Genomic DNA, 56,135 nt, shown 5'->3' on the forward strand with positions numbered 1-56,135 from the left:
CCGGTCGGGGAACAGTGTCAGGTGGGCAGTTTGACTGGGGCGGTCGCCTCCTAAAAAGTAACGGAGGCGCCCCAAGGTTCCCTCAGAATGGTTGGAAATCATTCGAAGAGTGCAAAGGCATAAGGGAGCTTGACTGCGAGACAAACAGGTCGAGCAGGGACGAAAGTCGGGCTTAGTGATCCGGTGGTACCGAATGGAAGGGCCATCGCTCAACGGATAAAAGCTACCCTGGGGATAACAGGCTTATCTCCCCCAAGAGTCCACATCGACGGGGAGGTTTGGCACCTCGATGTCGGCTCATCGCATCCTGGGGCTGAAGTAGGTCCCAAGGGTTGGGCTGTTCGCCCATTAAAGCGGTACGCGAGCTGGGTTCAGAACGTCGTGAGACAGTTCGGTCCCTATCTGTCGTGGGCGTAGGAAATTTGAGAGGAGCTGTCCTTAGTACGAGAGGACCGGGATGGACGTACCGCTGGTGTACCAGTTGTTCCGCCAGGAGCACGGCTGGATAGCTACGTACGGACGGGATAAGCGCTGAAAGCATCTAAGCGTGAAGCCCCCCTCAAGATGAGATTTCCCAGTATGTAAGACCCCTTGAAGACGACGAGGTAGATAGGTTCGGGGTGGAAGCACGGCAACGTGTGGAGCTGACGAATACTAATCGGTCGAGGGCTTAACCTAGAGTCCCCACAAAGTGAAGCAAAGCGTTGTAGCTTATGCCGATTACTTTGCGGGGAGCCCCGAAACACAAATTGCTCAACAATACGCATGCATTTCGTATCTAGTTTTCAGGGTGCAATTTGATACTCTGAAGTAACATTATTCCCTGATAGCTCAGTTGGTAGAGCACTCGACTGTTAATCGAGTTGTCACAGGTTCGAGTCCTGTTCGGGGAGCCATATGGAGAGGTGTCCGAGTTGGCCGAAGGAGCACGATTGGAAATCGTGTAGGCGTCACAAGCGTCTCGAGGGTTCGAATCCCTCTCTCTCCGTAGCAGTAAGGCCCGTTGGTCAAGGGGTTAAGACACCTCCCTTTCACGGAGGTAACAGGGGTTCGAATCCCCTACGGGTCACCAATATAACTCATACATATGGAGGCTTAGCTCAGCTGGGAGAGCATCTGCCTTACAAGCAGAGGGTCGGCGGTTCGATCCCGTCAGCCTCCACCATATGTAACTAACGACGCGGGGTGGAGCAGCCCGGTAGCTCGTCGGGCTCATAACCCGAAGGCCGCAGGTTCAAATCCTGCCCCCGCAACCAAAAAATACCTAGTGTGGAGCCGTGGTGTAGAGGCCTAACATGCCTGCCTGTCACGCAGGAGACCGCGGGTTCGAATCCCGTCGGCTCCGCCATTCATATTCAATGTAATATCGAGGCTCGGTAGCTCAGTCGGTAGAGCAGAGGACTGAAAATCCTCGTGTCGGCGGTTCGATTCCGTCCCGAGCCACCATGTAAGTAATTAATATGCCGTTGTAGCTCAATTGGTAGAGCAACTGACTTGTAATCAGTAGGTTGGGGGTTCAAGTCCTCTCGACGGCACCATTGCTTCATCAAGAAGCAAGCAATTGAATATGGAGGCTTAGCGAAGTGGCCAAACGCAGCAGACTGTAAATCTGTTCTCATTGAGTTCGGTGGTTCGAATCCATCAGCCTCCACCATTTTCATAGGGGCATAGTTTAAAGGTAGAACAAAGGTCTCCAAAACCTTTGGTGTGGGTTCGATTCCTGCTGCCCCTGCCAATTTCATATCATGGCGGTCGTGGCGAAGGGGTTAACGCACTGGATTGTGGCTCCAGCACTCGTGGGTTCAAGTCCCATCGATCGCCCCATTATTACAGTATTGGGGATTAGCCAAGCGGTAAGGCAACGGACTTTGACTCCGTCATGCCTAGGTTCGAATCCTAGATCCCCAGTTTCTTATATGCGGAAGTGGCTCAGCGGTAGAGCATCGCCTTGCCAAGGCGAGGGTCGCGGGTTCGATTCCCGTCTTCCGCTCCATAATGAGGCGCCATAGCCAAGTGGTAAGGCAGAGCTCTGCAAAAGCTTTACCCCCAGTTCGAGTCTGGGTGGCGCCTCCATTCTTTTACGCCGGAGTGGCGGAATCGGCAGACGCACAGGACTTAAAATCCTGCGGTAGGTGACTACCGTACCAGTTCAAGTCTGGTCTTCGGCACCAGTTATAATTTCATATATGTGCCCTTAGCTCAGCTGGATAGAGCGTTTGACTACGAATCAAAAGGTCGGGAGTTCGAATCTCTCAGGGCACGCCATACTAGCCGGTGTGGCGGAATTGGCAGACGCGCGCGACTCAAAATCGTGAGGGAAACCGTGGGGGTTCGAGTCCCTTCACCGGCATATAAAAAGACCATTAGATATTGTATCTGATGGTCTTTTTATATTTTTAAAATACGAGATAGCTTCAATGCAATTCATCCATCTTCACAGACGTGCAAAGTACTGATTCAAGGAGTCTAGAATTTCCTCGCAGTATGCTTTCTCCTCTTCCGTATTCGCCGCGCTACTATCTTCCTTTTGAATTTGCTCGAAACGTTGGACAAGGGCATCCGTAACAAATTCAGCACTAACGCCATAATGCTTGATAATAGCGAATAACCCGTCCAGGTTCGTATGGTTATCAATAATTTCTGATAGATGGCTCATGTCAGCTTTCTCCTCCTTGACGCATTAATCCAGGCTTATTTATTGTTGGCGGCTGATCTTTATTTTATGTAAGTATAGTACCGCTTGTTTAGGCTTATTCTATACATACCAACAACAGAAAGGAGAAGCGATATGGCAAGAAGAAGGAGCAACAACAGGTTATTGGTTCCTCAGGCTTCCCAAGGAATGGAGCAATTTAAAGGCGAAGTCATGCGTAGGGAAGGCTTCCCGGTGAATATGAATAAGCCGGAAGAGGTTAAATATGAGGTGGCCAAAACATTGGGCATTCCTCTTTCGGATGGTGGTAACGGACGTTTAACGACGGAGCAGGCGGGCAAGATTGGCGGCCGTATAGGAGGTTCCATGGTGAAAGAGATGATACGTATGGCACAGCAAAAGCTGCTGGACGATCGTAAGTAGCCGTTCCCGCTGGTCTTAAGCTTATAATAAAAGCCTTCAGTTTCCTTATAGGAGTCTGAAGGCTGTTTTTTATGTGCAAAGTGATGGATTACAGCTGTTTGGATACTTTAAGCAGCTCTGGCAGTGTAACTAATCGATACCCCTTGGATTGAAGGGATTCGATGATCGTCGGAAGCGCTGCGACGGTACCAGAGAGATTCTGGTTAGGCCCGCCACCGGAATGCTGCAAAATAATGGATCCGGCCCCGGCATGATTTAAAACGTTGGCTGTCACCTCGGCCTGGCTCAGCTGCTTCCAATCACGGGAGTCGACATTCCAGTTCACGATTTTATAATGATGATTGGATGCCCACAGCAATTGGCTTTCGGTTATTTCTCCGTAAGGAGGGCGGATGAGTCTCGGCGTGTAGCCGACGGCATTCTTAACGACTTTTTGCGTTTTGGCTATTTGATTTTGAAATTGTTCGTCCGTTAGCTTGGTTAATAAAGCATGATTATAGGTATGGTTGCCAATAACATGGCCTTCCCTATGCATTCGCTTAACAACGGATGGGTGCTTTTCGGCAAGCCGCCCGACTACAAAAAATGTCGCTTTGACATTATATTGTTTCAAGATATCCAAGACTTGAATCGTATACCGGGTATCAGGCGCGTCATCAAAGGTAAGTGCTACTTGCTTGGAATTCGGCGACCCTTTTAATAACAGAAGGTCAGGATACTTTTTGACAAGCTGGCTTAAGGTAAGACGATTTGCGGATACAGATTTTTTGGACGCGGTGGAAGCAGGAGCTCCCTCAGCTTGTCTTGGGATTTTTTTATTTGTTTTTTGGGGTGCCGGTGTCGACTGCTGAGACGGCTGTTGGACCTGTTGCTGAGCTTGAGGCACCGGCTGGGCCTCCGGCTTAGGTGAGGGTGACGGCTGTACTGCCTTCTGCGGATCGGTGGCTGCTTTTGGCGGCACAGGCGTTGGAGCCGCGGATACCGAAAGTTTATGCATCAAATCCGGTTGATTCTGCAGAGGATCGGAAGTATGTACGATCGGATTGGGAACCGATTTCTCCTCCTGAACCATACATCCCGATAAACACAAAGAAGCTATGGATACAAATAAGGTCGTTTTGAACAAAACTGGTTTCATATAGGCTCCCCCTTGCACAAAGTTGCCGTTAGTTTTCGCGAAAGGGGGAGAGATTATCCTCAGCAAGAAATTCCGTTTATGCTCCCGTTATATTCCTTCCCATATCATTTTGATGGCGACGATAAAGAAAGTAACTCGCAGGACCCATAGCAGCTTTTTGCTGCTGAGCTTGCTTGCGATCTTGGCCCCGAGCCAACCGCCAATCAGCGCGCTTGGTGCTAGACCCAGCACCATCCAGCCGTCAATTTCCCCCAAGCTTAGATGAGTGAAGGAGCCCATAATAGAGGATAGGAAAATGACGAACATGGAAGTGGCAGTGGCTATATGCGGCGGATAACGGAAAATAATGACCATTGCCGGTACGAACAAGGAGCCCCCTCCAATACCGAACAAGCCGGAGATAAAGCCGACAGCCAATCCGATAATCAGAGCAGGGACGAACCCGTAGCCATATTCATGGACCTGGCCCTGAGAGTCGGTGAACGACCTTTGAATGCGCCAGCGGATATTCAATGGCTTCATATAGTCTCGCAAGACAAGGAGAGTAGCCATGCAAAGCATGAAGATGCCAAAGCTAAGCTGAAACGATTTGGCGTTAACGAATTGGGTCGTATAGGAGCCAAGCATGGCACCGGGACCGCAGGTAATCAAATACAACCAGCCGCTTTTGAAATCCACCCGTTTCTGTTTGAAAAAGGTCAAGGTCGAGGAGAGTGCCGTGAAGATAAGGACGGCCAACGAAGTCCCTACAGCCGTTGCGACCGATATGGGCTGGCCAACAAAAACAGGACCCAGGTACACCAGAGCCGGGACGATGATTACGCCCCCGCCCAAGCCTACAAGGCTCCCGAATGTAGCTGCAAGCAAGCCTACAGCAGTGTAAAATAAGATTTCCATCATTAATCTTCTCCCGCATTTATGTTTTGTGTCCTTAATTGTACCATACAAGAGAAGATGGGCTGTATATGTCTTTATAATGAAGTCACAATCTGAGGTTTATTAGGTAAATAATGAATGGAACGAATAAATCGAACGGTCTTGGTTCGGGCACGCATAACGATGGAATGAGTCTCCGCACGCTGATTGGCCAAATATTGAACACCGCCTAGAAATTCTCCAGGGGTAATGCCTGTAGCCGCAAAAATAACATCCTCTGTACCGACCATATCCTTCATGGTCAACAGCTTTAAAGGATCGTCCATTCCCATATCAAGACAACGCTTGAACTCTTCATCGTTAGACGGCATAAGTCTTCCCTGAAGCTCTCCACCGAGGCAGCAAAGGGCAGCAGCAGCCAGAACGCCTTCCGGAGCGCCTCCGGAGCCTACATATAGATCAATGCCGGACTCGGACAAAGCCGGGGCCATAGCACCGGCTACATCGCCATCGCTAAGCAGCTTGATACGTACTCCGACGCGGCGAAGGGTTTGGATCATTTCTTGATGGCGTTCCCGATCGAGAATCATGACGGTCAGGTTGCTTAAAGGCTTATCCAGATGCTCGGCCGCTTTTTGAAGCGTCAGTTCAAGCGGATCGCTGAGATGCAGCTTCCCTGCCAATGCCGGACCTACGGCCAGCTTTTCCATATACATGTCGGGGGCATGCAGCAAGCAGCCTTTATTTGCAATAGCAATTACCGCCAAGGCATTATTCAGCCCTTTGGCCACAAGCTCCGTGCCTTCCAGCGGATCGACCGCAACGTCGACCTCCGGGCCCTGACCGTTACCGACCTTCTCACCGATATACAGCATAGGGGCTTCATCCATCTCGCCTTCCCCAATGACGACCGTGCCTTGAACGGAAACGGAATCGAACATCGTCCGCATGGCGGAGGTAGCAGCTCCGTCCGCTTGAATTTTGTCGCCGCGGCCCATCCATTGTGCTGCAGACAAGGCTGCAAGCTCGGTGACGCGAACAATTTCCAGTGCCAGTTCTCTTTCCATGTACATAGCCCCCAAATCCGATTTTTTTCTAGCGTATCATCTGTAGTTTAAATAGGATACAATGATTGATAAATATAGTATAATAATTAGTGATAAAACGTGCAATATATTTTCTGTTTTGCTTAACCATTCGGTCGTTTTGAGCTTATTATGAGATATAAATGTATTTATATATAAGTTCAGCTCAATATTTGGTACAATGCATGTAATATGACATGCTCGAAATAAAGACAGGAGGTTATGAACATCGAACTGACAGCCCGCCAATTACAAATCGTAGAATTGGTTAAACAGCATGCGCCGATTACGGGCGAGCAGATAGCGGAAATGCTCGGACTAAGCCGGCCTACCCTCCGCTCCGACTTGGCATTGCTTGTTATGCTCGGTTACGTCGATGCGAAGCCCAAGGTAGGTTATTCTCCGGGCTCCGCAATGTCCTCGGGAAGTCAGGCTTCCCGTAGGCTTCAGTCACTTAAAGTAAAAGATGTACAGTCCATGCCCGTCATCGTAAGGGAGAATGCGTCCGTTCATGATGCGGTCGTCTCGCTTTTTATGGAAAATGTGGGGAGCTTGATCGTCGTCGACGAGGAGAGCTGTTTATCCGGCGTCATTTCCCGAAAAGACTTGTTAAAGTTTACACTTGGCAATACCGCCGCCGCATCCATGCCGGTTAGTATGGTCATGACCCGGGAGCCGAACGTGGTTCACGTTAGCCCCGAAGATACGGTGATTGACGCAGCCCGTAAAATGATTCTCCATCAGGTGGATAGCCTTCCAGTGGTTGTTAAATCCAAGCAGGATACGACGCATGGCCGGTCCAGATGGGATGTAGTAGGCCGGGTCACCAAAACGATCATGACGCAGCTGCTGCTGGAGCTGGCGACCGAGCCGTGAGGATACGGAAAATGGATGGAAACGTGTGAGACAATAATAAAGGAGAAGAACCGGATGATGAAAGACGACCAGCATTATGAGATCACGATTTGCTCCGACTCGGTTGGGGAGACCGCCGAAGCGGTTGTCAAGGCGACCATGCGGCAATTTGATGCCCAGCAGGTTAAGACCAAGCGGATCGGTCACATAAAACATGAGGATGAAATTCGCGCGATTATGGAGGAGGCTGCCAAACGCGGCGGCTTTGTCGCTTATACGCTCGTTCAGCCGGAGCTTCGCGAAATGATGAGGGAGGAAGCGATCCGCCTGGGTGTTCGTGCCGTGGATATTATGGGGCCGATGATGCAGGCGTTCATCGATACGTTCAACGATTCTCCCAAGCGTAAGCCGGGACTGCTGCATGAGCTGGACGACGACTATTTCAAACGGGTGGATGCGATTGAGTTTGCCGTAAAATGCGATGACGGCAGAGACACGAGCTCCCTGTTAAAGGCGGATATCGTCCTGATTGGCGTTTCACGCACGTCGAAGACGCCGCTCAGCATCTTTTTGGCGCATAAGGGACTCAAAGTATCCAACCTGCCGCTTGTGCCTGAAGTAAAGCCGCCTAAGGAGCTATTCCTGCTGCCGGGCAACCGGATTGTCGGCCTTATTATGGATGCGGACAAGCTGTTGAAGATCCGTACGGAACGTCTGAGAGCCGTCGGTCTGCCGTTTGGGGCAAAATATGCGGCAATGGAGCGTATTATGGAAGAGCTGGATTATGCGCAAAAGCTGATGAAACAGGTAGGGTGCCCGATCATCAATGTAACCGATAAGGCGATAGAGGAGACGGCAGGCATCATTATGAGTTATAAACAATAAAAAAACTCGAATATCCAAAGGAAAGCATGCAGCATACGCCGATGGCGCAGGTTCATGCTTTTTTCGTTATTTTGCCATGGAGACTTGCCGGACCTCTTAGATGCCGGAGAGCGATATGCTACAATAGGAAAATAGAAGTAAAAAAGGAGCCGGATGCGTCTCTAAATAAGGAGAGTGCGAAGATGGATGCTTGGAGAAGCTGGTTGAAGGAACCGTTCGGAAAAAAGCTGAAACGGCTTCATGCCTGGAATGCATGGCTGATCGTGTTACTGGCCATAACGGGGATTATCCTGTATATTCCTTCGATCCGGGGAGATTTGGGAGCTTTTCGAGTATTTCTTAAGCAGTTACATATTGGGTTAGGCCTTCTATCCATCGTCATTATTTTGATGTATTCGCGCCATATTCCAAAACATTGGAAGCAAATCTCGCAAAAAATAAATCAGCGCTGGAATTTATTCATCGTACTCCTTTTGCTTGCCGGATGGAGTGTGACGGGGATCCTGCTGTGGCAGTTCCGAAGCCTCTCTCCTGTATGGAGCAATACGGCGCTTGTTCTGCATGACCTGTTTACATGGTTAGGCATTCCCTATGCAATCTATCACTCCATCTCAAGGAGCCGGTGGTTGAAGGCAATGAAGCGCGAGGAGAAGCGGGAGGCCATCAGCGCGAACTTACAAGACGGAGCAGCTTCCACGGGAACGGGGAGAGCTGGAGCCGCGGCGGATGATCCTCAGGAGCGAATCCGATATTGGCAGAAGGCGCCCATTTCACGCTCCGCTTTTATCCGATGGCTTGTCGGTTTGGCCGTTGTATTCGGGGTTGGACCGTCCTTTTACCGTTGGATCAAGACCGCAGCGGATAATGGAGGAACGGAACTGGAGAAGCTGGCAGGAGAGGATGCGAATCGGATGCTCCCGGTACCGGAAGCGCTGCCTGAATCGAATCCTCCGCTTGGAGGCGGCGGCCAAGGCCAATTCAGAATCTATACCGTCACAGAAATCCCCGCCTTCTCTAGCGATCATTGGAGCTTCACGGTAGCGGGATTAGTGGAAAAGCCCCAATCCTGGAGCTGGGAAGAGCTTCTGAAGCTTAAGCGGAAAGTGCAGGTCAGCGATTTTCACTGTGTAACCGGCTGGTCCGTCTATAAAGTTACCTGGGAAGGCATCCCTCTGTCCGAGCTGCTCGACATGGTGAATGTCAAGAGCACGGGGCGTTTTGTGAAAATGTATTCGGGAGACAAAGTATACACGGATTGCCTGTCATTGGAGCAGGCGCGCATGGAGGATGTCATGGTAGCCGTGCTTATGGACGGAAAGCCGATTCCACAAAAGCTGGGAGGCCCGGTTCGTCTGATTGTACCGCAAATGTATGCTTATAAATCGGTAAAATGGCTCCAGGCTATCGAACTGATCGATAAGGAGCATATGGGTTATTGGGAGGTACGCGGTTATGACAATGACGCCTGGGTCAGCAAAAATAGACTATCCTGAGCATGCTTAGCTTTTCTCTGACGCTGCCGTAGTCCCCAACCCGTTGACCGGTTCTTTGGGCTTGCCCCATTTCTTACGGACAAGGGCAATCATGAGCAGCAGAACGGGAATGACCACCTGAATGGTGGTATAGAAGAAAACAAGGGATGTTGACAGCATATGGTTCAACACTTCCCGGCTGGAAGCGACCCACTTGCTGTATACAACCAGCATATAGCCGACTGTAAAGACAATCGAACGGTAGCCCGGCAGCTGAAACCACTGGCTGACCATTAAGACCAGCACATAATAGACAAGTGAAATTTTGATAAACATCGCGAGCACCCAGACGGCCATAGCCGTGGCTTCCAAATGCTCCAGGAAGTCAGCCAGGCTGATGTAACGAGCTGCAAGCATAACGGGATAGCTGAAGCTACCAACAATGTCTCCAAGCAGCAGTAAGCTGATGATGCCGCAAAGCACCATAGATATCATTACAGCCAATACGGAAATCATTCCCCACTTCAAGCCTTTTTCGCGGTCGGACAAAAAGGGGATCAGCAGACCAAGATCGAAAAACTCGCTATACCAGGTTTGTGTCGGGACAGCCGCCTTGAGGGAAGGTGTAATGCCGTTTTCAAATATAGGCAGCATATTTTTCGGATTAAGGTCCGGCATGGCCAAGGAAAAAATAAGAAATAGCAGAATGACCACGATCGGGACGAAGAATTGAGCCACCCGGCCCAGCACTTCCAGTCCGCTGCGAACGGCAAACGCGCATACGATGACCATGCTGCTCATGACGACGATGATCGGGGTCTGCCGCAAAAAGGCGTCCATGATAAATTCGCCGTACTCTCTAATCATGATTCCGACATTGATGAAGTAAAAGACGATATAGATGAATCCCAGCAGCTTTCCCATGGTGATCCCGAGGATGGAGACGCTGTATTCCATGAAGGTTTGACCCGGATACAGCTTGTGAAGCCGAAACAGGACATAAACGAGCAGGAAGCCGACCAACGAAGCCCAAATAGGGGCTATCCATAAATCTTTATCTGCGTATTTAGCGGTAATAGAGGGAACGGAGAGAAGCGATGTGGATATGATGGTAGGATACATGACGATCGCCATCTGGAATGAGGAGATTCTCCCCTTCTCAATCATGCTGCAAGCCCCTCCATAAAATAGATTCTTCTACCTATTTTATCCCTACCTGAATGGCATTAAACGGTAACCGTGAAGGAATGTATAGCGATGAGAAGCATTTTCATTTATAGTAGTAAGAAATATCTGTTTTTTTGAGGCATAAGGGTTGGTACGGAGAGGAGATTTACGGTATGCAGCTGTTGTCGTTAAATGTAGGAAAGCCTATTGTGATCGAATATATGGGGAAGCCGTTGGAGACCGGTATTTACAAGCAGCCTGTAGAGGGCCCTGTCTATTTGTCATCCATTCAGCTTCAGGGCGACGGACAGGCGGATCTGATTAACCACGGCGGGAAGGATAAGGCGGTCTGCGTTTATTGTTCGGAGCACTTTGAATTCTGGAGGCAAAAGCTGGGGAGGCCCTTGTCCTTCGGGGCCTTCGGCGAAAATTTCACGGTCTCCGGGATGGTCGAGTCCGAGGTCCGTATCGGCGACATCTTCGAGGTAGGAGATGCGCTTGTCCAAATCAGCCAGCCGAGGCAGCCTTGCTTTAAGCTCGGCAAAAAGTACGAAGAGCCGGAGCTGCCATTGATGTTTCAAAATACAGGCTACACGGGCTACTACTTTCGCGTTGTGAAAGAGGGGCTTGTCGAGAAAGGTCAACCGATCAAGCTTGTCGACCGCCATCCGTCAGCCGTGACGATATTAGAAGCCAACCGTGTAAAATATCAGGATAAAAGCGATTGGGCCGGGATTCGAGCTTTGCTGGAAATCGATGCTTTATCGGAGAGCTGGAGAGCAGCTTTCCAAAAAAGGCTGGATTCGGCGGAAGGCTAGGTAGGTACCAATCTGCATATTGGAGGAACAGGCCTATGGACGATAGGCAGAAGTGGCTGACAGGCGTTATATTGGCCGGCGGCCAGAACCGCCGGATGGGCGGCCAGCCGAAAGCGATGCTTAAGCTTCAGGGGCGGTCCTTTGTAGAGCGACAGCTTGAAGAGCTAGGCAAGGTATGCAAGGAGATTCTGATCATCGCGAACGATGCCGCCCTGTTCGAGAAGCTGGTTCAGGGAGCGAATTCCGGCAGCATCCGGATTATTCCCGATCAGCACCCGGGCAAGGGGCCGCTCGCCGGCATGCAAGCTGCGATGCGGTCGGCACAGGGCGAGGCAATGTGGGTTGTCGCTTGTGACATGCCTCATGTTTCCGGTGCGGCTGCTTGTGCTATGATGGAGGAGCTGGACCTGGCAGGACAGCATTGGGATGCCGTCGTACCTGTGCTGCATGGCAAAATCCAACCTCTTCACGCGGTTTACCGGATAAAGAGCTGCAGAGAAATCGTTGACGACATGCTCGAAACCGCTCAATATAAGGTTATGGAATTGCTGCAACGGCTGAATTACAGGGAGACGGACGAACAATTTTTCGCAAGAATGGGCATAGCTGCCGACTTTGCTTTAAATATCAACGAACCGGCCCAATATGAACAGCTTCTAGGATTAAGGACAGACACATTTTAAAGTTTAACTCTGAAAGCGGAGGTGAGCTGAGATGTCCGTCATTTTAACGGATCGTTTCGGACGTGTTCACGATTATTTGCGCATTTCGGTCACGGATCGTTGTAATCTTCGGTGTGTCTACTGTATGCCGGAGGAGGGAATGCAGTTCGAGCCGGATGAACGGCTGCTCACCTTTGATGAAATTGTCGAGGTTGTACGGGTGCTGGCGGCTCTGGGGCTCAGAAAGCTTCGCATTACCGGGGGGGAACCGCTCGTTAGAAAAAATATCGAGCAGCTCATTGCCAGATTATCCGCCATTGACGGTATTGAGGATATCGCTTTGACGACGAACGGAATCTTCTTTGCCTCTAAAGCCGAGCAGCTTCGCGCCGCAGGCTTGACACGGATCAATATCAGCCTGGATTCCCTTAGGGCGGATCGTTTCTCTTTAATTACCCGCGGCGGGGATATTAAGCGGGTGTTGGAAGCAATAGATGCGGCTTATCGTGTAGGACTGGACCCTATCAAGCTGAATGTTGTATTGATGAAGGGGTTGAATGACGACGAGATTGACGATTTCTTGCAGATGACTATCGACCGCAAAATCCAGGTTCGATTTATCGAATATATGCCTATAGGCCATGACGATGAGGGATGGAAGAGCAAATATGTTCCGTTAAGCACGGTCACCGACCGTTGTGCGGCACGCGGCTGGCCGGTACAGCCTTATGGTGAGATCTACGGCAACGGGCCGTCTCAAAATTTTCAAATCGAGGGGGCTTTAGGTACGTTTGGCCTGATCCATCCGGTGAGCGATCATTTCTGCGAGACGTGCAATCGTCTCCGTCTTACCTCGGACGGGAACATTAAGCCTTGTCTGTATTGGTCCGATGAATTTAATGTGAGAAGATACATCGGCGACGATCAAGCTCTGGCAGATCTATTCCTCAAAGCGTTGAATGTGAAGCCTGAAAGCCATGAAATGGCCAAAGCGCTGCTCAATGAACAGCAAAGCCACATTCCTACGCTGCGAAGAATGTCGCAGATAGGAGGGTAAAGCCGACGTGGCCGGATTAAGGTTTCATCGAAAAGCAATTTCTGTTCTCGAGGCCCAACAGGCTGTACTTCAATGGGTCAAACATCTGGAGATCGAGGAAGTGCCCTTGGCCGAGAGCTTCGGGCGACGACTGGCCGAAGCCGTATCGACGGAGCAGCCGGTACCGCACTTTCGACGCTCGGGTGTAGACGGTTATGCGGTCCATGCCTCCGATAGTAGGGAGGCTTCCCCGGACAACCCGATAGCGTTGGAGGTCGTAGAACGAATATTTAGCGGCGACGTGCCCGAAAGGAGCGTTCTTCCAGGCCAGGCCGCCCGGATTATGACGGGTGCCGTGGTCCCCGAGGGGGCCGATGCCGTGATTATGCTCGAGATGACGGAGGCACGGGAGCGGCAGGTTCACATACGCAAAAGGATGTCAGAGGGAGAGAATATCACCCCGGTAGGACAAGAGGTAGCGCAGGGGACATTGCTTTTGCATGCAGGACAAGCAATAGGAGCGGGAGAGACCGCTTTATTGGCCTCCTTCGGTTATTCCAGCGTCCCCGTCTACCGCAAGCCTCGAGTGGCGATATTCTCTACAGGCTCGGAGCTGCTGGATGTGGACATGCCGCTTGAACCCGGCAAAATCCGCAACAGCAATAGCTATATGCTTGCTTGTCAGGTTCGGGAGGCAGGCGGAGAGCCTTTCATTATGCCGATTATGCCGGATGATCCGGCGATAGTCGAACGAGAGCTATTAGCCCTGGCGGATCAGGTCGATTTGATTCTGACGACAGGCGGAGTCTCGGTTGGCGATAAGGATGTGCTGGTGGATCTGTTTGAAAGGTGGGACGGGCAGCTGCTTTTCAATAAAGTAGCTATGCGGCCCGGAAGCCCGACTTCCGCCGGTGTATGGAGGAACAAGCTGCTGATAGCTCTTTCCGGGAATCCCGGAGCGTGCTTTGTTGGATTCGAGCTTTTTGCCCGGCCGTTCCTGCGCGGTCTATTGGGCTGCCCGTCCTTATATCATCATGAAATAGAGGCCAGACTGATGACGGACTATTCCAAAGGCTCTGCATATCCGCGCTATGTCCGCGGCTCTCTGGAGCTGCGTAAGGGAATGATCGGAGTTCGGCCGGCAGGCCAAGACAAATCAAGCATTATGGTATCCATCAAGGATACGGATTGCTTGATCTGTATTCCAGCCGGGGGAAGAGGCACAGCGGAAGGGGAAATGGTGAGAGTCCTTATGCTTGACGGGAAACCGATCATTGGTTAATAACTGGATCAAAAGGGAAACCCCCGATAAAGTGCGACGGCACCTTATCGGGGGTTTGTTTGTTGAATCAGAAGGGATGTTCAGCTGATTGCTTCTAGCGATTCGCCTATTCTGGGTTCATTAATACAATACTCCGCGAGTAACAATAACCAGCAGGATGAACAATACAAGGATAACACCTGTGCTTGTGAAAACTCCGCCAACACCGCTCATTCGACATCCCCCTTTCAGAAGACTTGATATACCATATGTCGTGGAGATGAATGCTGCTTGGGTACTTGCCCGTTTGTGTATAAAAAGGGCTTGTCTGATAGAACTTCTCGATTTCGACAAAGGATAACAAAAGAAAACGGAAAAAAACGGAAATAATACCTATTTTATGATAGTAATTTTAGCCTCATAATGGTAATATGTCCATATACTGTACTCTGAATACATTAATGGAATCAACCATCATGAGAAAGAGGCTGATATTTAAAAAAAGAATGGAACCGTATCAGTGAACTAGGCTTAATAGAGGATAAGCATCTGGGGAAATTACTGAAGACTATTGAAATGATCAGGGCGGCCACACTTGCCGAAAAATAAAGGGGGCCTGTTAACGACTTGAGTCATCTTTTGTTGAACGTGCTGATCATATGGGCATGTATCTTTTTGTATCAGGTGTTGTGGTTAGATAGGCTGAACCATAAAGCAAAGCTGGATAAGCCGGTGCTAACAGCGGTGCTGGCCATAGGATTGGCCGGCTGCATGTCGTTTCCCATGCATTTTTCTCAGAAGTTCGCATTCGATCTGAGAGGTGTTCTGCTGCTCATTGGGAATCTGTACGGCGGCATGCTTGCGGGCTGGGTACTAGGAGCAATTACCATTATCATCTGTGCAATGCAGGGCGAGGGCGGGCTGTGGCCTGTGATCCTGTTCGCAATGATAGGGTGGATGACATTATCGTATACCGGTCGAACCTATCGGCTGCTGCCGTTTAGAAAAAAGCTGTGGATCGGAACCGTTCTTGCCGGGATTATCGGAGAGCTGATGCTTGGCTTGACTTATTGGCTTGCTGCCGATACGGGCCTCTGGAGTATGCAAACGATCCGCCACATGCTTCTGTTCGGTTTACTTCAAGCGGCATGCGCGTTTTCGACGATTTATTTTATTGAGAAAATGCATGAAAATTCGATCGCGAAGGCGGAAATACAGCAGAAGGAGAAAATGCAGATGATAGGGGAGCTCGCTGCCTCGGTTGCCCATGAAATCCGCAATCCAATGACGGTGGTACGCGGGTTTATGCAGCTGATGAACTCTCACGGCGCTGCATTAAAACGTTTTAACGATTATGCCCCGCTCATCCTCGAGGAGCTTGACAGAGCCGAGACCATTCTGAGCGACTACTTATCCTTCGCCAAGCCACAGAATGCAGAGTGGGAGAAGCTGGAGTTAAGCGAGCAAATGTCTTATGCCATTGACGACGTGAAGCCCTATGCGAATATGAATCAGGTGGAGATAAGAACCTGTTGTCAAACCTCGCTCGCCATTTATTTCGATCGTAAAAAGCTGAGGCAGCTAATGGTCAATCTGCTTAAGAACGGGATAGAGGCTATGCCGGATGGCGGAAGGCTTCAGCTGGAGCTGTATCGGGAAAATGATCATGCCGTCATTCGCATTCTGGATGAAGGAATCGGCATGTCGGAGGAAGAATTAAAGCGGCTAGGGTCCCTCTTTTATTCCACCAAAACGAAGGGAACAGGAATAGGGATCATGATTTGCTATAAAATCATAGAAACGGCTAATGGAATACTTCAGCTGCAAAGCGAGAAGGGAAAAGGAACGACCGTTACAATTCGTCTGCCGTTATCGTTCCAAAAGAAGATGGAGGAAACGTCATGAAGCCATTTATTATCCGTCATATTCCCAAGGAGCAATTCGAGGACAGCTTGTCCTTATCGGAATTCGCATTTCAATACGAGGTCCCTAAGGAGGAACGCGCCAAAAAGCTATCGTTTTTAAAGGAAAAAGAATGCTGGGGAGCTTACGTGGAAGGAAATTTAGCTGCCCGTATGACCGTAATAGATCTGCACGTCTGGCTGTACGGCAAACGCTTCGCCATGGGCGGCATTGCGTCCGTAGCTACATGGCCGGAATACCGAAGAGGCGGCTTGGTATCCGCATTGCTATCCAATGCATTGAATGTAATGCGCGAGCAAGGACAGTCTCTCTCTTTCCTGCACCCGTTTCAATTCGCTTTTTACCGGAAGTTCGGGTGGGAGACCTATACGGAGACGAAAAAATACGAAATTCCGACTGCGCTTCTGCCCAAGCTTCCTCATCAACCGGGCCGGATCGTGAGGGTCGGCAGGGAAACTGAGCTCCTTAATGCCATTTATCAGCAATATGCAAAGGGATATAACGGTACGCTGGACCGTGACGAAGGCTGGTGGAATCACCGGATTCTCGATGGCAAAAAAGGGACTGTAGCGGTCTATTACGACGGCTCCGGCCAACCGTCCGGCTATGTACATTACGAGGTAAAGCAGCAAATTTGCCGCATTCATGAGCTGGTCTATCTCCACCGGGAAGCCTGGAAAGGATTATGGCGCTTTATTGCGGATCACGACTCGATGATTGAGAAGGTGACGATAAGCGTCCCGGCAAATGATGCTATGTCCTTCCTATTGGACAATCCTCGTATCAAACAGGAAGTGATCCCTTATTTTATGGCTAGAATCGTCGATGTGAAGTCGTTTATGGAGCAGTTCCCGTTTGTGCCCGCGGCTCAAGAAAGCGACACCCGGAGGTTAAGATTAAGGATCTCGGATGCTCATGCGGAATGGAATGACGGGGAGTTTCTGCTGGAGCTTTCCCCGGACGGTGGAGTCCGTATAAATAAGGTGCAGGAAGCCGATTCCGGAGTACCTGCCGTGTCCTGTGAAATCGGAACGCTGGCTGCCATGTTCATGGGATATCAGCGGCCAACGTTCCTGCATGATGTCGACCATTTGGAAGGAGACCGGGAAGCGGTTGCGCTTTTGGAAGCGATCATTCCGGAGGGTCAGACTTATTTGCCTGACTTTTTCTAGCCAGATCAAGCAGACCGTGCTGCTTCAGAAAGGAGTCCGGGTCGCTTGGACAATCGAATACGTAAGGCTTGCCCTCACTGCTGAATACGAGCAGATGGGGGCTTTCTTTTTGTTCCGGATCTACAAAAAGGTACAGGTCCGCGGCGTTCATCGTGAGCCAGCTATGCTTCACGGGGAGGGGAGGCTGAAGCGGGATGTGCACGACGATGCCGGATTCGGCTTCGACACGCGCTCTTCCCGATAGTCTCTGTACCGCCTTCAGCCAGCTTGCCGCTTGCTCGCGGAAGGCAGACGTGTTGGGCAGCGTTGCAACGACCTGCTCCTTTTTCACATCAAAGACTTGAACGGGAGGTTGCAGCTCCGCATAAACGGAAGCAAGGGATAGCGTCCACAGCAGGCAGGCCAAGAGAAGGGTGCGCGAAATTAGTGTGAGGTGTTGAATGGAAGCGCTACGTCTTTTCACAAAGGATCTCTCCGTTCTCATAGGGTAGTAAAACTAGTATGACACAGAAAACAAGAGTTCATCCCTGCAGACTTCTCCCGGTGTTTTCGGGGCTTTGACTAAGGTCCGAAGGTCCCCCCGACTTTGGTCTAGGAGCAAAAACCGACGCAGGTCCGTTTTGGGAAAAGGCGAAAGAACCTAAAATAAAGACATGAACGAAACACAAAGACAACGAAAGGCGGTGAATACATAAATGAGACTAAATCGGCACAGCGGTTTGGCGCTTCTATTAATCTTCTTCGGAGCCATCATCCTGCTGAACAAGTTCGGCTTCCACACAGGTCACATTATGGGCTACGTATTCCCTCTAGCTCTCGTCGGGCTAGGCTGGTTGGGCATCAAAAACGGCCGTTCCATTATCGGTTGGATCTTGCTCGTATTCGGAGGGATGATTCTTCTCGGTAAATTGTCCGGATTGATTGCCATAGCGGTTGCTATCGGATTTATCTGCTACGGAGTTTGCATCTTAAAGAAAAAATCAGGCGACGCTTATTGATTATAGGATAGTGATGTGATCTTTCCCCAAGCGGGGATGACAATTTGAAGGAAAAGGTGGTTAGGGCATGAGTTTAGGCAAAAGATTCAGAGACATTACCGTAGCGACTTTCAACGAAATGCTGGAGCAATCGGAAGATCCGGTTCGTCTGATAGATAAATATCTGCAGTCTCAAGCGGAACAAATCCGCGAGTCAGAGAAGCTGCTACAGCAATGTTTGTCCCATGCAGCCTCCCTAAGGCAGCAATACATGAACGCCGCTCAGCTGAAAGAGCGCCGCGAGCAGCAGGCCATGATTGCTCTTAAAGCGGGCGAGGAGGAGGTTGCGCGCATAGCTCTGCAGGAGAAGCTCCAGCAGGAAGAGCGCAGCACGCAGTACAAAGCGTTGTACGAGCAAAGCAAGCTCGGCATCGTTGAGCTTGAGGAGCAGGTTCAGCAGCTCAAGTCGGACTTTGAGGAAGTGGCGGCCAAGCGCAGCTACTATATCGCAAGACTGGAGAGCATAAGGCTGCAGCAGCGCATGAATGAGCGGCTGCGCGGCATGGGAGGCTACGGCTCGGCGCAGCCGAGAATGTTTGACCGGCTGGAGGAACGCGTATCCGACATGGAAATGACGGCGCGCACGCTTCGCGAAGTTCGCTCACAAACCCGCGACGCCTTCACGGCGGCCGGCAGTGCAGCTTCCCAGGCGCTGGAGAGTGAGATGGCCAAGCTGAAATCGAAATTACAGCAGGAGGGCTGGATGCGATCATGACCAGAATATACCGTTCTCGTACGGACCGAAAAGTGACCGGTCTCTGCGGAGGATTATCCGATACATTAAGAATCGATTCGAATTTGCTTCGACTGATCGTTGTCGTCACGGCGTTCTTTTCCGGCGGTGTCGTCATTCCTCTGTACTTCCTGGCGGCTCTCGTCATACCAAGCGAGCCTTACCCTGACGCTTCGTACGCAGGCTACGGATACGGAGGACCGGGACAAGGGCCATGGAACCGCGGTGAGGGCTCCTGGGGACGCGGCCATGAAAGAAGACGTCATGGCGGCCCGCGCAGACATGATGAAAGAGATCCCCGCGGTCATTATGAGGGAGCTTATACCCAGGCAGGATATGGATATGAGAACCAGCAGGAGAAGCAAGCAGGGTCTGATCTTGACGATATGATGAAAGATATTGAGAAAAAGGCTATGTGGAAAGAGATCGAGGAATTGCGCAGCAAAGTGGCTCAATACGAAAAACAACAACAATCTAAGGGAGATGTTAAATAATGGGAGTATTTTCTAGAATTAAAGATATGACAAAAGCGTCGCTGCATGAGCTGCTGGATAAGGTTGAAGATCCGATCATCATGCTGAATCAATATATCCGCGATATGGAAGAGGAAATCGCCCAAGCGGAAGTGACTGTAGCCCGTCAAATCGCAACGGAACGCAAAGTAAAGGAGCGTTGGGATGAAGCGATCCGTCTGACCGCACAGCGTGAAGAACAAGCTAAGGAAGCCCTGAAGCACGGTCAGGAAGCGGCGGCTCGTCAGGCTTTGGAGCAAAAGCTGTACTACGAAGGAAAAATTACCGAATATGCCGAAATGCATGCCCAATCGAAGGCGCAAGCGGAGGAGCTTGTTCAGCAGCTGCATGAGATGAAGGATGCGTTCTACCAAATGCGCAACAAGCGCAGCGAGCTGATATCCCGCGCTCAATTGGCCAAAGCGAAAAAGCAAATGGCCGAGGTAACGACAAATAACGTTATTGACGGCGGCAACGCAGTGAAAGGCTTCCGCCGCATGGAGGACAAAATTCTTTCCCTGGAGGTCGAAGCGGAAATTGCCCGCAAGCCTTATGTGAATACTTATTCGACGAATGCCGGTTATCCTGGCACTTACGGAGCAGCCGATGCGGCGAAGCAGCAAAAGGTCGACGATCAGCTTCAACTGTTGAAGGAGAAGCTGAACTCAGAGCAATCCCAATAAGGCAGCTGCGCTCCGTATTGATAAAATCCTCTTTGAGGCTATAGTAAATTATGATATGCTAGGAAAGGCAAAAAGCCATAGGGCAGCGATAGGCCGCTATGGCTTTTGCGCCTATCGAAGGGCGAACCAGAATCGACATAAGAAGGGAGGCAGCACGGATGAAGAAGAATTGGAAGCATCGAAACAATAACCGAAATGTAGCTCTGATCTTGATCGGAGTCGGGCTGTATTTGCTCCTGGATAATCATTTCGGCTTTTTCACCGTGTTGGCTCTCTTGTTCATTCTTTACGGCATTAATAAAATCCGGTCCGCCTCCGTACGCAAAGGCTATATATTTATCGGCATCGGATTGGTCATCCTGATCGGAGGGAACCTGTCCCTTCTGCTGGCCGTAGTGCTGATCTCGCTCGGCTTCTTCTATATTCGCTCCAAGCAGCTTCAGCGGGGCGATGATTATGTCAGGAAGCAGAGTCTGATCGAGAGCATCCGCTGGGGAAGAGAACCGTGGGTGCTGCGCAGCAGCTCGATATGGAACGTGCTCGGCGAGCTTCAAATCGATTTGACCTATGCCATCCCGGAGCAGCAGGAAACGACGATCGTCCTGCAGGGCGTTATTGCCGATGTGGATATTATTGTTCCGGAGGATATGGGCGTCTCCGTCACTTCCTCGGTCTTGTTCGGTCAATCCGATATCGGACCGCTGAAGGAGGCAGGGGCGTTGAACAAGACGGTATGGCAGTCGCCGAACTACGAAACCGCGGACATGCGGGTGAAGCTTCTTATCTCTTATGTCGTTGCCGATGTAGATATTAAAATCGTGTAATGCAACAAATTGCAGCAGTAATCTCGTTTATAACTTTGAAACAGATCAGATAACAATGGAGGCCGAAATGGATGGAAGGGCATGACAAACGACTGACCAACATGATATGGCGAAGCATGGGCGAGTCTATTATACTCAGCCTTCTTTTGTTTGGGGTCATCGTGTACTTCCTGAGTTCCAACGGCTATATCAATGAATTTACGACCTGGCAGGAGGGTGTACGGCTCAGCCTGACGGTCATCGCTATCGTCACGGTGATCGGAGGCGCCTACGGGCTGTGGAACAGCAGCAAGACCAAACGGCGCCTGGAGCTGCTTCGCGAGGTGATGATTTCCTTGGAAAAAGGGAACTTAAGCCGCAAGGTCCCTCCTCTCGGGGAGGATGAAATCGGCAGGCTCGGCGAGCAGCTGAACCAGATTACGAAAAAATGGGAGGAGCAGGTAACCTCCCTCCAGCGCTTATCCAGCAACAACGCGCAGCTGGCGCAAAAGGCAAAGTATTCGGCTATCGTAGAGGAGCGGCAGCGGCTGGCACGGGAGCTGCATGACGCCGTCAGCCAGCAATTGTTCGCGATCTCGATGACGGCTACAGCGGTTGGAAGAACGCTGGACAAGGACTTCGACAAGACCTTGTTCGAAAAGGCCAAAAGGCAAATTCATCTGATCGAGGAAATGGCCTCCGTGGCTCAATCGGAGATGCGCGCGCTGCTCCTACATTTGCGTCCTGTCCATCTGGAAGGGAAGCGGCTGGCGGAAGGCTTGCTGGAGCTGCTTCAGGAGCTGATGGCCAAGGTCCCCATGGAAATCTCCTGGGAATTGGAGGAGGACGTCAAGCTGCCCAAAGGGATCGAGGATCATCTGTTCCGGATCGTTCAGGAGGCGATGTCGAATGCCCTCAGGCATTCCAAGGCTACCAAGCTGGAGGTGCGGTTGACTCAGCCTTCCAGCGATGCGATTCGACTGCTGATCCGGGATAATGGTGTAGGCTTTGATCTCGATGCGAAAAAGCATGCTTCTTACGGTATTGTGACCATGAAGGAACGCGTGAACGAAATCGGCGGGTCCTTGAATTTGATAACGGCGCCGGGTAAAGGAACTCGGATTGAGATTCGGGTGCCGATTTTGACGGAAGGGGGAGAATTGGATGGAGAACGAGATGGCGATTAAAGTTTTATTGGTGGATGACCACGAAATGGTTCGGATAGGTTTGGCAGCGGTGCTGAGTACGGAGGAAGATATTGAGGTTGTTGGCGAGGCCAGTAATGGTGCGGAGGGTATTAGACTGGCTCAGGAATACAGGCCGGATGTCGTCTTGATGGATCTGGTTATGGAAGGAATGGACGGAATCGAAACGACCCGGCGGCTGCTTCAGCTGTACCCCGAGTGCAAAGTAATCGTTCTGACAAGCTTCCTGGACGATGAGAAGATGTACCCGGTTATTGAAGCGGGAGCCTTCAGCTATTTGTTGAAAACCTCTCGGGCTGCGGAAATTGCACAAGCGATCCGGGCTGCGGTAAAAGGCCAATCCATCCTTGAATCCCAGGTGGCTTCCAAGATCATGAACCGGTTCCGACAGCCGAAGGCTGCCGCTCCCGCTCACGAGGAACTGACGGAAAGAGAGATGGAGGTGCTTCGTCTGATCGCTTCCGGCAAGTCCAATCAGGATGTGGCGGATGAGCTGTTCATCGGCATTAAAACGGTCAAGTTCCATGTAACGAATATTCTTGCCAAGCTTGGTGTCGAGGATCGTACGCAGGCGGCCATATATGCCTTTAAGAATGGTCTGGTGGAATAGGGGCGGCAATGCCTTCCCAGTAGATGCGCCATACTCCTTCCAGCCGCTGTTCGAATTGGGGCCGGCCATAATAAAATAATTGGAGAAAGCAGCCATCCATCAAACAAAGGTAGGAGGCCAGCAGCTCTTCGACGGGCTCATCGCGGATGAGTCCTTTTTGTATTCCTGTCGAAAAGATTTCTTGTAGAGGGGCTGTAAAAAGACGCTCGATTTCAATAAATTTGTGCTGCAGCCGTTCTTGAAGAAAGGTAGGGGGAAACAGCATCGCTCTGCGCAGGAAGGTGATTTTTTCTTCGCTGACCAAATAAGTATCGCAGGAGTCCCTAAGAATGGCAAACAGCTTCTCTTTCACCGGGTAGTCGTGAATGGATTCCAGCAGCTGGCCGACGCGGGCGGCATGTTCTTGAAGCAGCTCCTCGAAAAGCCGGAGAAACAAGTCTTCCTTGCTGCGAAAATGAGCATAGAGCGACGGCGTCTTGATTCCCACGTCCTTGGCGATTTCCGATAAAGGGGTGCCCTCATACCCGTTTTTTGCAAAATGGCGTAATGCAGCGGCTTTAATCGTACTAGAAGTCATGATCAGAGCTCCGTTTCTTTATGATAAGTAGTCCTTATTAATGTTAATTATAATAACATAATACCAGCTGGTGAATGATATCTGCAAGAGTCATTAAAATTTGTGTTATTTTATTTAACACTGGATATAGCTGATAAATAGAATAGGAATGGTATGAAAAAGGGAAACATTACATTGGGCCGTATCCACATAAAGGATAGTCATAAACCTATGCATGGAAAGGGTTTCTGGTGCTTGGCAGGAGAGGGATTTATTTATTGACCGAAGGCAAAATATTTTCTGATCCAATAATTATTGTGAATTATGGGTAGAGAAGTTCACATATCCGGGCAGAGAATGGAACGGACAGAGGAGCCAGCCAGCCTTAGAGACCATCGGGCCGTCATTCGACAACAAGCGGATAGATAGAGGATGTCGAAATCCTCAAAAGAGACTCTGAAGGCGGACGAGATTGACGAAACCTCATACGGTTCGACTCAGTGAGACAGGCCGATTGGTGAAATAAACATCTTTGTCGGGGGACATGTTCAAAAAGTGATTATTTCCGGGGAAATTGACAAAATTCACGGTCTCTAAAAGTGGCGAAAAGAAACGATGATACTCTAATAATGCAAAGATAAACCCTATCTTCCACTGACAGCGATCATTTTTTAAAGAAGAGGCTGTTTTTTTGTGGAAATGTCGGAAACAGTGAAAGAAAATCGCGCTTTGTTTCGTCTATATATAGAGAGACCAAAAAAAAGAACTGGCGTTTCGCGCCTTGGATATATAGTAGTTAGAGCTGTGGATGAGCTTGGTCCAAATTGGAGTCGAAAAGGGGAGAGGGAGATGGCGGTTACTATAGCCGAAAGGAGAAGGGGAATGGAACTCGAGACCCTGCCATGCAGGGAGAAGGCCGTTCACCTTCGGCGCTATGAGGAATATTGCTATCAAATCGCTTTCTACTTGCTGAATAATGAAAAGCAGGCGTCGGAAGCGGCAGAGCACGCACTTATGGAGCTGTACAGGTGCAGGGAATGGTTCGACATGCCTGACAACGCCAGGCAAGCCAAAGCTAAGCAAGCTGCGCTGATGCAGGCTTTGGAAAGCAAAAAACGCGGCTTAAGCCGCGCCTTATAAATATTGATTAATGAGGATTCCGTTAAGAGGGATGGAGAAGTAGGTGTGCACCTGGCCTGCCTCCCATTGTCGAAAACGGTATTTCGTTATCGTCTTGAATTGCGGCTGTTCTTTGTCGAGAAGCTGTTCCGGCGGAAAGGCAAGAAGCCGATCGGCCGTTTCAGATAGAATAACGGCCAGCTCGCCGGTCCGTGACGCGTCGACCTGATGGGAAACAGGCATATCCATGAGTGACGCGGCTTCTCCGTCTGATTGTCGAAGACCAAGCTCCTCCCATAGTTCAGAAGCGGGCTGGCTGAGCGCCTCCTCCAGCGTCTTGCTGTCGATATAGGTGGATGCTGAAGTCAATGCTTGATGAAGAAGAATATAGCTTTGGACCAGCTCCTCAACCTGCTGTTGACGGAAGGTGGTCTTTTGTTCTTGTTCAGGGAAGGCAGGGTCTTGCTCATTCGTTGCTTCCCACTCCCGATCGTACTGTCGAGTCAAGGCCTCGACAGATTCCTTCGCTTCGACAGCGGCGGTCAAGACATGGGATAAGCTTAACGCGGCAGCGAATGCGAATGGTTCGAAATCATGATGGAACGCATGGGACGAGATCGATGGCGGATTGAAGAAAGGCGTAGACCGACGGGAACGTCGCTTCCATAGATCCTCCCCGGAATGCCATAGGGCATTGGTACGGTATGTACGAGCCACTTTTGATAGCTTGGCCAGCATGCTTGAACACCTCCGAAGAATAATGAGAAATGGATTGGTTTTATTATACCTAATGTTCCATCTTACGTAAATTGGAACTTGACATAATTATTGACGCTACTGTATGATATAGAATTAACTTGGAAAAAGGGGCATTTTGTCATGGATTGGGTACAAACGGCCGTCATCGTGGTTGTTATTATCGTCTGCGTGCTGTTTCTTGCCTTCGTCGGTAAAAAGTATTTGAAATAATAGCACACCTTGCCGTCGCTTCATAGTATAAAGTAATTCTTTATTCTAGGGGGCGACGCCAGTGATCCGAAAGCGAATTCCGCGTCGGGACGATAAAGTGATACTGGAGCTGGTGGAGCTGCTTCTGTTACCCTATGCAAGACTGACCCAGCCGGATTTGCGAGTGACGCTTCCATTGATCCGGGATCGGATGAAGGGAAGCAGGACCTATGTCGCATGCTCGGGGGGCCGGGCGGCGTGCGGGTTCATTACGCTCCGTGAGGACAAGGAGGTCATGATCATCGACATGCTTGCCGTTCATCCGAGAGCGCAGGGCAAAGGAATGGGTTCTAGGCTGATGGAGCACGCGGAGCGTTCAGCCGTGCTGGCCGGAAAGAATGAAATTCGGCTGTGGGTAGATGATACGAATACGCAGGCTCAGCGCTTTTATGCCTCCAAGGATTATGTACCGGTTCATTACAACAGCCTGATTCGCTGCTACCAATTGTCGAAGCGTATCCATTTGAAGAAGTAACCTTTTTAAACCTAATAGGCGGGTCTTCGCTGCGGACGGGCGGGACCTTTTTTACCGCGCATATCTTCACTAAAGCGTCAGCGCAGTGATAATGCCTATCATCCCTCTATGAATGATCGCCATATTTCGATAGACGGGACCTTGCATAATGGAAGGGATACGTTTCGCGAACGGATGGTTTATTACATTACCATCTCCGGGGATAGTCAGGCAAACAGGCTGTCTTCCGCTTGATGCAAGCCTCGGCGGAGGGAGGAGCCCTCCCGTCCGCCGAATGCCGGAGTCAGCTCTTGCTGAATCGCTTAAACGAGCAGGAACAAAAGAGCAATTAGGGAAAGATCCAGCGCGATTCCTCCGCCAAAGGGCGGAATGCCGAATCCGGGTCCAGGCCCGGGGAAGGCGGACAACTTGGCTCTTGTTTTCGCTTTGATCCTTGTTTTCCGCGATTTAATGCTGTTGGAGCCGGACCTTTTGGAGCTCGAGGAGCCGACGGTCGATTCGGCTGCGGCTGCCGGACGGTTCAAAATGATTTGACCGTTTTCATAAGCGCTCAGTACACCAACCATTTCGCTGCCGTCTCTTAGAATGACAAGCACAGGCTTGCCGAAATGTTCCCGGCACGTGTCTTCGTTAATGGGATGAATATGTCTCATGAATGTTTACACCTCCGTCATCATGTACACTCTAGTCTATGCGTAACGTGTATGTGCGTTTGGATAATGGCCTAGAGGTTACGCGCCTATTTTGCATGATGAGGGCATTGAATCCTGAGCCAGTTTTCGTTATGCTTAAAGAGTTCATGACTTTGATTAGTTAAAGCAATAAAAAATACATAAGAAAGAATGATGAGAAGATGACCAATACGGTGTTTTTCCTATTCGGTGCTACGGGCGATTTGGCCCGCCGCAAGCTGTTCCCTGCAATTTATTGCTTGTACCGCGAGCGTAAGCTGGGGGATCGCTTTGCCGTGATCGGTTTGGCGAGACGCTCAAGAACCAATGAGCAGTTTCGTGAGGATGTGCTGGAATCGATCAAAGAATTCGCTCGTTATAATGTAACGAAGGACGAGCAGTGGGAATCCTTTGCAGAGCATTTTGAGTACATGTCCCTGGACATCAACAACCCGTCGGCGTTTAAAGATCTGCGTGGCTTGGCAGACCGTCTTGACGACAAATTCGACGTAGGCGGCAATCGCCTGTTCTACCTGGCGTTAGCACCTGAACTGTTCGGCAGTGTTTCTCATAACCTGCAGGCAGGAGGCTTGCTTGAAACCTCCGGATGGGCGCGCCTGGTCATTGAAAAGCCATTCGGCTATGATCTGCCTTCCGCAGAGAAGCTGAATGCAGAAATTCGGCAAGTATTCGATGAAAAAGATATTTACCGTATCGACCATTATTTGGGTAAAGAAATGGTTCAGAACATTAGCGTTGTTCGATTTGCCAATGCGTTCTTCGAGCCTTTGTGGAACAACAAATATATTGCCAACATTCAAATTACTTTAAGTGAAACGGTTGGCGTCGAAGAGCGCGGAGGGTATTACGATCACTCGGGTGCTCTGCGCGATATGGGTCAGAATCATATGCTGCAAATGCTGGCCATGATGGCTATGGAACCGCCTAGCCGTCTGTCGCCGGAAGATATCCGCGACGAGAAGGTCAAAGTATTCCGTTCGCTGCGGGGCTTCCAGAATGCTGCTGAGGTCCGGGCCAATACGGTTCGCGGACAATATGTGGCGGGAACCAACAAAGGCAAGCAGGTTCCAGGGTACCGCGAGGAGGATTCCGTCAATCCGGAGTCGACGACCGAAACCTATTTCGCCGCGCGCGTATTCGTGGACAACTTCCGCTGGGCGGGCGTTCCATTCTACATCCGCACCGGCAAGAGGCTGCCTGTAAAAACGACGGAAGTCGTTGTCGAATTCAAGAATGTGCCTAACAATGTGTATCTTTCGAAGAAGCATAAGCTCGAGCCGAATCTGTTAGTGTTCCGGGTGAACCCGATGGAGGGCATTTACTTCAAAATGAACGCGATGCAGCCGGGATCCGAAGGCACGATTGTGCCTGTCGCCATGGATTTCTGCCAAAGCTGCCAGGTCGGCCTGAATACGCCGGAGGCCTACGAGCGTTTGCTGCATGATGCGGCACGGGGCGACTCCACCTACTTTACCCGTTGGGATGAAGTGGCGCTGGCTTGGAAGTACGTGGACAAGATCGCCGCGGCATGGGGAGAGCGCACGGATAACTTGCATCTGTACCCTGCCGGAACATGGGGGCCGGATCAAGCTCAGCAGCTGCTGTCCGAGGACGGCTTCAAATGGTGGCCGGTTAACGGACAGGATGAGGGAGAAGTGGCTTGGGAGTTTACACAGCGTTAAGCCGTTTATGTCAGCAGGACAAGTGAAAATCGCAGGGCCGTACATGCATAAGGGTACGAGCCCTGTTTCTTTTGTCGAAATCTTACCTGCGTTAATGCTTTAGTGAATCTCCCGTGCATTGAAAAAGTGTGCATACATCCGGATAAACAGATATAATAAAGAAACGCATTTCATGGTAAAATGAACGTTGAATAAAATGATGGCATGATTCATACTCAGGGGGAATACTTCTATGTCCCGTCGGGCTTTTATCCGCTGGATGCTTGGATTGCTTGTCCTTATAGGGGCGGCTTTTACCGGACTGTTCAAATTGCTTCAGCGATCGGAGGACACGCAGTTGGCAGCGCAGCCGAGTACAGACTCGGAACCGAGACTCGCAAAGCAGGAGCCGCCGGAAGCTAAACCGGAGCCGGCCAATGACAAGGATCCGTTATTTTCATTTATGATATTAAGCGATCTTCATATTTCGGTATATGATCCCAATACTATCAAGCATATGAAGGAAGCCCTAGAAGATATGAAGCAATTCGAATCGCCGATTGAAGCCTTGATCATCACAGGCGATCTGACGGATTTCGGAGGCGCGGACGGCTACAAGGAACTTCAGAAGCTGCTGTCGGCCTATAAGCTGCCGCCTATCTACGCGAACATGGGCAATCACGATTATTACGATATTTGGGTAGACAAGAAGGGGGCATTCAATAAAGAAACGATGCCCAACGGGAAGACGGATTGGCAGGCGCGCGAGCGGTTCCAGAAGTTTTTTAATCTGGACAGCATCTACAACGCCGCACAGATCAACGGGTTCCCTATCATCCTGCTGTCGCAGGAAGCCTACGTCCAAGAGAAGCCGGAGGTCGGCGAAGGGGCCTGGTACTCCGATCAGCAGCTGGATTGGTTCAAGAATCAGCTGGCTCAGCATAAGGACGGCAAGCCGATCTTCGTCATGACCCACCAGCCGCTGCCGCCTATCGGCTCTGACGGAGGAAGTCATCAGCTGATCCCCGCGAAGAAGTTCCGCGAAATATTGAAGCCTTACAAAAATGTATTCGTCTTTTGCGGACACCGGCATCAGGATTTCCAGAACGGCGCAGAGCATTATGTGAAGGAAACGTTCCATTACTTCCATAATTCGTCAGTCGGCAGGGTTTTGAACCGGAATTATGAAAATGCCGGGAAGGAAAAATCGCAAGGCTTATATGTTCAGGTGTATAAGGACAGAGTTACCGTTCGCGGCCGCGAGTTCAGTAAGCGAGCCTGGCTGAAGGAAGCGGATTGGAGCCTGAAGCTAACTTAACGATAAGGAAGGAATTACAGAAGCTTATGAGCATGGATACCAAGCAAAAGATGATAGAAGAGGTTGAAAAGCGCCGTACCTTCGCTATTATTTCTCACCCCGACGCGGGGAAAACGACGCTGACCGAGAAGCTGCTGCTCTTCGGGGGAGCGATCCGTCTGGCAGGTACGGTAAAGGGCCGCAAGGCAAGCAAGCATGCGACCTCCGACTGGATGGAAATCGAGAAACAAAGAGGGATCTCGGTTACATCGAGCGTAATGCAATTCGATTATAATGGACATCGTGTCAATATTCTCGATACTCCAGGTCACCAGGACTTCTCAGAGGATACTTACCGTACGTTGACTGCGGCAGATAGTGCGGTCATGCTGATCGACTCGGCCAAAGGGGTCGAGGCGCAGACGAAGAAGCTGTTTCAGGTATGCCGCATGCGGGGCATCCCGATTTTTACATTCATTAATAAAATGGACCGTGAAGGGCAAAACCCGTTCGATCTTCTTGAGGAGCTGGAGCAGGTGCTTGGCATCCGATCTTATCCGATGAACTGGCCTATCGGCTCCGGCAAGCAATTTCGCGGCGTATACGACCGTAAATTAACCCAAGTCGAGCTGTTCCAGGGAGACGATCATAAGGAGATTCAGGTTCGCAAGGTTAGCGGATACGATGACCCTGTGGTGAAGGAAATTGCGGGAGACTTCTTCTATGATCAGCTGGTGCAGGATTTGGAGCTGCTGGACGTAGCGGGTGACGAGTTTGATTATGAGAAGGTACGCAGCGGCGAGCTGACTCCTGTCTTTTTCGGCAGTGCCATCAACAATTTCGGTGTGCAAACATTCCTCGAAAACTTCCTGCAGCTGGCGCCGAAGCCAACGCCGCGCAGCAGCAGCGAAGGCGAGATTGATCCGATGAACGAGAAGTTTACCGGGTATATTTTCAAAATCCAGGCGAACATGAACCCTGCTCACCGTGACCGGATTGCGTTCTTGCGCATTTGCTCTGGCAAGTTCGAGCGCGGAATGTCCGTTAAGCATGTGCGGGCAGGCAAAGATATCAAGCTGGCTCAGCCGCAGCAGTTCCTCGCGCAGGACCGCGACATCGTGGAAGAGGCTTATCCGGGGGACATTATCGGGCTCTTCGACCCGGGAATTTTCCGGTTGGGTGACTCCCTCAGCCAGGCCGGCAATGTCGAATTCAATGAGCTGCCGACGTTCTCGCCGGAGCTGTTCTCCAAGGTAACCGTGAAAAATGCGCTCAAGCATAAGCAGTTTCAAAAAGGTGTCGACCAGCTGACGGAAGAAGGAACGATCCAGGTATTCCGTACGATCGGATTTGACGATCTGATTCTTGGCGTTGTCGGCCAGCTTCAGTTTGAGGTATTCGAGTACAGGATGAAAGCGGAATACGGTGTAGACGTTCAGCTTCAGCGCACGAACTTCCAGTTTGCGAGATGGATTATCGATGATCAGATCGATCCGGGCAAGTTCCGCATTAACTCCCAGCTGGTTCGGGATAAGAACGACAACTATGTCGCCTTATTCGAGAGTGAGTATGCGATGCGCTCGGCAATGGAAAAAAATCCGAACGCGAAATTTTTGGAGAATGCTCCCTAAGGGTAAAAAAAAGATACAAACACAATGCTTATTAAGCTAAATTAAGGAAATGGCAGGTGGGTAACTGCATGCAGCACATGGGACCGACTTTGGGAATAGTCCTGCTGGTTGGATTCATGATTTACCGCAGGACCAAGCGGACGATCGGCTTGCAGAAGATCGTACGTTCCAGGCTAATGTTTCGGATCATCCTGTTCAGTCTGCTGGGGTGCGTGTTTCTATACCTGGGAGTCCTTCACCCTATTAACCTTATAGCTGATGGAGTGGGTCTGGTCTGCGGCCTGGTGCTGGCGCATTATGCGATTAAGCATACGCAATTCGAGCAGCAGAGCGACGGAATGTATTATCGAACGCATCTATGGGTTAATATGGCCGTGCTTGCCTTATTGGTGGGCAGGATTGCTTACAGGCTGTTGGTGATGCAGTCTCTGGGACCCGATGCGTATGACCCTTCCGCGAATCCGATGCAGATGTACGGGAAAGATCCTTGGACGATCGGTATCTTCTTTGTGCTTGTATCGTATTATATTCGATTTTTTACCTTTTTGCTGGCAAAAGGAAAGTAATCCAAGCTGGTTTTTGCATGAGAAAAAGTATTGTGGCCCGATCCGAACCGGATCGGGTTTTTTCTTATTCATTTCAGGCCTTGTGTTAGCATAGACTGCTTCAGAAGCATGGCTGGTAGGGGGGGACCCCATCGGAGTATATCAGCACAAGCTCTATAGATTTTTCAACAGACCAACCCGCTTTACCGGGTTATTTTGCATTCCATGAAGTCCGTCTCCGAACCGGAAGGGCAGGTACAGCATACAATATTGTGTTTGAATCGACTGTTTGGGCGGGTGCCGCATCGGATGCGGACCATGCGCTTATGCAAGAAGCTCAAGGCGATTACAAGTATGGTTCTAACAAAGCACGCTATAAACGGGATTATGTATACCTGGCGATTCGAGGAAAGGTGGATGTCATGAGTAAGAAGTATAATCGGTTCGTCGTCAGTAAATGGACGAAGACTTGCGTGTTGAGCGAAAATACCAAAATCCGTGCTCATATACCTCCGACAGAGAAAATGACGCATTCCTCTCTTAAAAGCATGCTGGATAAATACCGAATGGTGTATATCAAGCCGGATAAGGGAACCTTTGGGATCGGGGTTATGAGAGTGGAGGTGGATTCGGATGCCTCGAAGCCGGTGTACCGTTATCAGAGCGGCTCGGAAATCCGGAAATTTGCATCCTATGACGACATGTACGATTCCATTATCGATCTCACGAAAAATCGGCTGTATTTGGTTCAAATGGGCATTCACCTGACCAAATACCTCAAGCGCAGCTTCGACATTCGCGTCCATGTGCAGCAGTCGCCGCAAAAGAAATGGGAGACGACAGGCATTATCGGGCGTGTCGCAGACCCCAAGAAAATTGTGACGAACGTTCATAACGGAGGACAGATCAAATCGATTGAGACCTTATTGAAGGCTTATTTACCTGCGGATAAGCAAAAGATCTTCATCCGGTATTTGAAGAAGCTCGGCTTGGTGACGGCGGAAGAGCTGTTCAAAACCTATAAAGGCATTAAGGAAGTCGGTCTGGATATTGCCTTGGATAAGGATCTCAAGCCCTGGATTCTGGAGGTGAATACCAATCCGGATCCGTACATTTTCAACCGGTTGAAGGATAAAACCATGTATCGCAAAGTATACCGTTACGCCAAAGCCTACGGAAGAGTCTAGCATCGCGTCATTATGACAAAATCCCGTATCCGCTTATGGTCGGGGGTACGGGATTCTCGGGATGAGTATCATCTAACGAGGGGTTTAACTTTGTTTAAGAATCGCGGGAGTCCGTCTCTGCGGGAGAGGTGGCTTCCGTTTGCGCTTTAGGCAGTGTGATGAGGAACTCGCTTCCCATGCCGGGGGTGCTTTGAACTTCAATCGTACCTTGATGGGCTTCAACCAGCCTCTTCACAATAGATAGCCCCAATCCCGTTTCACTGTTGCTTTTGCTGCGGGAAGGGTCGGCCTTATAAAACCGTTCCCAGATATACTCCTGCTCTTCAGGGGTCATACCGTGCCCGGTATCCGAGATTTGGATCCTTGTCTCGGTTTCGGTTTCCTGTCCCCGCAATCGGATGGAACCGTAATCGGTGAATTGGATGCTGTTCTTCACAAGGTTAATCAGAATCTGCATCAGCCGGTCATAATCCCCGTAGACCAGCAGCATGGGATCGCATTCGATAATGATTTGGAGGTGCTTCGCTTCCAGCAGGATCTCCAGCGACTCCGAGACCACCTCCATTAATTCTTTCAGAGGGATATGCTTCTTATGCAGTGTAATCATGCCGTTCTCGATTTTCTCCGTATCCAGCAGCTCATTAATGAGCCGGATCAGACGGAATGTTTCCTTCTCGATAATGCCGTAATACTTCTGCTTGTCCTCCGGCTGGGTGACCAGATTGCTCTTCAGTCCTTCGATAATGCCCCGAATGGAGGTTAAAGGAGTGCGCAGCTCATGAGTGACATCCATGATGAATTGACGCCGCATCGTTTCGTACTGGTTCAATTTCTTGGACGAAGCCTCCAGTTGGGCCGCCATGGCATTGAAGTCGAAGGCAAGATCCCCAAGCTCGTCCGTGCGGGTAACAGGCAGTCTTGCTTCGTATTGCCCTGCGGCAATCTGTCGTGTAGCGCGGCGAAGCGGCTGAATGCTCTTGCTCATATTGCGGGATATCAGCAAGCTGACGATAACGGCCAGCAGGAATACGACTGCGAATAAATAGATTAGTGCCTTATTGAACGATTGCACCGTCTCCTGATACCCGTGAAGGGGAGAGAAGACGAACAGGTACATATCTCCTTTTTGGCTCTTGGAACGGATCGGCTTGCCCAGAACCACCAACGGCTCTTCCGTATTCCGGTTGACAATGAAGCTCTCATTTTCATTCATATTGAAAATTTTGGCCTTCAGTCCGTCCAGGAAAGGCTTGGAACGGTAAGCGCTGGGCATTTTGGGATCGCGGTACGCCATTTCCCCCGTTTTGTCGAACAGAATAAACGAAATTTTGCGTTCCACAAGCAGAGTACGGTAGGCTTGGAGCGCAGGCTGCGGCTCATCCTCCTCCCGTGAAAACATTCTGGAGATGACCTTGGCCGTAGTGGTTAATTCCTCTGTCTCCGCCTGATAAATCTGCTGCTTGGTGTAATAAGCGAACCCAAAGCTCAATAAGCCGAGGATGAGCAGGCACACAATGAGGTGACTTAGAAAAAGGCGCTGAAAAAACGTAAAGCGATAACGCTTGTGACTCCCCATCGTTATTCCTCCAGCTTGTAGCCGACTCCCCAGACCGTTACGATCAGCGCGCAATCCGGTGTCGAGACTTTATTGCGGAGTCTTTTGATATGCACGTCAACCGTCCGTTCTTCTCCGATATAGTCATAGCCCCAGATGCTCTCGAGCAGCTGCTCGCGGGTAAACACCTTCTTCGGGTAACGGACGAACAAGCAAAGCAGATCGAATTCCTTCGGTGTCAGATTTGTAATCTCATGGCCTTGAATGATCGCGGTTCTCGACTCCAGCTGGATCGTAATGAATTTGTGCTTCAGCGTGCTGAAACCGTTAGCTTGCTCCTCCTGGACGGAAAGAGCCTCACGATCCTCGTTAATTCCTATCTTATATCGCCGCAATACGGCTTTCATTCTGGCGATCAGCTCCATGGGACTAAACGGCTTGGTCACATAATCGTCCGCACCGAGTTCCAGTCCCTTAATTCTGTCCTGCTCCTGATCGCGCGCGGTGAGCAGAATAACAGGGGTTTGCTGATTCTGTCTCAGATCCCGGCACAGGCTGATGCCGTCTTTGCCCGGGAGCATCCAATCCAGAATAACGAAATCCCATGGTTGTTCATCTATTAGCCGCTGTGCCGTTATTCCGTCATTGACGAAGGTGGTATCATATTGTTCCTTTTGAAAAAAAAGTTGCAGCATTTCACATACGGACAGATCGTCCTCGGCGACAAGCAGCTTCACGGAAAACACTCCTTGATTTCTTCTTTATATCTCTCTTCAAGCATAGTCGGTTGAGGGATGAATATCAATACTGGATCGGTTCGAAACAGCTGCTAGGATGAGACGATGAACCAATTGACAAACCGAGGGTTTCCATGAGAAAATGTACGCGTGTACATTTCAGTTGTAAGAACATGGTAATGCTTAGCAAGCGATAAGGGACAGAGGAACGAAAGGAGAGAGCGCATATAGTAACGAGGAAGGAAGTTGCTGAGTTAGCGCGAGTATCCGAAGCTACCGTTTCCCGCGTTTTCAACGGCGTAGGGCCGATGAAGGAAGAAACGAAGCAGAGGGTATTGGAGGCAGCTAAGAAACTGAACTATCATCCCAACGCGATTGCTCAGAGCTTCGCCCGCCGCAGAAGCGGCAATTTGGGCGTGGTTCTTCCCTATGTGCCCAAGGTGCATTTGTTTTCGACGTATTTTTTTGCCGAGATTCTAAGCGGTATAGGCTCTAAGGTGCGTGAAAAAGGGTATGATCTGCTGCTGATGTTCCGCTCACCGGAGGACGAGAGTGAATATACGGATATTTTTCTCTCGCAGAAAGTGGACGCGTGCATTATTCTGGGTGCCGGCGACACGCCGAGAGAGCGGGAGCAGCTGAAAAAGCTGGAAGAAGGCGGCCATCCGTTCTGCCTTGTCAACCAGCATTTTGCAGGAGAACAGTTTAACGAAGTAGATGCGGATCATACGGGGGGCAGCTACCGCGCGGTCCAATACCTGCTCGGTAAAGGCTATCGCCGAATTGCCTTTCTGAACGGGTCCCCGGAATTCTCAAGCAGCGGCGACCGGTGGCATGGCTATAAGCTGGCCATGGAGGAAGCGGGTATCGATTCAAGCGAGTATCAAAGATGGTACTATGAGGGCAACTACAGCCGAACAAGCGGCTACCGGGCGGCGGCCAAGATGGCCAGCCGCATAGGAGAGCTGGATGCGGTGTTCTCGGCCAATGATCGGATGGCAATAGGCTTGATGCAAGGGCTGCGGGAGCATGGGCTGGAGGCCGGACGCGATTTTGCCGTTATCGGCTGCGATAATTCCGATGCCGCCCGCGTCACGGATCCGCCGCTGACAAGCGTAGCTGTACCGTTCTACGAGATGGGCAGCGCAGCCGCCGAACGTTTGCTGGAGCAGCTGGGAGGCGCCGAAGGCGGTTTTCAGCTCAAGATGGATACTGAGCTCGTCGTTCGGCAGTCTTGCTCTAAACGTCAGTAAAGCCGGGTAACGTATGACCGGCGAATAATATACTGGGGGTATACCCTGGTTTGGTAATACGACGGCTCTCTGTCGGTTATTCGCCGGATTTTCCACATGGGAGGATTGGAAGGATGAAGCAGTTCAATATCGGAATGGTCGGTTATAAATTCATGGGCAAGGCGCACAGCCATGCTTATCGCGATTTACATATGTTTTTCCCGAAATCGGCAAGGCCGGTCATGAAGCTGATCTGCGGCCGGGATGAGCAGGGAGTGGCCCAGGCTGCGGAGCAGTTCGGCTGGGAAGGCTATGTGACGGACTGGCGGGAGCTTCTTAAGCGGGATGACATCGATGTCATCGATATTAATGCTCCGAGCGATGCCCATAAGGAGATTGCTTTGGCCGCGGCTAAGGCGGGTAAGCACTTGTTCTGTGAAAAGCCGCTCGCGCTGACGCTTGCCGATTCCCGCGAGATGCTGAAGGCGGCGGAGGATGCCAACGTCAAGCATATGGTCGGCTTCAACTACCGCTTCGCTCCAGCCGTACAGCTGGCCAAGAAGCTGATCGACGAGGGAAGATTAGGTGAAATCTATCATTTCCGCGGATGGTTTCTCCAGGATTGGATTGTCGATCCGGATTTTCCTTTAGTATGGCGGCTTCAAAAGGAAGTAGCCGGTTCAGGCTCCCATGGTGATTTGGGTGCGCATCTCATCGATCTTGCTCATTATCTGGTCGGCGGGATGAAGGAAGTCATCGGCATGAGCGAAACCTTCATTAAAGAACGGCCGCTTCCTACCTCTATGACCGGCTTAAGCGCCAAAGGTAGCAAGGATGCCCCCAGAGGTCCGGTTTCGGTCGATGATGCGACGCTGTTCATGAGCCGGTTTGAGAACGGAGCGCTTGGCAGCTTCGAGGCTACGAGATTCGCTCCCGGTCATCGCTGCACGAATGCTTTTGAAATCAACGGAAGCAAAGGCAGCGTGAAATTCGATTTTGAACGAATGAATGAGCTGCAGGTCTATTTCACCGATGATGCCGCCGACGTTCAGGGCTTCCGCCGCGTACTTGCTACCGACGCTGCACACGCTTACATGGATGCATGGTGGCCGGCAGGGCATACGATCGGCTATGAGCATACCTTCGTTCATGAAGTAGTGGAGCTGATGCAGGCATTGGAGGAAAACCGCCAGCCGGTGCCAAGCTTTGTGGATGGGGTAAAATGCCAGGAAGTGCTGGAAGCGGTAGAACGCTCGATTGAGGAGCGGCGCTGGGTCAAAATTGAGGAGATGTAGAGAGGGGCGACAGGGCATGAAAAAAGCATTAATTGTACAAGGCGGTTGGAAAGGGCACGAACCGGAGGAGGTATCCGAAATTTTCCGCAGCCTGCTGACTGAGAACGGCTTCGAGGTCGAGGTATCCGACACATTGGAAGCATTCGCCGATGCGGAGAAGCTGAACTCGCTGGATCTGATCGTTCCGGTATGGACGATGGGGGAGATCACCAAGGAGCTGGTCAAGAACGTCTCCGAAGCGGTGCAAAAGGGAGTCGGTCTCGCAGGATGTCACGGAGGCATGTGCGACGCGTTCCGCAACAACGTCGATTGGCAGTTTATGACCGGAGGCCAATGGGTGGCTCACCCCGGCAATGACGGAGTCGAGTATGTCGTTAATATCAAGCACAGCTCCAGTCCGCTGGTGGAAGGAATGGCAGACTTTGCAGTGAAAAGCGAGCAGTATTATCTGCATGTCGACCCGGCGGTCGAGGTGCTGGCTACGACACGGTTCCCGGTAGTCGAAGGGCCACACTCCATGAATAAAGCCGTAGATATGCCAGTGGTCTGGACGAAGCGCTGGGGTGTCGGCAGAGTCTACTACTGCTCCCTTGGGCATCACGCCGATATCGTAGACATGCCGCAAGTCAAGGAGCTTATGCGCCGTGGCTTCTTGTGGGCAGCGGAAGGCAAAGAGGCTGCGCAAGGCATCGTTTCCGGAGATAGCAAGTACACAGGTATGGGAGACAGCAACTAAGATCATTCGTTACCAATCGTGGATTAGGGAGGCCATAAACGCATGGAGAAGATAAGAATCGGTATTATAGGCTGCGGTAAAATCAGCAGTATTTATTTTAAAAACTGCAAGTCGTTTGATGTATTGGATGTAAAAGCGTGCGCGGACTTGAATGTGGCCCGGGCGCAGGCAAGCGCGGAGGAATTCGAAATTCCGAAGGCTTGTACGGTAGAAGAGCTGCTGTCCGATCCCGAAATTGATCTGGTTATCAACCTGACGATTCCTGCGGCCCATGCCGATGTATGCATACAGGCGCTGGAAGCGGGCAAGCATGTGTATGTAGAAAAGCCGCTGGCCGTCACCCGCGAAGAGGGTCAGCGAATCTTGGCAGCTGCCAAATCCAAAGGGCTTCTGGTGGGAAGCGCACCGGATACGTTCCTGGGAGGAGGCATCCAGACCTGCATCAAGCTGATTCAGGACGGCTGGATCGGCACGCCTGTAGCGGCTACGGCTTTCATGATCGGGCGCGGTCACGAGCATTGGCATCCGGATCCCGAATTTTATTATGCCCAAGGCGGGGGACCGATGTTCGATATGGGACCTTATTATTTAACCGCCCTGGTAGCGATGCTGGGACCTATTCAGCGCGTGACCGGATCAGCCAAGATTTCCTACCCGGAACGGACGATTACCAGTCAGCCGAAATACGGCAAAACCATTCAAGTCCAGACTCCTACGCATGTCGCGGGAGTGATGGATTTTCACAGCGGGGCGATCGGCACGATCATTACCAGCTTCGATGCCTTCGGCGGAGCGCAGGTTCCGCGGATTGAGATTTATGGCAGCGAGGGTACATTGAGCGTACCGGATCCCAATACATTTGGCGGTCCGGTTCTAGTTCGCCGTCATGATGCTAAGGAATTCACCGAGGTGCCGTTATTGTACGGCTATGCGGATAACAGCAGAGGGCTCGGGGTGCTCGATATGGCTTACGCGATCAAGAACAAGCGGATCAACCGCGCGAACGGCGAGCTTGCCTACCATGTCCTGGAAGCCATGCACGGGTTTCATGATGCATCCAACGAAGGCAAGCATTACATCATGCAGAGCAGCTGCGAGAAGCCTCAACCGATGCCGGCGGGCGTGGTTAAAGGAATACTGGACTAATCCCTATCCCATAGGAATAAACAAGAAACCGCTAGGGTCTTTCCAATATCCCTGGCGGTTTTTCTTTAAGTTCTTACGTTAAATGTTCTTTTAAAGTGCTCACCAGCTGCGCTTGCGTATCGTGGCTGCTGTTCTGCCATATGATTTCGAACAAAACCCCTAACCCCGGAAGCACTTGCTCCTGGCCCCCGATCGACCCTTCAATAACGCCAAAAAGCTCCTCGTCATCTTTGTTCGTAACTCGTTGAATTATGGCCTGTCTCAGGTTTAAGTTCATGGAAGTGTCCTCGCTTTTCATCTCATGGTTTACCTGATTACTATGCTCCAAAAAGGGGCTGTTCATGCTCCGTTATGATCCGGATATTTTATGGTATAATAATAAAAACCGTACATATCATGCATTTTGATGATGAAGCTATAGCTGTAATGGCGGGTGCTGGAGGCATGCTGTCTATCGAAATGAAGGGGTGAGTTCCATGAAAAAGCAATTCGCCGTTATCGGAATGGGGCGTTTCGGTTCCAGTGTAGCAAGGACGCTGTCCGACCTAGGCTATGAGGTGCTGGCCATTGACAGCAGCGAGCAAAGAACGCAAGAAATCTCGACGATGGTGACGCATGTCGTCCAGGCGGATTCCACGGATGAAGAGGCACTGCGTTCCTTGGGACTTCGCAATTTTGACGTCGTAATTGTCGCCATAGGACAAGATATTCAGTCCAGCATATTGACCACGATTATTTTGAAGGAAATCGGCGTGCCGAAGGTTGTGGTAAAGGCCCAAAACGAGCTTCACGGCAAAGTGGTAAAAAAGATTGGTGCCGATAAGGTCATCTATCCGGAACGGGATATGGGCCAACGGGTCGCGCATCATTTGATCTCATCCAATATACTAGACTATATCGAGCTGTCCGAAACTTACAGCATTATCGAGGTTCAAGCGTCGCGGACCTTAATCGGCAAAAACCTTCGGGAGCTGGACATTCGCGCCAAATACGGATGCAATGTCATGGCTATTAAGGCCGGATCGCATATGAATATCGCCCCGAGTGCGGAGGATTTGATCAAAGAAAATGACGTACTCGTTATCGTAGGAAAAAATGAAGATTTGAATAATTTTGAAAAAACATTCGCAGAGTAGGCTGTTGTTATGACATTGTTGGAATCATCGATTACTTCCGTCCAAAACGCCCGGGTGAAGGCATGGGCGCAGTTATTGGACAAAAAAGGCCGGGACAAGCAAGGCCAGTTCATTATTGAAGGCGTGCATTTGGTGCAGGAGGCTCTCGAATCGGGAGCCGCTATCGAAACCTTAGTCGTTGCCGAAGACCGGCAGCATGAGCTGCCCGACGGATTGCTGAAGCAGGCCATTGACGCAGGAATTGAGTGCATAGCCGTAAGCGAGCAGGTGCTCGCCAAATGCACGGACACATTGACGCCTCAGGCAGCGTTCGCGGTGTTGTCCAAGCTGGATTGGTCACTGGACGATTTCATGCGTGCGGATTCCGTGGGATTGGTCGTTGTTATCGACGGGATCCAGGATCCGGGTAACCTCGGAACCATCATCCGAAGCGCCGATGCGGTAGGGGCTACCGGCGTTCTGCTTGGCCGCGGCACGGTAGACTTGTATAACCCCAAAACCGTCCGCTCCACTATGGGCTCGTTATTCCATCTCCCGATCGTGCAAGGAGACTTACGGGACGCGCTCCCTCAAGCTGCCTCGCAAGGAATTGCCATTGTGACGACAAGTCTCCAAGGCAAGCGGAGCTGCTATGAGTATGATTTCCGCCAGCCGGTGTGGTTCGTTGTCGGCAATGAAGGACAAGGCGTCTCGGCCGAAGTGTCCGCCTTGGCGACGGAGCATATTCTTATCCCGATGCAGGGACGAGCGGAGTCTCTTAATGCTGCGATGGCGGCGACCGTGGTTCTTTTTGAAGCTATGCGGCAGCGGGGGATAAGCAAATAAAAAAATCCTGTCCAATCCCAACAAAAGTGTCCCTGAATAAAAATTAAAGTCCCGACAAGACTAAAGACTGGAAAATGCATGGGCTTTCCCCAAGTGTTTATCCAGTCTTTTTTCATCCTAAAGAGCAGGGAGGGACAGGAGGAAGGGACAAGGGAAACGAGCAAAGAGATAAGAAGGACAAGGGATCGTGGGCTTCTGTAGAGGAAAATTCTGATCCTTACTCAAGTCTTTTCTCAAAGCTTTTCCCGACTTTGATCCTAACGCGCCACAACTTGCTTTAGAAATCGTGAGCGGATGCCAAACGTAAAGGAACCAGGCAGATGTAGAATGCTTGGTTCCTTTATTTCTTTTTATATATTAATAAAATATATAAAAAGATTGCGAATATCCTATTATTTAATTTCTAATTCAAAGCTATATTTAAATTCTTTTTATATAAATGAAAATTAGTTCTTTACAATCAGGTGCTTACCGGATTAAACTATAGTTAACAAATAGATTGAAAAGGCTTTACAAACGGATGTAATATTTTTGAGTAACACCAAGGGGGAGTAAGTCCAGTACGTAAAAATGCTAGTGACCTGGTATGAGCAAGTAATTGGTATGTACAGTTGATGTTAAGGAATCAATACATGTTTTTAAAACTAAATGTAAACCCTTCCAATGCAATTGTAGAGAATTCACTGAAAAGGGCATGTCAAAGTAACTCGAATATCCAAGCTCAGAAGGAGACATACAATATGGCAATGAAATTACGGCTTAGAATAATGAATTTCTTTCAATTCTTCATTTGGGGCTCTTGGCTAGTAACCCTGGGATCCTATATGATCAATACATTGCATTTTACAGGTGCACAAGTTGGAATGGTTTATAGCGCAAAAGGATTGGCCGCCATTATCATGCCCAGCTTGGCAGGTATTATTGCGGATCGCTGGATTAAAGCCAATAGGTTATATGGAATATTACATGTTTTAGGTGCGATTTCGTTATTTATTGCTGCGCAAGTGTCAGATCCGACGGTTATGTTCTGGGTAATATTGTTTAATTCTTTGGTATACATGCCAACGAGTGCTTTAACGAATGTTATTTCGTATGTTGCTCTCGAGAAAGCTGGACTTAATACAGTGAAGGACTTCCCACCAGTTCGTGTGTTTGGAACCGTCGGGTTCATTGTTGCAATGTGGGTAGTTAGCCTTAGTGGATTTGAATTGAGTAACATTCAATTATATATAGCTGCAAGCATTTCTCTCTTACTAGTCTTATATTCAATTACGCTCCCTGATTGCCCAACATCTAATGAAAGAAGGAGCAAGTCGTGGGTAGGTCTCTTGGGACTGGATGCGTTTGTACTATTTAAGCAGAAAAAAATGGTCATCTTTTTTCTTTTCTCAACATTGCTAGGTGTTGCATTACAAATAACTAATACGTTCGGTAATCCGTTTTTGCATGACTTTGGTCTGAATCTTGAATATAAAGATAGTCTTGTTGTAAAGTATCCATCCATTTTATTATCGGTGTCACAGATAGCAGAAGTATGTTTTATCCTTGCCATTCCATTTTTCTTGCGTAATTTTGGAATCAAGAAAGTAATGCTTATAAGTATTGTGGCGTGGACACTGCGTTTTGTACTTTTCGCTTATGGTGGCCCGTCTGGTTTAGGATTTACATTACTTCTGTTATCCATGATTGTTTATGGCTGTGCATTTGATTTCTTTAACGTCTCAGGAGCTATTTTTGTAGAAAAAGAAGTGGATCCTAGTATTCGTGCAAGCGCACAAGGTTTGTTCCTAGCAATGGTAGATGGAATCGGAGCATATGTAGGCGCTATCGCAAGTGGAAAAGTTGTAGATTATTTTACGGTAGATGGCGTAAAGGATTGGCAGAATATTTGGTTGGTTTTTGGTGCATACACACTCGTACTGGCAATAGTATTTGCGGTAAGCTTTAGATATAAACATGATCCAAATGCAATGAAGATTTCATAATGGGAGATCCAATTTTAGAGTTATGAAAGGAGTGGTGTATAAAAATAGAACGTAGAAAACTACATTGGCTTAATCACAATGCATACTAAAGGAGTAAGTTGAGTGAGAAGTTTAAGAGAATTCGATATTGTTGAAATGACTACCCAAAATGTAGTTGAAAGTGATGAAGCATAACATGCTATAAAACGAAAAAAAGGAAATTTATGTTAAGGTATTCATCTATTTTAATATTGTCCAGGGACATAAACATATTCCTATTGAGAGCCGCTATCATCTAGGCGGCTTTTTTGTTTTATCTGCATAAAATATTCTTGATCCGAGTCACCGCCTTGATCGGCGCGGCCATGCTGTGCAGCGTTTGCAGCCTCAATAATACAACCTTTGAAAAACAGTGCGGTCTTTACAAATGGTCGGCTGCAGGCACTTAAGACGGCCAGCGCATGTTTATACTGGGCACAGGGAAGGCATAGCGCGCCGCGGATTATCTTATCTCTGAATGACGGTGGCTTACGGAAGGAAAGGCCGTCAGTTTAAGAAGGATTTAGCAACAAACTATACGATCATTGACATTACCTATATTCGCGTTGGAGTACAATTTGTGTACCTGTCTGCCATTCGACATTTAAAATATAATGAGAAATCTTATTAATGAAAAGTTTAGTCCAGTATTACTCTGTTTTACTTACTCGCTTTTCTTCATCAACATGCATTTCTTCAGTGAAGTAGTCCAATACCATACAACCAGCTCCTTGAGCCACAATATTGTAGGCGGCAGTGGACTTGATTATTTTGACATTACTATTCGGGTGAAACCTTAGCCGATCCTGTGCAGTTTTGGCTGCGACATCAAAAAAACGCGGTTTTGGCACTAGAGTTCCTCCAAAAACCACAATCTCGGGACGTAACAGAAAAATTAGATTACTGAGACCAATACCAAAATAATAAGCGGCATCTTCTACCACTGCTAAACAGAGCTCATCGTTTTGCTCTAAAGCATGTAATATATGAAATAAATCAATATCTTCAACATCTTTAACTTCATACGAAAGCATAGAAGGTTTGCCGCGTTTTATGAGTCGAACCATTTCCTCACGTATAGCCGGCAAACTACTGTATGCTTGTAGACATCCATATGAGCCACATGAGCAACGCCGGCCATGAATATCAATGATGATGTGTCCAAAGGTATCCTCCGTCTCTCGCTTACTGCTAACCAACCTTCCTTGGGAAATAGTTCCACAACGAATTCCAATATCGCTGGATACGAAAACCAAATTGTCAGTTTCCTTCCAATAGTTCATGCGATATTCAGCGAGCGCAGCCAAATTGGTCCCGTTTTCCAAAAATACAGGAACGTTGGTTTTATTTTTTAAATAATCGATAATATTTAAGTCCCACCCGCCTGCAGGAAAGTGTTGAGGGTGAGAAATAGCTCCCATAGCTGGGTCAAACGAATCTAGAACCCCAATACCAATACCCAACAACTTCTCTCTAGGAATGGTATTTTGAGCTAATAAGTTCTCCACACATGTTACTATATAATTTAATGTGTACTCTCCAGTACATTCAGCATTCATTTTCAGTTTTTCAACGCTTATGATGTTTAGCCTTAAATCAAGGAGCAAGATTGTTGTATATAAACTTGTTAATTCTACACCAATTAAGTAGTAAGCATCTGGTTTGATAACATATGCTAAAGGTTTACGGCCACCACTTGATTTTCCAATACCACTATCATAAATAAGACCTTCCTCAACAAGTTCTTCAAGCAAGCGTCCACAAGTTACATGTTTAAAACCAGTGTGTTCAGTCAACGTGTTAATGGTTACAGGCCCTAATTTACGAACCAAGCTATATAACAGTTTTAAGTTCTTTGCTTTAGGTGATGATAACTCTTCAAATTTATTTAGCATATAAACTTCTCCTTGCTAAGTGATCTTATAAACATATTACAAATCCACATATTGTTACAATTATTATCGGACTTTTTTTTAGATATATCCACAATATTTAATAAACCAGGCAGTCTCGAATGGTTTACCTAAGAGTATTTAGAAGCAGTCGAAATACAGGGTCTTTTATACTTATATATAAAAAGATAAAGAGTAATAAAATAAATTTTAATATATTCGATAATCTTTTTATAAAAAATATAAATAGTTATTTACAAAATGTCATATAGCAATTAAACTTACTTTAGAAAGCTGTTGTAGCATCAAATGCTAAATGTTTGTTACACGTTACTTACAGCACAATATATCAGGAGGATGTACTATGCATAGAATGCAAGATATTCAGGAAGCAAAAGACTTCATTATGACTAAAACCTCGTATCGCCCAACAATCGGAATGATTTTGGGGTCCGGTTTGGGAGCACTGGCTAACGAAATTACAAACTCTTTCACAATACCTTACAGCGAAATCCCTCACTTTGCAAAATCTGAAGCGGTGGGACATGCTAATGAACTGGTCATCGGTGAATTAAAGGGGAAAACTGTCGTTGCAATGAAAGGGCGTTTTCATTATTATGAAGGTTTTTCTTTGGATGAAGTGACTTTTCCTGTAAGAGTAATGAAAGCTCTTGGGGTAGAAAACTTGCTCATCACCAACGCTTGCGGTGCTGTTAATAAGGATTTTAAACCAGGCGATTTAATGTTGATTACGGATCATCTCAATTTGGTAGGGACGAATCCATTGATCGGACCTAATAATAACGAGCTTGGTACCCGTTTCCCTGATCTTTCCCAAGTGTATAATCATGAATTGCGTCAAATTGCTGCGGAAGTGGCTAAAGAACAAAATACAACTTTACGTCAAGGAGTATACTCCTGGTGGAGTGGTCCAGCTTATGAAACTCCGGCCGAAATTCGAATGATTCGTACGTTGGGAGCCGACGCAGTTGGTATGTCAACCGTACCGGAAGCAATCGTAGCTGTCCACGGGAATATGAAGGTTCTTGGTATTTCTTGTTTGACCAATATGGCATGTGGCATTCTGGATCAACCACTAAGTCATGATGAAGTAATTGAGGTAGCTGCTCTGGTAAGAGAGAAATTCATTGCATTAGTTAAGGGAATAGTAGAGAAGGTTCGATAACTTGGATAAAATTGGTCAAGATTGGTTAATATAAAGGCGGGATTATGAGAGGATATATTTATGTCATATTAGGTGCAATTAGTTATGGTTTATTGTCCACATTTGTAAAATTAGCCTATAAAGACGGGTTTATTGTTAATGATGTTGTGGGAGTACAACTCCTAATGGGGGCCATACTGTTGTGGGGTGCAGTCCTTCTTAGTAAAAGAATGAAGAGTGCGAAACAGCAGAAGTTCGTAAAGCTGGTTAAAAGGGAAGTCCTTCTATTAACCACCGTAGGATCTACAACAGGGCTTACAGGAATGTTTTATTATCTATCACTCCAATACATTTCAGCTTCTTTAGCCATTGTGCTCCTTTTTCAGTTTACATGGATCGGCGTGCTGCTGGAGGCAATTATCAACCGGAGAATACCTGAAAAGGGAAAGCTTCTCTCCATTATCCCTTTACTTATCGGGACCATAAGTGCAACCAACATTTACTCAATGGGGCTTTCTGCCGTTCACTGGCTTGGATTTTTGTTTGGTCTCCTAGCAGCACTATCATATTCAATTTTTATTCTTCTTAGTGGAAAGGTCGCGGTTCAGGCCAATCCTATGATGAAGACAGCTTTGATGTCTACCGGAGGCTTTATTGTTTGTTCGCTCATTTTAACACCTACGTTTTTTAGAGATGGAAAACTGTTATTAGAACTGGTTATGCAATACGGAATTATTTTAGCTTTCTTCGGCCCGTTTTTATCAACACTGCTTTTCTCTAAAGGTGTTCCGTTAGTGGGGCCAGGATTAGCTTCAATCCTGGGGGCAATGGAGCTTCCTACAGCCATGCTAATGTCAGTCTTCTTTTTGAATGAACATATCGGCATTCCGCAATATGTGGGGATAGTCCTGATTTTAATAGGAATATCGCTACCAAAATTGCTTAAGAACAAGCAAAAGGAACTAAGTGTTTAAATTGTGTTTAGCTAAATAACATTCATAGAAATAGGAGGCATCTAGAATGATAAACAAAGATGAATTGTTTATGAAAAAAGCGATTGAAGTTGCTCTGCAAGCCCGCAATGAAGGAAATGAGCCTTTTGGTGCTATTTTAGTCAAGGGTGAAGAAATCGTTATGATCGGAGAAAATAAAATCAACACGTTTTGTGATCCAACGCATCATGCGGAAATCGGCTTAATTCGGAAGTTTTGTTCAGAACATAATGTCTTTGATTTGAGCGAATACACTTTGTATACAAGTTGTGAACCTTGTGTAATGTGCTCGGGAGCTATGGTTTGGTCTAATTTGGGTAGAATGGTGTATAGCGTTTCTCATGATCAGCTTGCTAAAATTGCGGGAAGTAATATAATGATCGCTTGCAATGAGGTTTTTGAAAAAAGCCCTCAAAGACCTGAGTTGGTTGAAAAAGTACTCAATGATGAAGGTTTGAAAGTATTTGATGGATACAAATTTTCTCATTAAGAGAATCTTTAGAAAAGAGATTGCAATGGACAACTTCACCGAGCAGTGGGGCTGTCCTCTTTTATGTGCATTGTACTCTGATTAAGCAATTGGAACTAAAGGGGTTTATTCTTGAGATGGTATGGGATAAGGGGGAATTGTATAATGAAACATCCATTTAAACGAATTCATTTAATCGTGCTTGACTCCGTTGGGATTGGAGAAGCACCAGATGCAGCTTTTTTTGGAGACGAGGGTGCTGATACATTAGGGCATATCGCAGAGATAATGAATGGTTTGAACCTGCCAAACATGGCTGCACTTGGCCTGTCAAACATTAAAGAAATAAAAGGGGTACCAAAAGCAGATAGTCCGGCGGCTTTTTGGACCAAAATGCAGGAGGCATCTAATGGAAAAGATACGATGACAGGTCACTGGGAAATTATGGGTTTGCGTATAGATTTGCCATTTCAAGTGTTTCCAAATGGTTTTCCTGCTTCATTGATTGAAGAACTGGAAAAAAAATCAGGTAGAAAAATCATTGGTAATAAACCTGCCAGTGGTACTGAGATATTAGATGAGCTTGGGGAAGAACATGTAGAAACAGGAGCTCTAATCGTTTATACATCAGCAGACTCCGTTTTGCAGATTGCAGCTCACGAAGAGATTGTACCTCTTGATGAGTTATATCGTATCTGTGAGATCGCGCGCGAAATGACCAGAAACAGCGATTACATGGTCGGCCGTGTTATAGCAAGGCCATTTATAGGGGGACCTGGACATTTTGAACGTACAGCCAATCGGCACGATTATGCGTTGAAACCTTTTTCCCGGACAGTCATGAATGAATTGAAGGATGCCGGATTCGATGTATTCGCAGTAGGGAAAATATCAGATATATACGATGGAGAAGGCGTTACAGAGGCTATACGAACAGTATCCAATATGGATGGGATGAACAAGTTCATACAAGTTGCAAAGAAAGATTTTAAAGGCTTGTCTTTCTTGAATTTGGTTGACTTTGACGCGCTATATGGCCACCGCCGTGATCCTCTAGGGTATGGTAAGGCTCTTGAGGAGTTTGATGCTCGGTTATCTGAATTAATAGATAACTTTACCGATGAGGATTTGCTAATTTTAACTGCGGACCACGGCAATGATCCTGTTCATCATGGAACAGACCATACTCGTGAATATGTGCCTTTACTTATCTACTCCACGGCATTTTCTGAAGGTAAAGAACTGCCAATTCGTAAAACGTTCGCAGATATTGGCGCTTCGGTGGCTTACAATTTTGGTGTCAAAATGCCGGAGCACGGTAGCAGTTTTATTCAGGAGCTAGAGTAACAAGAAATGTTTCGGCGGAAGGATATTGGACCATTCCGACTTTGAATTTCATCTACAAAATAGTCCAAGAAGCAAATTTGTATGGTTTTACGCAGTAATTGAACGCATTTTGATAAGCTGAAAAAGGTATGTGCCAAGGAAAAAACCGGGGTTACGCGCCTGCAAAAAATGAATCTTGCATGTAATTTTCCCAATCGATATTGTAACAAGGAAAGGAGGGATTCATCGGATACATTCTCTGTTTGTTGACCAGCTTTCGTTTCATTAACACTAAGAAGGGATGGTGAGCAGGTGACATCAAAAAAAACATGACATAAAAAATGGAAACGCTTACTCGTGGGTCGGAAAGGGGAAATTTTGATGAGCCATTCTTTCGCTTTGATCTTTTTCCAAAAAAATAAAAGCGCTTACGTTGATGTTGGAATAAAGGTTAATATTTCTTGCACACTGTAGAGAGGAAGTGATCACAGTTGGCTTTACTTAAAAAAATGTTATCAGTCTCGATATTAATTTGTATGGTGGCTATGTGGTTTGCACCTGCTGTTCCAATAGGCATAGCTCATGCTGAAAAAGAAAGCAATATTATGTTTCAGGACGATTTTGAGAGCGGTACCATTTCTTCAAGCTGGAAAATAGAGTCTGGGACGTATGTCATTCAGAACAGTGCGCTTACAGCAACCCATGTTAATTCAGCCATTTCTTCGGGAGATTCTTCGTGGACGGACTATACGATAGAGTCCAAAGTGAGATTGAACCATGATGGGGCCTATGGCGGGATCATGTTCCGGTTCCAGGATATCAATAACCACTACTGGCTGCGGCTGTTCAAACCGGCCTCGGGCATTGTCATCCGACGACATTAAAAAGAAAATGATGACTCTAAATGAAAGGACTCGGTGGTTTGAATTTACAATTCAAGTTGAGAAAGGACAGGGGCAATCGCACTGTCCTTTCTTAATAGATGAAGATAAACGCATGATGCGTTTACGGTTTAATCAAGGTTTACAGATCGACTTTCCAGTTGCCCATCATCTTGGCGACTTCCGGATCGTGGTACGATAAGAAAAGACTTTGCCGCGTGTCGAGAGTGGAAATCTGTTCGATGTCGTCAGCACTCAACTCAAAATCGAAAATGTTGAAGTTTTCGACGATCCGTTCTTTTTTAACTGACTTCGGAATTACAACGACTCCTCGTTGAACAAGCCAGCGAAGCGCGACTTGGGCGACGGACTTGTTGTGTTTTTCTGCGATCGAGGCTAGCACTTCGTTCCCGAACAAATTGTTACGTCCTTCAGCGAAGGGCGCCCACGACTGGTGCTGCACTCCCTGTTCTTTCATAAAAGCGGCGCTCTCCATCTGATGGTAGAACGGATGCGTTTCGACCTGATTGACGGCAGGCACGATTTCGTTATGCACGATAAGGTCCATTAAACGGTCAGGCAGGAAATTGCTGACCCCAATCGCCTTGATCTTGCCTTCGCGGTACAGCTCCTCCATCGCACGCCAAGCGCCGTAATAATCGCCGAACGGCTGGTGAATAAGGTATAGATCCAGATAGTCGAGCTGGAGTTTCTTCAGCGATTTGGCAAACGCCACTCTGGCCCTCTCGTAGCTGGCATCCTGAACCCAAAGCTTGGTTGTGATGAACAGATCTCCACGTGGTACACCGCTGCGCTTGATCGCTCGACCGACCGCCTCCTCATTCAGATAACCGGCGGCGGTATCGATGAGGCGGTAACCAGCCATCAGAGCTTCATATACGGCGTTCTCGCATTCTTCAGCATCAGGAACTTGGTAAACACCGAAGCCGATGATCGGCATCTTCACGCCATTGTTTAATGTTACGGTTTGCATTGTAATTCCTCCCAGTGTTTAAATGTATAACAACAAACGGCGCTTATCCCCTGAATCGGGCACAGCAGCGGGGATTCTACTTACGACTCGTTTGCGTTACACTAAGCTTAGAACCTTCGTGTTACACGAAGTCAAGCTACTTAAAATTTTTTTCGAGGAGGATTTCACATGCATACGGTCAAAGAAGCTGCCCTAATAACAGGACTCACCGAGCACGCCGTGCGCTTTTACACGGATAAAGGCCTGGTGCCAAGCGTACAGCGCAATGAGAATAATATCCGGATGTTCAACGAAGAATCGATCAACTGGCTGCATGGCATCAAATGCCTCAAGCAATCCGGGATGCCGATTGAAGTCATTAAAAGGTACGTCGATCTCTGTCTCGAAGGGGATTCAACCGTTCCGCAACGCTGTGCACTCATTATGGAACATAAAGAAGCGGCGCTCGCCAAACTCGAAGAAGCCAAACGGCACATTGACCATTTGGAACAAAAAGCCAGCCTGTATCAGGCCATTCTGGAGCATCGCGCGCCGGATACGACCAATCCCGGCAACTGGGACAAAATTCTGCATATGCATGGTGACGTATTTTACTCGCCCTCTGTTCGTAAGGCTTGAGAGATATTCCGGGTTGATTATAAGATAGTTTGAGACTTGCTTATAACATCAATCAAGACAATCAGATGGCAGCAAATCCTTATAAGACAAGGCTTGCTGCCATTTGGTTTATTTCGGTATGCATTTTTATTTAATTATAAATTGCTTCAAATAGCGTCCCCACTTGTTCTGCCATAACACGAGGCGGACAGGGCATTCCATTCCTTAACCACCATTCCACTACCCCAACGTAAGCCGATGCAACAAAATGAACAATAACCTCTTCATTGATCTCGCTATGTTTTTCGTTTGTTTTGCGGAGTTCATTTTTGAATGCTTCGATTTGATACTCAAGGAATCGACTGCGAAAATACGGTGCGCCTTTATTTGCCAACATGGTCGAAAAGAATAAGTAGTGGCTTTCCAAGTATTCAAAACAAATCTGAGTTGCCGGTTTCCACTCCATTTCACACGCAGCTTCACTGATGTTTCGGAGTTTGTCTATATATTCCTCCATAAGCTTATCCAACAGGTCGAATTTATCCGTGTAATGAAGGTAGATGGTTTTGCGGCTAACATCCGCTCTGTCGGAGATGTCCTGTATCGTTATCTCATCGAAATTTTTTTCTGACATCAGTTCAAGCACCGCTTTTTTAATCGCTTCTTGCGTTTTGATGATTCGTCGATCCACTTTTGGCATTTGGGAGCACCACTTTCTCTAAAGTTAATACACATTTTCTGTGGATGTGTGAACTAATTAACGAATTCAGGGAATTTGGTCATTGAAAATCAGAATTCTATTTATGATAATACATATATGTTTTGTAATACACTATTGTGTATTATAGATCAACACGGAATTGCTGGATACGATTAAGTGTAATAAGACTCCTCTGCTCTATAAGCCGAAAAATGGAGGAAATAACATGTCAAAAGATAGTAAAGTGGCACTGGTCACCGGCGGAAATCGGGGAATTGGATATGAAAAGGATATGGGAGGATTATTAATGTTTCTTCGGAATATGGGGCGATGAGCGAAATGTCTTATCAGGGGGCAGGCGCCTATAAGTTGTCTAAGCTTGCCCTAAATGGATTGACACGATTGGTAGCTGCTGAAATCAATGGGGATATAAAAATAAATGCGGCAGATCCGGGTTGGGTAAGCTCGGATATGGGCGGACCGTCGGCTCCACGAACTCCGAAGCAAGCTGCGGAGTCGATCCTTTGGTTAGCTGCTATTGGACCTGAAGGGCCAAATGGCGGGTTTTTCAGAGACGGAGAACGGATAGATTGGTAACCTTTATGAAGGGGGAGGATTATGGAGAAGCAAAAAAGATGGCTGATACTGATACTAACCATAGGTGTTTTCGGGATCTTAAATACCGAAATGGGGGTTATTGGGTTATTGCCTTCCATTGCTGATCATTTTCATGTGAGTATATCAAAAGCAGGATTAACGGTGAGTCTTTTTGCCATTGCGATTGCAGTGTCTGGTCCTACGATGCCGTTATTGTTTTCGGGTATGAATCGCAAGAAGGTCATGCTGCTTGTACTAGGTGTTTTCGTTTTGGGAAACATGGTGTCCATATTTACATCTAACTTTACCATTTTATTATTGGCCAGTATCATTCCAGCCCTTTTTCATCCGATCTATTGTTCATTGGCATTTACAGCTGCTGCTTCCTCCGTAAGTAAAGAAGAAGCTCCAAAAGCTGTTGCTAAAGTATTTATAGGAGTATCGGCCGGGATGGTAGCCGGCGTACCGATCGCAAGCTTTATTAATAATGCCGTTTCGTATGACATGGCGATGGCGTTCTTTGCTATTGTGAACTCTATTGTACTCCTTGCTACATTGATTTTTGTGCCATCTATGCCTGTGAAAGAACGACTTTCTTATGGTACACAGCTCTCTGTATTAAAGAAATCTATTACATGGCTTTCCATCGTGACCGTCATTTTATTAAACTCAGCTGTATTTGGGGTTTATAGTTATTTTGCTGACTATTTGAAAACAGTTACAGCAATGTCCCCGAATACGATCAGTTTCACGCTATTCATCTTCGGCGGAGCCAATATTATTGGAAACATTATCGCAGGAAAGCTGCTTACACATAGTGCCCTTAAGTCTGTAGTTTCTTTTCCTTTGCTATTGGGTGCTGTTTACACCATTTTATTCTTTACCGGGCCGTTTACCGTACCTACGGCGATTATAACCTTCATTTGGGGAATATTAGCTGGAGGAATTATGGCCAATATAAATCAATATTTGATCGCCTCTGCAGCTCCTGAAGCGCCTGATTTCGCCAACGGATTATTTATATCATCCTGTAATGTAGGTACAACCTTGGGTACGGCAATCGGCGGGCTATTTATATCAGAAATGGGTACGCCTTACGTTGTTTTAGTGGGAATACTTTCATTATTGTTAAGCTTTGTTGCCATCATACTAAGAAGCTGCATGGTTTCACCAGCTCGGCAGCTCTCAGTGTGAATCCAATGCGCATAAAAGATACATGCATGGCCTATCCTATGTTTTGGTTAAAGTATCCGGACGTTGGAAAAGGAGGAGACGACATGGCAGCAGGACAAGGCTGGCAGCAGCAATGCCGGGAAATTCAAAATGCTTGCTCCAATAGCAACTGGAGTCAAGTGATCCAAGGGTGCAACGAGCTGATCCAATACGCGCAGCAGCAATCGGATGTTACACCCGCAGCAGTTGCACAAAACAATGAACAGCAGCAACAGCTATTCATTCAAGCGCATGCCGAGCAAGACTAATCGCAGCAATTGCAACATATAGCATTCAAAACACGAAATGATTCGGAAGGGCCCAGAATAGCATAGGCAGGATTAATGGGATGTCACGAGACCTTCGGATGCTAAGGTTATTGTAAAGCCATTCCCAAAGGTCGTGAGAACATCATCAGTGCCAAATTGGATAGGAAAGGCTTGTTCCGGTAGGAGGTAATATTATGATTACGACTAGTGCACGTGCTGTATTCAGTCCAGAAGGTTCGTCGTTCCAACTGACCACGATAGAACGCAGGGATCTTAAACCGCATGATGTCCTTATTGAGATTAAATACGCCGGTATTTGCCACTCTGATATCCATACTGCTCGCGGCGATTGGGGACCTGTCAATTATCCTCTCGTTCCCGGGCACGAGATCGCAGGAATTGTCACCCAGGTTGGTTCCGAAGTTACAAAATATGCGGTGGGGGACCGAGTTGGGGTAGGCTGTATGGTCGACTCCTGCCGGGAATGTGTTAACTGCCAAAGAGGAGAAGAGCAGTACTGCCTCAGTGGAAATACGGGAACCTATGCAGCTATCGATAGATACGGGCAATATACACAGGGCGGCTATTCTACCCACATCGTCGTAACGGAAGATTTCGTGGTTCGAATCCCTGATGGTATGGAGCTTGACGTCGCTGCACCGCTTTTGTGCGCCGGTATTACAACATACTCGCCTCTTCGCCATTGGGGAGCTGCCCCCGGCAAGAAAATAGCGGTTGTTGGATTTGGCGGGCTTGGACATATGGCTGTGAAGCTCGCTCATGCCATGGGGGCAGAGGTTACGGTGTTATCTCAATCATTAAAAAAGAAAGAAGACGGCTTGCGGCTTGGCGCGGACCATTATTATGCCACGAGCGATCCGGAGACGTTTAAGAAGCTTGCCGGTTCATTCGACCTCATCATAAATACTGTGAGCGCGAAGATCGATATTAATGCCTATCTTTCGCTGCTGGCGCTGGATGGTACATTGGTCAACGTCGGTGCGCCGGCGGAACCGTTGCCGGTTCAGGTATTCTCGCTGATCCCTCAGCGCCGGTCGTTTGCCGGTTCTATGATCGGTGGAATTCGTGAAACACAGGAAATGCTTGATTTCTGTGCTGAACACAATATAGCACCTGAGATCGAGGTTATTGCTGCCAAACAGATTGATGAAGCTTGGGAGCGGGTACTTGCTTCC

At 48.4% G+C, this 56,135-nt stretch carries 55 protein-coding genes, 17 tRNA genes, 1 rRNA gene and 2 pseudogenes (1 of these 75 running past the window's edge); 59 read left to right on the forward strand and 16 right to left on the reverse strand.

Annotation, left to right across the window (positions count from 1 at the left end):
- The 18 genes from GGC63_RS07915 to GGC63_RS08000 all read left to right on the forward strand — a co-directional run.
- Nucleotides 1-678 (forward strand): 23S ribosomal RNA (locus GGC63_RS07915); the annotation flags it as partial.
- Between the two features lie 142 nt (nt 679-820).
- A tRNA-Asn gene (locus GGC63_RS07920) sits at nt 821-896 on the forward strand.
- 3 nt (nt 897-899) lie between these two features.
- Nucleotides 900-988 (forward strand) — tRNA-Ser (locus GGC63_RS07925).
- Nucleotides 989-997: 9 nt separating this feature from the next.
- A tRNA-Glu gene (locus GGC63_RS07930) sits at nt 998-1,072 on the forward strand.
- A gap of 17 nt (nt 1,073-1,089) precedes the next feature.
- A tRNA-Val gene (locus GGC63_RS07935) sits at nt 1,090-1,165 on the forward strand.
- A 14-nt stretch (nt 1,166-1,179) separates the two neighbouring features.
- Nucleotides 1,180-1,256 (forward strand) — tRNA-Met (locus tag GGC63_RS07940).
- 15 nt (nt 1,257-1,271) lie between these two features.
- Nucleotides 1,272-1,348: transfer RNA gene (locus GGC63_RS07945), tRNA-Asp, on the forward strand.
- A 22-nt stretch (nt 1,349-1,370) separates the two neighbouring features.
- Nucleotides 1,371-1,446, forward strand: a tRNA-Phe gene (locus GGC63_RS07950).
- Between the two features lie 16 nt (nt 1,447-1,462).
- Nucleotides 1,463-1,538: transfer RNA gene (locus GGC63_RS07955), tRNA-Thr, on the forward strand.
- Between the two features lie 31 nt (nt 1,539-1,569).
- Nucleotides 1,570-1,654, forward strand: a tRNA-Tyr gene (locus tag GGC63_RS07960).
- A 7-nt stretch (nt 1,655-1,661) separates the two neighbouring features.
- Nucleotides 1,662-1,735: transfer RNA gene (locus GGC63_RS07965), tRNA-Trp, on the forward strand.
- Nucleotides 1,736-1,748: 13 nt separating this feature from the next.
- Nucleotides 1,749-1,824: transfer RNA gene (locus GGC63_RS07970), tRNA-His, on the forward strand.
- 12 nt (nt 1,825-1,836) lie between these two features.
- Nucleotides 1,837-1,908, forward strand: a tRNA-Gln gene (locus GGC63_RS07975).
- Between the two features lie 10 nt (nt 1,909-1,918).
- A tRNA-Gly gene (locus tag GGC63_RS07980) sits at nt 1,919-1,993 on the forward strand.
- Nucleotides 1,994-1,999: 6 nt separating this feature from the next.
- A tRNA-Cys gene (locus GGC63_RS07985) sits at nt 2,000-2,073 on the forward strand.
- A gap of 9 nt (nt 2,074-2,082) precedes the next feature.
- Nucleotides 2,083-2,171 (forward strand) — tRNA-Leu (locus GGC63_RS07990).
- Between the two features lie 17 nt (nt 2,172-2,188).
- Nucleotides 2,189-2,265, forward strand: a tRNA-Arg gene (locus tag GGC63_RS07995).
- A gap of 5 nt (nt 2,266-2,270) precedes the next feature.
- Nucleotides 2,271-2,350: transfer RNA gene (locus GGC63_RS08000), tRNA-Leu, on the forward strand.
- An 84-nt stretch (nt 2,351-2,434) separates the two neighbouring features.
- On the opposite strand, the gene GGC63_RS08005 is transcribed toward GGC63_RS08000, so the two are convergent.
- A complete protein-coding gene (locus GGC63_RS08005) occupies nt 2,435-2,656 on the reverse strand; it encodes a hypothetical protein (RefSeq protein WP_192701846.1) in 222 nt (73 codons plus the stop codon).
- A gap of 132 nt (nt 2,657-2,788) precedes the next feature.
- Between GGC63_RS08005 and GGC63_RS08010 the strand changes: the two genes are divergently transcribed.
- Nucleotides 2,789-3,076: an alpha/beta-type small acid-soluble spore protein gene (locus GGC63_RS08010; protein ID WP_079915063.1), complete on the forward strand. Its 288-nt coding sequence runs from the start codon at nt 2,789-2,791 to the stop codon at nt 3,074-3,076.
- A gap of 88 nt (nt 3,077-3,164) precedes the next feature.
- Here the strand turns inward: GGC63_RS08010 and GGC63_RS08015 are convergent, their stop codons facing one another.
- The 3 genes from GGC63_RS08015 to glpX all read right to left on the reverse strand — a co-directional run bounded on the left by GGC63_RS08015 (nt 3,165) and on the right by glpX (nt 6,157).
- The gene (locus GGC63_RS08015; protein ID WP_192701847.1) at nt 3,165-4,214 is read right to left on the reverse strand and encodes a polysaccharide deacetylase family protein; all 1,050 of its coding nucleotides are present in this window, start codon (nt 4,212-4,214) and stop codon (nt 3,165-3,167) included.
- 87 nt (nt 4,215-4,301) lie between these two features.
- Nucleotides 4,302-5,111, reverse strand: a complete 810-nt coding sequence (locus GGC63_RS08020; protein WP_192702240.1) for a sulfite exporter TauE/SafE family protein — start codon at nt 5,109-5,111, stop codon at nt 4,302-4,304.
- 74 nt (nt 5,112-5,185) lie between these two features.
- Nucleotides 5,186-6,157: a class II fructose-bisphosphatase gene (gene glpX, locus GGC63_RS08025; RefSeq protein ID WP_192701848.1), complete on the reverse strand. Its 972-nt coding sequence runs from the start codon at nt 6,155-6,157 to the stop codon at nt 5,186-5,188.
- Nucleotides 6,158-6,397: 240 nt separating this feature from the next.
- Between glpX and GGC63_RS08030 the strand changes: the two genes are divergently transcribed.
- The 3 genes from GGC63_RS08030 to GGC63_RS08040 all read left to right on the forward strand — a co-directional run bounded on the left by GGC63_RS08030 (nt 6,398) and on the right by GGC63_RS08040 (nt 9,408).
- Nucleotides 6,398-7,051, forward strand: coding sequence for a helix-turn-helix transcriptional regulator (locus tag GGC63_RS08030; protein WP_079915066.1), 654 nt, complete (start codon nt 6,398-6,400; stop codon nt 7,049-7,051).
- Nucleotides 7,052-7,108: 57 nt separating this feature from the next.
- A complete protein-coding gene (locus tag GGC63_RS08035) occupies nt 7,109-7,915 on the forward strand; it encodes a pyruvate, water dikinase regulatory protein (protein WP_079915091.1) in 807 nt (268 codons plus the stop codon).
- Nucleotides 7,916-8,097: 182 nt separating this feature from the next.
- Complete coding sequence (locus GGC63_RS08040) at nt 8,098-9,408, forward strand: molybdopterin-dependent oxidoreductase (RefSeq protein ID WP_192701849.1); 1,311 nt, start codon at nt 8,098-8,100, stop codon at nt 9,406-9,408.
- Between the two features lie 6 nt (nt 9,409-9,414).
- Here GGC63_RS08040 and GGC63_RS08045 read toward each other — a convergent pair whose 3' ends face one another.
- On the reverse strand, nt 9,415-10,554 hold the full coding sequence (locus tag GGC63_RS08045; protein ID WP_192701850.1) for a GerAB/ArcD/ProY family transporter: 1,140 nt from the start codon (nt 10,552-10,554) through the stop codon (nt 9,415-9,417).
- 173 nt (nt 10,555-10,727) lie between these two features.
- On the opposite strand from GGC63_RS08045, the gene GGC63_RS08050 reads away from it, so the two are divergent.
- From GGC63_RS08050 to glp, 4 genes are read left to right on the forward strand one after another with little or no spacing between them, the layout of a single operon-like run.
- The gene (locus GGC63_RS08050) at nt 10,728-11,372 is read left to right on the forward strand and encodes an MOSC domain-containing protein (protein WP_192701851.1); all 645 of its coding nucleotides are present in this window, start codon (nt 10,728-10,730) and stop codon (nt 11,370-11,372) included.
- A 35-nt stretch (nt 11,373-11,407) separates the two neighbouring features.
- Nucleotides 11,408-12,055 (forward strand): molybdenum cofactor guanylyltransferase, encoded by a 648-nt coding sequence (locus tag GGC63_RS08055; protein WP_192701852.1) that lies wholly within the window; start codon nt 11,408-11,410, stop codon nt 12,053-12,055.
- A gap of 31 nt (nt 12,056-12,086) precedes the next feature.
- The gene (gene moaA, locus GGC63_RS08060; protein ID WP_192701853.1) at nt 12,087-13,091 is read left to right on the forward strand and encodes a GTP 3',8-cyclase MoaA; all 1,005 of its coding nucleotides are present in this window, start codon (nt 12,087-12,089) and stop codon (nt 13,089-13,091) included.
- A 7-nt stretch (nt 13,092-13,098) separates the two neighbouring features.
- Nucleotides 13,099-14,352, forward strand: coding sequence for a gephyrin-like molybdotransferase Glp (gene glp, locus GGC63_RS08065; RefSeq protein WP_192701854.1), 1,254 nt, complete (start codon nt 13,099-13,101; stop codon nt 14,350-14,352).
- A 120-nt stretch (nt 14,353-14,472) separates the two neighbouring features.
- Here glp and GGC63_RS08070 read toward each other — a convergent pair whose 3' ends face one another.
- Entirely contained in the window at nt 14,473-14,565 is a 93-nt protein-coding gene (locus GGC63_RS08070) for a sporulation protein YjcZ (RefSeq protein ID WP_079915073.1), read from the reverse strand.
- Between the two features lie 393 nt (nt 14,566-14,958).
- Here GGC63_RS08070 and GGC63_RS08075 point away from each other — a divergent pair, with 393 nt between their 5' ends.
- Nucleotides 14,959-16,236, forward strand: coding sequence for an ATP-binding protein (locus GGC63_RS08075; protein ID WP_192701855.1), 1,278 nt, complete (start codon nt 14,959-14,961; stop codon nt 16,234-16,236).
- Nucleotides 16,233-17,426: an enhanced intracellular survival protein Eis gene (eis, locus tag GGC63_RS08080; protein WP_192701856.1), complete on the forward strand. Its 1,194-nt coding sequence runs from the start codon at nt 16,233-16,235 to the stop codon at nt 17,424-17,426. Before GGC63_RS08075 ends, eis begins: the two co-directional genes overlap by 4 nt.
- Here the strand turns inward: eis and GGC63_RS08085 are convergent.
- Nucleotides 17,386-17,889, reverse strand: a complete 504-nt coding sequence (locus GGC63_RS08085) for a hypothetical protein (RefSeq protein ID WP_192701857.1) — start codon at nt 17,887-17,889, stop codon at nt 17,386-17,388. The genes eis and GGC63_RS08085 overlap by 41 nt on opposite strands.
- A gap of 232 nt (nt 17,890-18,121) precedes the next feature.
- On the opposite strand from GGC63_RS08085, the gene GGC63_RS08090 reads away from it, so the two are divergent.
- The 7 genes from GGC63_RS08090 to GGC63_RS08120 all read left to right on the forward strand — a co-directional run bounded on the left by GGC63_RS08090 (nt 18,122) and on the right by GGC63_RS08120 (nt 23,009).
- Complete coding sequence (locus GGC63_RS08090; protein ID WP_079915077.1) at nt 18,122-18,424, forward strand: LiaF transmembrane domain-containing protein; 303 nt, start codon at nt 18,122-18,124, stop codon at nt 18,422-18,424.
- 67 nt (nt 18,425-18,491) lie between these two features.
- Nucleotides 18,492-19,178 (forward strand): PspA/IM30 family protein, encoded by a 687-nt coding sequence (locus tag GGC63_RS08095; protein ID WP_192701858.1) that lies wholly within the window; start codon nt 18,492-18,494, stop codon nt 19,176-19,178.
- Nucleotides 19,175-19,690, forward strand: a complete 516-nt coding sequence (locus tag GGC63_RS08100; protein ID WP_192701859.1) for a PspC domain-containing protein — start codon at nt 19,175-19,177, stop codon at nt 19,688-19,690. Before GGC63_RS08095 ends, GGC63_RS08100 begins: the two co-directional genes overlap by 4 nt.
- A complete protein-coding gene (locus GGC63_RS08105; protein ID WP_192701860.1) occupies nt 19,690-20,391 on the forward strand; it encodes a PspA/IM30 family protein in 702 nt (233 codons plus the stop codon). The genes GGC63_RS08100 and GGC63_RS08105 overlap by 1 nt, the downstream gene beginning before the upstream one ends.
- Nucleotides 20,392-20,549: 158 nt before the next feature.
- Complete coding sequence (liaF, locus tag GGC63_RS08110; RefSeq protein WP_079915081.1) at nt 20,550-21,215, forward strand: cell wall-active antibiotics response protein LiaF; 666 nt, start codon at nt 20,550-20,552, stop codon at nt 21,213-21,215.
- 71 nt (nt 21,216-21,286) lie between these two features.
- Complete coding sequence (locus tag GGC63_RS08115; protein ID WP_079915082.1) at nt 21,287-22,381, forward strand: sensor histidine kinase; 1,095 nt, start codon at nt 21,287-21,289, stop codon at nt 22,379-22,381.
- Nucleotides 22,359-23,009 (forward strand): response regulator, encoded by a 651-nt coding sequence (locus tag GGC63_RS08120; RefSeq protein WP_028548883.1) that lies wholly within the window; start codon nt 22,359-22,361, stop codon nt 23,007-23,009. Before GGC63_RS08115 ends, GGC63_RS08120 begins: the two co-directional genes overlap by 23 nt.
- Here the strand turns inward: GGC63_RS08120 and GGC63_RS08125 are convergent.
- Nucleotides 22,987-23,586, reverse strand: coding sequence for a TetR/AcrR family transcriptional regulator (locus GGC63_RS08125; protein WP_192701861.1), 600 nt, complete (start codon nt 23,584-23,586; stop codon nt 22,987-22,989). The genes GGC63_RS08120 and GGC63_RS08125 overlap by 23 nt on opposite strands.
- 861 nt (nt 23,587-24,447) lie before the next feature.
- Here GGC63_RS08125 and GGC63_RS08130 point away from each other — a divergent pair.
- Nucleotides 24,448-24,705 (forward strand): hypothetical protein, encoded by a 258-nt coding sequence (locus GGC63_RS08130; protein ID WP_192701862.1) that lies wholly within the window; start codon nt 24,448-24,450, stop codon nt 24,703-24,705.
- Here GGC63_RS08130 and GGC63_RS08135 read toward each other — a convergent pair.
- Entirely contained in the window at nt 24,700-25,422 is a 723-nt protein-coding gene (locus tag GGC63_RS08135; protein ID WP_192701863.1) for a hypothetical protein, read from the reverse strand. The genes GGC63_RS08130 and GGC63_RS08135 overlap by 6 nt on opposite strands.
- A gap of 292 nt (nt 25,423-25,714) precedes the next feature.
- On the opposite strand from GGC63_RS08135, the gene GGC63_RS08140 reads away from it, so the two are divergent.
- Nucleotides 25,715-26,167 carry a GNAT family N-acetyltransferase gene (locus tag GGC63_RS08140; RefSeq protein ID WP_192701864.1) on the forward strand — a complete coding sequence of 151 codons (453 nt, stop codon included), beginning with the start codon at nt 25,715-25,717 and terminating at the stop codon, nt 26,165-26,167.
- A 302-nt stretch (nt 26,168-26,469) separates the two neighbouring features.
- On the opposite strand, the gene GGC63_RS08145 is transcribed toward GGC63_RS08140, so the two are convergent.
- A complete protein-coding gene (locus GGC63_RS08145) occupies nt 26,470-26,820 on the reverse strand; it encodes a hypothetical protein (RefSeq protein ID WP_192701865.1) in 351 nt (116 codons plus the stop codon).
- A 200-nt stretch (nt 26,821-27,020) separates the two neighbouring features.
- Here GGC63_RS08145 and zwf point away from each other — a divergent pair, with 200 nt between their 5' ends.
- The 5 genes from zwf to GGC63_RS08170 all read left to right on the forward strand — a co-directional run bounded on the left by zwf (nt 27,021) and on the right by GGC63_RS08170 (nt 33,180).
- Nucleotides 27,021-28,541 (forward strand): glucose-6-phosphate dehydrogenase, encoded by a 1,521-nt coding sequence (gene zwf, locus GGC63_RS08150; RefSeq protein WP_079915087.1) that lies wholly within the window; start codon nt 27,021-27,023, stop codon nt 28,539-28,541.
- A 232-nt stretch (nt 28,542-28,773) separates the two neighbouring features.
- Nucleotides 28,774-29,838 (forward strand): metallophosphoesterase family protein, encoded by a 1,065-nt coding sequence (locus GGC63_RS08155; RefSeq protein ID WP_192701866.1) that lies wholly within the window; start codon nt 28,774-28,776, stop codon nt 29,836-29,838.
- Nucleotides 29,839-29,870: 32 nt separating this feature from the next.
- On the forward strand, nt 29,871-31,448 hold the full coding sequence (locus tag GGC63_RS08160) for a peptide chain release factor 3 (RefSeq protein WP_225948049.1): 1,578 nt from the start codon (nt 29,871-29,873) through the stop codon (nt 31,446-31,448).
- Between the two features lie 68 nt (nt 31,449-31,516).
- On the forward strand, nt 31,517-32,014 hold the full coding sequence (locus GGC63_RS08165; RefSeq protein ID WP_192701868.1) for a CcdC protein domain-containing protein: 498 nt from the start codon (nt 31,517-31,519) through the stop codon (nt 32,012-32,014).
- Nucleotides 32,015-32,265: 251 nt separating this feature from the next.
- Nucleotides 32,266-33,180 carry a YheC/YheD family protein gene (locus GGC63_RS08170; protein WP_318781005.1) on the forward strand — a complete coding sequence of 305 codons (915 nt, stop codon included), beginning with the start codon at nt 32,266-32,268 and terminating at the stop codon, nt 33,178-33,180.
- Between the two features lie 94 nt (nt 33,181-33,274).
- Here the strand turns inward: GGC63_RS08170 and GGC63_RS08175 are convergent, their stop codons facing one another.
- On the reverse strand, nt 33,275-34,756 hold the full coding sequence (locus GGC63_RS08175; protein WP_192701869.1) for a sensor histidine kinase: 1,482 nt from the start codon (nt 34,754-34,756) through the stop codon (nt 33,275-33,277).
- A 2-nt stretch (nt 34,757-34,758) separates the two neighbouring features.
- Entirely contained in the window at nt 34,759-35,472 is a 714-nt protein-coding gene (locus tag GGC63_RS08180) for a response regulator (RefSeq protein ID WP_192701870.1), read from the reverse strand.
- 227 nt (nt 35,473-35,699) lie between these two features.
- On the opposite strand from GGC63_RS08180, the gene GGC63_RS08185 reads away from it, so the two are divergent.
- The 4 genes from GGC63_RS08185 to GGC63_RS08200 all read left to right on the forward strand — a co-directional run bounded on the left by GGC63_RS08185 (nt 35,700) and on the right by GGC63_RS08200 (nt 39,881).
- Entirely contained in the window at nt 35,700-36,725 is a 1,026-nt protein-coding gene (locus tag GGC63_RS08185) for a LacI family DNA-binding transcriptional regulator (RefSeq protein WP_192702242.1), read from the forward strand.
- Between the two features lie 113 nt (nt 36,726-36,838).
- Nucleotides 36,839-37,999: a Gfo/Idh/MocA family protein gene (locus GGC63_RS08190; RefSeq protein WP_192701871.1), complete on the forward strand. Its 1,161-nt coding sequence runs from the start codon at nt 36,839-36,841 to the stop codon at nt 37,997-37,999.
- Between the two features lie 16 nt (nt 38,000-38,015).
- Nucleotides 38,016-38,735 (forward strand): ThuA domain-containing protein, encoded by a 720-nt coding sequence (locus GGC63_RS08195; protein ID WP_192701872.1) that lies wholly within the window; start codon nt 38,016-38,018, stop codon nt 38,733-38,735.
- A gap of 42 nt (nt 38,736-38,777) precedes the next feature.
- Entirely contained in the window at nt 38,778-39,881 is a 1,104-nt protein-coding gene (locus GGC63_RS08200; protein WP_192701873.1) for a Gfo/Idh/MocA family protein, read from the forward strand.
- A 73-nt stretch (nt 39,882-39,954) separates the two neighbouring features.
- Here GGC63_RS08200 and sspI read toward each other — a convergent pair whose 3' ends face one another.
- Nucleotides 39,955-40,158, reverse strand: a complete 204-nt coding sequence (gene sspI, locus GGC63_RS08205) for a small acid-soluble spore protein SspI (protein ID WP_079914891.1) — start codon at nt 40,156-40,158, stop codon at nt 39,955-39,957.
- Between the two features lie 166 nt (nt 40,159-40,324).
- On the opposite strand from sspI, the pseudogene GGC63_RS08210 reads away from it, so the two are divergent.
- The 3 genes and pseudogenes from GGC63_RS08210 to GGC63_RS08220 form a co-directional block, all read left to right on the forward strand.
- A pseudogene (locus GGC63_RS08210) lies at nt 40,325-41,017 on the forward strand (potassium channel family protein); the annotation flags it as partial.
- Nucleotides 41,018-41,026: 9 nt separating this feature from the next.
- On the forward strand, nt 41,027-41,842 hold the full coding sequence (locus GGC63_RS08215) for a TrmH family RNA methyltransferase (protein WP_192701875.1): 816 nt from the start codon (nt 41,027-41,029) through the stop codon (nt 41,840-41,842).
- 740 nt (nt 41,843-42,582) lie between these two features.
- Entirely contained in the window at nt 42,583-43,827 is a 1,245-nt protein-coding gene (locus tag GGC63_RS08220) for a nucleoside permease (RefSeq protein WP_192701876.1), read from the forward strand.
- A 668-nt stretch (nt 43,828-44,495) separates the two neighbouring features.
- On the opposite strand, the gene GGC63_RS08225 is transcribed toward GGC63_RS08220, so the two are convergent.
- On the reverse strand, nt 44,496-45,740 hold the full coding sequence (locus GGC63_RS08225; protein WP_192701877.1) for an ROK family protein: 1,245 nt from the start codon (nt 45,738-45,740) through the stop codon (nt 44,496-44,498).
- A 361-nt stretch (nt 45,741-46,101) separates the two neighbouring features.
- Here GGC63_RS08225 and GGC63_RS08230 point away from each other — a divergent pair, with 361 nt between their 5' ends.
- From GGC63_RS08230 to GGC63_RS08250, 5 genes are all read left to right on the forward strand, one after another.
- A complete protein-coding gene (locus GGC63_RS08230; RefSeq protein ID WP_192701878.1) occupies nt 46,102-46,923 on the forward strand; it encodes a purine-nucleoside phosphorylase in 822 nt (273 codons plus the stop codon).
- Between the two features lie 44 nt (nt 46,924-46,967).
- Nucleotides 46,968-47,876: an EamA family transporter gene (locus GGC63_RS08235; protein WP_192701879.1), complete on the forward strand. Its 909-nt coding sequence runs from the start codon at nt 46,968-46,970 to the stop codon at nt 47,874-47,876.
- Between the two features lie 46 nt (nt 47,877-47,922).
- Nucleotides 47,923-48,384 carry a nucleoside deaminase gene (locus tag GGC63_RS08240; protein WP_192701880.1) on the forward strand — a complete coding sequence of 154 codons (462 nt, stop codon included), beginning with the start codon at nt 47,923-47,925 and terminating at the stop codon, nt 48,382-48,384.
- Between the two features lie 144 nt (nt 48,385-48,528).
- Nucleotides 48,529-49,710, forward strand: a complete 1,182-nt coding sequence (deoB, locus tag GGC63_RS08245; RefSeq protein ID WP_192701881.1) for a phosphopentomutase — start codon at nt 48,529-48,531, stop codon at nt 49,708-49,710.
- A 470-nt stretch (nt 49,711-50,180) separates the two neighbouring features.
- Complete coding sequence (locus GGC63_RS08250; RefSeq protein WP_192701882.1) at nt 50,181-50,573, forward strand: hypothetical protein; 393 nt, start codon at nt 50,181-50,183, stop codon at nt 50,571-50,573.
- 139 nt (nt 50,574-50,712) lie between these two features.
- On the opposite strand, the gene GGC63_RS08255 is transcribed toward GGC63_RS08250, so the two are convergent.
- Nucleotides 50,713-51,564: an aldo/keto reductase gene (locus GGC63_RS08255; protein WP_192701883.1), complete on the reverse strand. Its 852-nt coding sequence runs from the start codon at nt 51,562-51,564 to the stop codon at nt 50,713-50,715.
- A 168-nt stretch (nt 51,565-51,732) separates the two neighbouring features.
- Between GGC63_RS08255 and GGC63_RS08260 the strand changes: the two genes are divergently transcribed.
- Nucleotides 51,733-52,182, forward strand: a complete 450-nt coding sequence (locus tag GGC63_RS08260; protein WP_192701884.1) for a MerR family transcriptional regulator — start codon at nt 51,733-51,735, stop codon at nt 52,180-52,182.
- Nucleotides 52,183-52,312: 130 nt separating this feature from the next.
- On the opposite strand, the gene GGC63_RS08265 is transcribed toward GGC63_RS08260, so the two are convergent.
- Complete coding sequence (locus GGC63_RS08265) at nt 52,313-52,861, reverse strand: TetR/AcrR family transcriptional regulator (RefSeq protein ID WP_192701885.1); 549 nt, start codon at nt 52,859-52,861, stop codon at nt 52,313-52,315.
- A 285-nt stretch (nt 52,862-53,146) separates the two neighbouring features.
- On the opposite strand from GGC63_RS08265, the pseudogene GGC63_RS08270 reads away from it, so the two are divergent.
- The 4 genes and pseudogenes from GGC63_RS08270 to GGC63_RS08285 form a co-directional block, all read left to right on the forward strand.
- Nucleotides 53,147-53,458 (forward strand): annotated as a pseudogene (locus tag GGC63_RS08270) (SDR family NAD(P)-dependent oxidoreductase); the annotation flags it as partial.
- 21 nt (nt 53,459-53,479) lie between these two features.
- The gene (locus tag GGC63_RS08275) at nt 53,480-54,652 is read left to right on the forward strand and encodes an MFS transporter (protein ID WP_192701886.1); all 1,173 of its coding nucleotides are present in this window, start codon (nt 53,480-53,482) and stop codon (nt 54,650-54,652) included.
- An 83-nt stretch (nt 54,653-54,735) separates the two neighbouring features.
- Nucleotides 54,736-54,939 (forward strand): hypothetical protein, encoded by a 204-nt coding sequence (locus GGC63_RS08280; RefSeq protein ID WP_079914854.1) that lies wholly within the window; start codon nt 54,736-54,738, stop codon nt 54,937-54,939.
- Between the two features lie 194 nt (nt 54,940-55,133).
- Nucleotides 55,134-56,135: the 5' portion of an NAD(P)-dependent alcohol dehydrogenase gene (locus GGC63_RS08285; protein ID WP_192701887.1), read on the forward strand. Its footprint extends 51 nt past the window's final position; the window shows 1,002 of its 1,053 coding nt (coding positions 1-1,002); it begins with the start codon at nt 55,134-55,136; its stop codon lies beyond the right edge, outside the window.

This window comes from Paenibacillus sp. OAS669 (genome assembly GCF_014873645.1).
GTDB classification, from domain to species: Bacteria; Bacillota; Bacilli; order Paenibacillales; family NBRC-103111; genus Paenibacillus_S; species Paenibacillus_S vulneris.

Coding starts and splice junctions, on each gene's coding strand:
- GGC63_RS08005 (WP_192701846.1), bottom strand. CDS start 2,656: ATGAGCCATCTATCAGAAATTATTGATAACCATACGAACCTGGACGGG.
- GGC63_RS08010 (WP_079915063.1), top strand. CDS start 2,789: ATGGCAAGAAGAAGGAGCAACAACAGGTTATTGGTTCCTCAGGCTTCC.
- GGC63_RS08015 (WP_192701847.1), bottom strand. CDS start 4,214: ATGAAACCAGTTTTGTTCAAAACGACCTTATTTGTATCCATAGCTTCT.
- GGC63_RS08020 (WP_192702240.1), bottom strand. CDS start 5,111: ATGGAAATCTTATTTTACACTGCTGTAGGCTTGCTTGCAGCTACATTC.
- glpX (WP_192701848.1), bottom strand. CDS start 6,157: ATGGAAAGAGAACTGGCACTGGAAATTGTTCGCGTCACCGAGCTTGCA.
- GGC63_RS08030 (WP_079915066.1), top strand. CDS start 6,398: ATGAACATCGAACTGACAGCCCGCCAATTACAAATCGTAGAATTGGTT.
- GGC63_RS08035 (WP_079915091.1), top strand. CDS start 7,109: ATGAAAGACGACCAGCATTATGAGATCACGATTTGCTCCGACTCGGTT.
- GGC63_RS08040 (WP_192701849.1), top strand. CDS start 8,098: ATGGATGCTTGGAGAAGCTGGTTGAAGGAACCGTTCGGAAAAAAGCTG.
- GGC63_RS08045 (WP_192701850.1), bottom strand. CDS start 10,554: ATGATTGAGAAGGGGAGAATCTCCTCATTCCAGATGGCGATCGTCATG.
- GGC63_RS08050 (WP_192701851.1), top strand. CDS start 10,728: ATGCAGCTGTTGTCGTTAAATGTAGGAAAGCCTATTGTGATCGAATAT.
- GGC63_RS08055 (WP_192701852.1), top strand. CDS start 11,408: ATGGACGATAGGCAGAAGTGGCTGACAGGCGTTATATTGGCCGGCGGC.
- moaA (WP_192701853.1), top strand. CDS start 12,087: ATGTCCGTCATTTTAACGGATCGTTTCGGACGTGTTCACGATTATTTG.
- GGC63_RS08070 (WP_079915073.1), bottom strand. CDS start 14,565: ATGAGCGGTGTTGGCGGAGTTTTCACAAGCACAGGTGTTATCCTTGTA.
- eis (WP_192701856.1), top strand. CDS start 16,233: ATGAAGCCATTTATTATCCGTCATATTCCCAAGGAGCAATTCGAGGAC.
- GGC63_RS08090 (WP_079915077.1), top strand. CDS start 18,122: ATGAGACTAAATCGGCACAGCGGTTTGGCGCTTCTATTAATCTTCTTC.
- GGC63_RS08095 (WP_192701858.1), top strand. CDS start 18,492: ATGAGTTTAGGCAAAAGATTCAGAGACATTACCGTAGCGACTTTCAAC.
- GGC63_RS08100 (WP_192701859.1), top strand. CDS start 19,175: ATGACCAGAATATACCGTTCTCGTACGGACCGAAAAGTGACCGGTCTC.
- GGC63_RS08105 (WP_192701860.1), top strand. CDS start 19,690: ATGGGAGTATTTTCTAGAATTAAAGATATGACAAAAGCGTCGCTGCAT.
- liaF (WP_079915081.1), top strand. CDS start 20,550: ATGAAGAAGAATTGGAAGCATCGAAACAATAACCGAAATGTAGCTCTG.
- GGC63_RS08115 (WP_079915082.1), top strand. CDS start 21,287: ATGGAAGGGCATGACAAACGACTGACCAACATGATATGGCGAAGCATG.
- GGC63_RS08120 (WP_028548883.1), top strand. CDS start 22,359: ATGGAGAACGAGATGGCGATTAAAGTTTTATTGGTGGATGACCACGAA.
- GGC63_RS08125 (WP_192701861.1), bottom strand. CDS start 23,586: ATGACTTCTAGTACGATTAAAGCCGCTGCATTACGCCATTTTGCAAAA.
- GGC63_RS08130 (WP_192701862.1), top strand. CDS start 24,448: ATGGAACTCGAGACCCTGCCATGCAGGGAGAAGGCCGTTCACCTTCGG.
- GGC63_RS08135 (WP_192701863.1), bottom strand. CDS start 25,422: ATGCTGGCCAAGCTATCAAAAGTGGCTCGTACATACCGTACCAATGCC.
- GGC63_RS08145 (WP_192701865.1), bottom strand. CDS start 26,820: ATGAGACATATTCATCCCATTAACGAAGACACGTGCCGGGAACATTTC.
- zwf (WP_079915087.1), top strand. CDS start 27,021: ATGACCAATACGGTGTTTTTCCTATTCGGTGCTACGGGCGATTTGGCC.
- GGC63_RS08155 (WP_192701866.1), top strand. CDS start 28,774: ATGTCCCGTCGGGCTTTTATCCGCTGGATGCTTGGATTGCTTGTCCTT.
- GGC63_RS08160 (WP_225948049.1), top strand. CDS start 29,871: ATGGATACCAAGCAAAAGATGATAGAAGAGGTTGAAAAGCGCCGTACC.
- GGC63_RS08165 (WP_192701868.1), top strand. CDS start 31,517: ATGCAGCACATGGGACCGACTTTGGGAATAGTCCTGCTGGTTGGATTC.
- GGC63_RS08175 (WP_192701869.1), bottom strand. CDS start 34,756: ATGGGGAGTCACAAGCGTTATCGCTTTACGTTTTTTCAGCGCCTTTTT.
- GGC63_RS08190 (WP_192701871.1), top strand. CDS start 36,839: ATGAAGCAGTTCAATATCGGAATGGTCGGTTATAAATTCATGGGCAAG.
- GGC63_RS08195 (WP_192701872.1), top strand. CDS start 38,016: ATGAAAAAAGCATTAATTGTACAAGGCGGTTGGAAAGGGCACGAACCG.
- GGC63_RS08200 (WP_192701873.1), top strand. CDS start 38,778: ATGGAGAAGATAAGAATCGGTATTATAGGCTGCGGTAAAATCAGCAGT.
- sspI (WP_079914891.1), bottom strand. CDS start 40,158: ATGAACTTAAACCTGAGACAGGCCATAATTCAACGAGTTACGAACAAA.
- GGC63_RS08215 (WP_192701875.1), top strand. CDS start 41,027: ATGACATTGTTGGAATCATCGATTACTTCCGTCCAAAACGCCCGGGTG.
- GGC63_RS08220 (WP_192701876.1), top strand. CDS start 42,583: ATGGCAATGAAATTACGGCTTAGAATAATGAATTTCTTTCAATTCTTC.
- GGC63_RS08225 (WP_192701877.1), bottom strand. CDS start 45,740: ATGCTAAATAAATTTGAAGAGTTATCATCACCTAAAGCAAAGAACTTA.
- GGC63_RS08230 (WP_192701878.1), top strand. CDS start 46,102: ATGCATAGAATGCAAGATATTCAGGAAGCAAAAGACTTCATTATGACT.
- GGC63_RS08235 (WP_192701879.1), top strand. CDS start 46,968: ATGAGAGGATATATTTATGTCATATTAGGTGCAATTAGTTATGGTTTA.
- GGC63_RS08240 (WP_192701880.1), top strand. CDS start 47,923: ATGATAAACAAAGATGAATTGTTTATGAAAAAAGCGATTGAAGTTGCT.
- deoB (WP_192701881.1), top strand. CDS start 48,529: ATGAAACATCCATTTAAACGAATTCATTTAATCGTGCTTGACTCCGTT.
- GGC63_RS08255 (WP_192701883.1), bottom strand. CDS start 51,564: ATGCAAACCGTAACATTAAACAATGGCGTGAAGATGCCGATCATCGGC.
- GGC63_RS08260 (WP_192701884.1), top strand. CDS start 51,733: ATGCATACGGTCAAAGAAGCTGCCCTAATAACAGGACTCACCGAGCAC.
- GGC63_RS08265 (WP_192701885.1), bottom strand. CDS start 52,861: ATGCCAAAAGTGGATCGACGAATCATCAAAACGCAAGAAGCGATTAAA.
- GGC63_RS08275 (WP_192701886.1), top strand. CDS start 53,480: ATGGAGAAGCAAAAAAGATGGCTGATACTGATACTAACCATAGGTGTT.
- GGC63_RS08280 (WP_079914854.1), top strand. CDS start 54,736: ATGGCAGCAGGACAAGGCTGGCAGCAGCAATGCCGGGAAATTCAAAAT.